This window comes from Chitinophaga filiformis (assembly GCF_021646545.1).
In the GTDB taxonomy this organism is placed as follows: domain Bacteria; phylum Bacteroidota; class Bacteroidia; order Chitinophagales; family Chitinophagaceae; genus Chitinophaga; species Chitinophaga filiformis_A.
The window spans coordinates 807399-865069 of sequence record NZ_JAKIRP010000002.1 but is presented as its reverse complement, the minus strand read 5'-3'; the positions used below and the strand labels follow the sequence as shown (position 1 = coordinate 865069).

At 42.3% G+C, this 57671-nt stretch carries 43 protein-coding genes (2 of these 43 cut by a window edge); 15 read left to right on the top strand and 28 right to left on the bottom strand.

Going from position 1 to position 57671, the window contains the following annotated elements; all coding sequences use genetic code 11:
* On the bottom strand, window positions 1–118 hold the 5' end (the start) of the coding sequence (locus L3C95_RS09710; RefSeq protein WP_236387180.1) for a GH92 family glycosyl hydrolase. It extends 2150 nt beyond the left edge of the window; only the first 118 of its 2268 coding nucleotides appear in the window; the start codon lies at window positions 116–118; its stop codon lies beyond the left edge, outside the window.
* A 121-nt stretch (window positions 119–239) separates the two neighbouring features.
* Window positions 240–1907: an RICIN domain-containing protein gene (locus tag L3C95_RS09705; protein ID WP_236387178.1), complete on the bottom strand. Its 1668-nt coding sequence runs from the start codon at window positions 1905–1907 to the stop codon at window positions 240–242.
* 274 nt (window positions 1908–2181) lie between these two features.
* Here L3C95_RS09705 and L3C95_RS09700 point away from each other — a divergent pair, with 274 nt between their 5' ends.
* Entirely contained in the window at window positions 2182–2625 is a 444-nt protein-coding gene (locus L3C95_RS09700; RefSeq protein ID WP_410682954.1) for an SDR family oxidoreductase, read from the top strand.
* A 262-nt stretch (window positions 2626–2887) separates the two neighbouring features.
* On the top strand, window positions 2888–3388 hold the full coding sequence (locus L3C95_RS09695) for a hypothetical protein (RefSeq protein ID WP_236387174.1): 501 nt from the start codon (window positions 2888–2890) through the stop codon (window positions 3386–3388).
* Between the two features lie 58 nt (window positions 3389–3446).
* Here the strand turns inward: L3C95_RS09695 and L3C95_RS09690 are convergent, their stop codons facing one another.
* Together L3C95_RS09690 and L3C95_RS09685 are read right to left on the bottom strand one after the other, a co-directional pair.
* Window positions 3447–6176, bottom strand: a complete 2730-nt coding sequence (locus tag L3C95_RS09690) for a TrlF family AAA-like ATPase (RefSeq protein WP_236387172.1) — start codon at window positions 6174–6176, stop codon at window positions 3447–3449.
* A gap of 958 nt (window positions 6177–7134) precedes the next feature.
* Window positions 7135–8466 (bottom strand): hypothetical protein, encoded by a 1332-nt coding sequence (locus L3C95_RS09685; RefSeq protein ID WP_236387170.1) that lies wholly within the window; start codon window positions 8464–8466, stop codon window positions 7135–7137.
* 1351 nt (window positions 8467–9817) lie between these two features.
* On the opposite strand from L3C95_RS09685, the gene L3C95_RS09680 reads away from it, so the two are divergent.
* Together L3C95_RS09680 and L3C95_RS09675 are read left to right on the top strand one after the other, a co-directional pair.
* Entirely contained in the window at window positions 9818–11641 is a 1824-nt protein-coding gene (locus tag L3C95_RS09680) for a membrane dipeptidase (protein WP_236387169.1), read from the top strand.
* Between the two features lie 423 nt (window positions 11642–12064).
* Window positions 12065–12934, top strand: coding sequence for a hypothetical protein (locus tag L3C95_RS09675; protein WP_236387168.1), 870 nt, complete (start codon window positions 12065–12067; stop codon window positions 12932–12934).
* 203 nt (window positions 12935–13137) lie between these two features.
* Here L3C95_RS09675 and L3C95_RS09670 read toward each other — a convergent pair whose 3' ends face one another.
* Entirely contained in the window at window positions 13138–13572 is a 435-nt protein-coding gene (locus L3C95_RS09670) for a DUF6438 domain-containing protein (protein ID WP_236387167.1), read from the bottom strand.
* A gap of 333 nt (window positions 13573–13905) precedes the next feature.
* Here L3C95_RS09670 and L3C95_RS09665 point away from each other — a divergent pair, with 333 nt between their 5' ends.
* The 6 genes from L3C95_RS09665 to L3C95_RS09640 all read left to right on the top strand — a co-directional run bounded on the left by L3C95_RS09665 (window position 13906) and on the right by L3C95_RS09640 (window position 24095).
* Window positions 13906–16347: a hypothetical protein gene (locus tag L3C95_RS09665; RefSeq protein WP_236387166.1), complete on the top strand. Its 2442-nt coding sequence runs from the start codon at window positions 13906–13908 to the stop codon at window positions 16345–16347.
* Between the two features lie 388 nt (window positions 16348–16735).
* The gene (locus L3C95_RS09660; RefSeq protein WP_236387165.1) at window positions 16736–19993 is read left to right on the top strand and encodes a SusC/RagA family TonB-linked outer membrane protein; all 3258 of its coding nucleotides are present in this window, start codon (window positions 16736–16738) and stop codon (window positions 19991–19993) included.
* Window positions 19994–20011: 18 nt separating this feature from the next.
* Window positions 20012–21484 carry a RagB/SusD family nutrient uptake outer membrane protein gene (locus L3C95_RS09655; RefSeq protein ID WP_236387164.1) on the top strand — a complete coding sequence of 491 codons (1473 nt, stop codon included), beginning with the start codon at window positions 20012–20014 and terminating at the stop codon, window positions 21482–21484.
* 18 nt (window positions 21485–21502) lie between these two features.
* A complete protein-coding gene (locus L3C95_RS09650) occupies window positions 21503–22192 on the top strand; it encodes a hypothetical protein (protein WP_236387163.1) in 690 nt (229 codons plus the stop codon).
* Between the two features lie 22 nt (window positions 22193–22214).
* Entirely contained in the window at window positions 22215–23183 is a 969-nt protein-coding gene (locus L3C95_RS09645; RefSeq protein ID WP_236387162.1) for a DUF5007 domain-containing protein, read from the top strand.
* Between the two features lie 300 nt (window positions 23184–23483).
* A complete protein-coding gene (locus tag L3C95_RS09640) occupies window positions 23484–24095 on the top strand; it encodes a hypothetical protein (protein ID WP_236387161.1) in 612 nt (203 codons plus the stop codon).
* Window positions 24096–24196: 101 nt separating this feature from the next.
* Here L3C95_RS09640 and L3C95_RS09635 read toward each other — a convergent pair whose 3' ends face one another.
* The 18 genes from L3C95_RS09635 to L3C95_RS09550 all read right to left on the bottom strand — a co-directional run bounded on the left by L3C95_RS09635 (window position 24197) and on the right by L3C95_RS09550 (window position 48945).
* Window positions 24197–25108: a DUF6268 family outer membrane beta-barrel protein gene (locus L3C95_RS09635; RefSeq protein WP_236387160.1), complete on the bottom strand. Its 912-nt coding sequence runs from the start codon at window positions 25106–25108 to the stop codon at window positions 24197–24199.
* A 28-nt stretch (window positions 25109–25136) separates the two neighbouring features.
* A complete protein-coding gene (locus L3C95_RS09630) occupies window positions 25137–28154 on the bottom strand; it encodes an efflux RND transporter permease subunit (RefSeq protein ID WP_236387158.1) in 3018 nt (1005 codons plus the stop codon).
* 2 nt (window positions 28155–28156) lie between these two features.
* Window positions 28157–29206: an efflux RND transporter periplasmic adaptor subunit gene (locus L3C95_RS09625; protein ID WP_236387157.1), complete on the bottom strand. Its 1050-nt coding sequence runs from the start codon at window positions 29204–29206 to the stop codon at window positions 28157–28159.
* A gap of 2 nt (window positions 29207–29208) precedes the next feature.
* Entirely contained in the window at window positions 29209–30570 is a 1362-nt protein-coding gene (locus tag L3C95_RS09620; RefSeq protein ID WP_236387154.1) for a TolC family protein, read from the bottom strand.
* A gap of 106 nt (window positions 30571–30676) precedes the next feature.
* Entirely contained in the window at window positions 30677–31462 is a 786-nt protein-coding gene (locus tag L3C95_RS09615) for a LytR/AlgR family response regulator transcription factor (RefSeq protein WP_236387152.1), read from the bottom strand.
* Window positions 31459–32505, bottom strand: a complete 1047-nt coding sequence (locus tag L3C95_RS09610; protein ID WP_236387151.1) for a sensor histidine kinase — start codon at window positions 32503–32505, stop codon at window positions 31459–31461. Before L3C95_RS09610 ends, L3C95_RS09615 begins: the two co-directional genes overlap by 4 nt.
* Window positions 32506–32919: 414 nt before the next feature.
* Complete coding sequence (locus tag L3C95_RS09605; protein ID WP_236387148.1) at window positions 32920–34086, bottom strand: transglycosylase domain-containing protein; 1167 nt, start codon at window positions 34084–34086, stop codon at window positions 32920–32922.
* A gap of 34 nt (window positions 34087–34120) precedes the next feature.
* On the bottom strand, window positions 34121–34423 hold the full coding sequence (locus L3C95_RS09600; RefSeq protein WP_236387147.1) for a hypothetical protein: 303 nt from the start codon (window positions 34421–34423) through the stop codon (window positions 34121–34123).
* A gap of 114 nt (window positions 34424–34537) precedes the next feature.
* Entirely contained in the window at window positions 34538–34858 is a 321-nt protein-coding gene (locus L3C95_RS09595; RefSeq protein WP_236387145.1) for a hypothetical protein, read from the bottom strand.
* A 206-nt stretch (window positions 34859–35064) separates the two neighbouring features.
* A complete protein-coding gene (locus L3C95_RS09590; RefSeq protein WP_236387144.1) occupies window positions 35065–35658 on the bottom strand; it encodes a hypothetical protein in 594 nt (197 codons plus the stop codon).
* Window positions 35659–35669: 11 nt separating this feature from the next.
* Window positions 35670–40028, bottom strand: a complete 4359-nt coding sequence (locus L3C95_RS09585) for a DUF6443 domain-containing protein (protein ID WP_236387142.1) — start codon at window positions 40026–40028, stop codon at window positions 35670–35672.
* 10 nt (window positions 40029–40038) lie between these two features.
* Window positions 40039–43353 carry an RHS repeat domain-containing protein gene (locus L3C95_RS09580; RefSeq protein ID WP_236387139.1) on the bottom strand — a complete coding sequence of 1105 codons (3315 nt, stop codon included), beginning with the start codon at window positions 43351–43353 and terminating at the stop codon, window positions 40039–40041.
* A gap of 545 nt (window positions 43354–43898) precedes the next feature.
* Complete coding sequence (locus L3C95_RS09575) at window positions 43899–44273, bottom strand: hypothetical protein (protein WP_236387138.1); 375 nt, start codon at window positions 44271–44273, stop codon at window positions 43899–43901.
* 68 nt (window positions 44274–44341) lie between these two features.
* Window positions 44342–44911, bottom strand: coding sequence for a hypothetical protein (locus L3C95_RS09570; protein WP_236387135.1), 570 nt, complete (start codon window positions 44909–44911; stop codon window positions 44342–44344).
* Between the two features lie 224 nt (window positions 44912–45135).
* On the bottom strand, window positions 45136–45456 hold the full coding sequence (locus L3C95_RS09565; protein ID WP_236387133.1) for a LytR/AlgR family response regulator transcription factor: 321 nt from the start codon (window positions 45454–45456) through the stop codon (window positions 45136–45138).
* Window positions 45457–46208: 752 nt separating this feature from the next.
* Window positions 46209–46502, bottom strand: coding sequence for a hypothetical protein (locus tag L3C95_RS09560; protein WP_236387131.1), 294 nt, complete (start codon window positions 46500–46502; stop codon window positions 46209–46211).
* A 121-nt stretch (window positions 46503–46623) separates the two neighbouring features.
* Window positions 46624–47298 (bottom strand): hypothetical protein, encoded by a 675-nt coding sequence (locus L3C95_RS09555; protein ID WP_236387129.1) that lies wholly within the window; start codon window positions 47296–47298, stop codon window positions 46624–46626.
* 726 nt (window positions 47299–48024) lie between these two features.
* Complete coding sequence (locus tag L3C95_RS09550; RefSeq protein ID WP_236387128.1) at window positions 48025–48945, bottom strand: hypothetical protein; 921 nt, start codon at window positions 48943–48945, stop codon at window positions 48025–48027.
* A gap of 1157 nt (window positions 48946–50102) precedes the next feature.
* Here L3C95_RS09550 and L3C95_RS09545 point away from each other — a divergent pair.
* On the top strand, window positions 50103–51266 hold the full coding sequence (locus L3C95_RS09545; RefSeq protein WP_236387125.1) for a hypothetical protein: 1164 nt from the start codon (window positions 50103–50105) through the stop codon (window positions 51264–51266).
* A 71-nt stretch (window positions 51267–51337) separates the two neighbouring features.
* Here the strand turns inward: L3C95_RS09545 and L3C95_RS09540 are convergent, their stop codons facing one another.
* On the bottom strand, window positions 51338–51517 hold the full coding sequence (locus L3C95_RS09540; protein ID WP_236387123.1) for a hypothetical protein: 180 nt from the start codon (window positions 51515–51517) through the stop codon (window positions 51338–51340).
* Window positions 51518–51566: 49 nt separating this feature from the next.
* Window positions 51567–51776 carry a hypothetical protein gene (locus L3C95_RS09535; RefSeq protein WP_236387120.1) on the bottom strand — a complete coding sequence of 70 codons (210 nt, stop codon included), beginning with the start codon at window positions 51774–51776 and terminating at the stop codon, window positions 51567–51569.
* Window positions 51777–52175: 399 nt separating this feature from the next.
* Between L3C95_RS09535 and L3C95_RS09530 the strand changes: the two genes are divergently transcribed.
* Window positions 52176–52541 carry a hypothetical protein gene (locus L3C95_RS09530; RefSeq protein ID WP_236387118.1) on the top strand — a complete coding sequence of 122 codons (366 nt, stop codon included), beginning with the start codon at window positions 52176–52178 and terminating at the stop codon, window positions 52539–52541.
* A 131-nt stretch (window positions 52542–52672) separates the two neighbouring features.
* On the opposite strand, the gene L3C95_RS09525 is transcribed toward L3C95_RS09530, so the two are convergent.
* Both L3C95_RS09525 and L3C95_RS09520 read right to left on the bottom strand, forming a co-directional pair.
* On the bottom strand, window positions 52673–53242 hold the full coding sequence (locus L3C95_RS09525; protein WP_236387116.1) for a Crp/Fnr family transcriptional regulator: 570 nt from the start codon (window positions 53240–53242) through the stop codon (window positions 52673–52675).
* 7 nt (window positions 53243–53249) lie between these two features.
* Window positions 53250–54062: an oxidoreductase gene (locus tag L3C95_RS09520; protein WP_236387113.1), complete on the bottom strand. Its 813-nt coding sequence runs from the start codon at window positions 54060–54062 to the stop codon at window positions 53250–53252.
* A gap of 308 nt (window positions 54063–54370) precedes the next feature.
* Here L3C95_RS09520 and L3C95_RS09515 point away from each other — a divergent pair, with 308 nt between their 5' ends.
* Both L3C95_RS09515 and L3C95_RS09510 read left to right on the top strand, forming a co-directional pair.
* Complete coding sequence (locus L3C95_RS09515; RefSeq protein WP_236387111.1) at window positions 54371–55075, top strand: T9SS type A sorting domain-containing protein; 705 nt, start codon at window positions 54371–54373, stop codon at window positions 55073–55075.
* A gap of 26 nt (window positions 55076–55101) precedes the next feature.
* Window positions 55102–56916 carry a right-handed parallel beta-helix repeat-containing protein gene (locus L3C95_RS09510; protein WP_236387109.1) on the top strand — a complete coding sequence of 605 codons (1815 nt, stop codon included), beginning with the start codon at window positions 55102–55104 and terminating at the stop codon, window positions 56914–56916.
* Here L3C95_RS09510 and L3C95_RS09505 read toward each other — a convergent pair.
* Window positions 56913–57266, bottom strand: a complete 354-nt coding sequence (locus L3C95_RS09505) for an SDR family NAD(P)-dependent oxidoreductase (RefSeq protein WP_236387107.1) — start codon at window positions 57264–57266, stop codon at window positions 56913–56915. The genes L3C95_RS09510 and L3C95_RS09505 overlap by 4 nt on opposite strands.
* Before the next feature lie 233 nt (window positions 57267–57499).
* On the opposite strand from L3C95_RS09505, the gene L3C95_RS09500 reads away from it, so the two are divergent.
* A protein-coding gene (locus tag L3C95_RS09500) for a hypothetical protein (RefSeq protein WP_236387105.1) crosses the window boundary here: on the top strand, window positions 57500–57671 show its beginning. Its footprint extends 650 nt past the window's final position; only the first 172 of its 822 coding nucleotides appear in the window; it begins with the start codon at window positions 57500–57502; the stop codon falls past the right edge of the window.

The window sequence follows — 57671 nt, the reverse complement described above, 5'->3', positions numbered from 1 at the left end:
GGGCATATTCAGAATTTGTCCCCTGTAAAGTATTCGCATAAGCCACCAGATCCTTTTGTTGTGCAGACGCCATTATCCCGGCTCCGCATAACAAAGTTGTGATAATTTCCCTAAGCATAGAATGTAATAATGTTTTATCGTCTTTGAGACACCTGTCTATAATAGACACCTGAAATGACGGTTACCGCCAGTGGAATTTAAGAGAGCGCCTTAGCTACCTGTCAGCCACTATCATCAGTTTACAAACCAATTTTTGAATAAGGCACCCTGATGCCTTTCAATCTGTAATAATACGGATCCAGCCATGCGCCTTCGCAACCATCCAGTCCGCAGGCAGAGAAGTTGACACTATACGTCAGCAACAGCTCATTTCTGCCGTTGCTAAACTCCGGATGGATGACAGGCGTATAGTAACGGGTGTATTGTTCCTTAAAATACTCCAGTATGGTATATACCTTAATCTGTGCGGTAAATGGTCCTGTAGGAGAAGTAGACGTAGCAATATACACGCTTCTGTCAGGATCGCAATTGAATCCCTGATCCATTGTCATGAGGATATACTTACCATTCAGATAGGCCACACTGTTACTACCTCTGGCGTCGGCAATCTTGGAAGCGGCGCCTGCTGCGGGACTGGAAGTCCATGCTGATCCACTCCAATATTGCCATTGCAGCGGATTACTTTCAGGGAACCTGGCGACATGTATATAACTGGCATAACCGAAACTCGTTGCCTCGCTACCGAAAGCATATACATAGCCATCCCCTGGTTTTACCAGGCCGGTAGAATAATTGATAGCGGTATAATTGCTAAATCCATTCGGCATCAGACGTTCGGCAGTCCACTGCGTAGTAGCACTCTGCGTCAGGCGGTACAGGGATTGATTGGTCGCATTCAGACCATTCCCTTCACCGCATTGCATATAGACTTTGTCACCAATCTCTACACCCGGACCAGGCCAGCTCCAGTTAGTACCCGGCTGTATATTACAGATCTGTTTGGGTTTACCGGAAGTGCTGTTGGGAATAGTCATATTAGGTGCGTTGTTCGGGTTCCAGTCTGTTTTCGACGGCTGTATAAATATGGAGTTATTATAACTGAAGAAATTACCACAGTTGAACATACCATTTGACTGTACCTGCGATCCATCCCAGGCATCCTGTGTTACCCAGAGCACTTTTCCGTTGTTAGCACCCCATGTCAGCGGAATCGTATTGCCCTGATCAAAGGCTGCGGATCCCAGACTGGCGCTGTTACGGTTAAAGAAGCGCACCACCTGGTCGTCGCGATAGGTATCTGGCGCAATCTCCGTAATTGTCCAGTACTGTCTGTTATCACTCGCAGTAGTCTCCTGTATGACCTGTGCACCATTACTGGTAGACCCACCAGCTACAGACAATGACAAGCCATTACCTTTATTGACAATGCGGTATTGTCCGCTGCCAACATCTGTAAGGTTCCATAATTGCTGATCAGCCGCCAGGGGAAATGCAGCATATTGCTGCAAGACCGTACCAGACGTGCCGGTACCAGCAGGAACATCCACCAGTTTACCACTGTGTAGGTTACGGATGTGATAATATCTCGTACCATTAACTGTTGTCTGATAAATCAGGTGCCATTTCTGCCACCTGTTTGTCTCTGTACCAGAAAGGGAAGTCTCCCATTGCTGCAGCAATGCGTTGTCTTTGAATTTCGCGTTTTGCACAGGATTTCCTGCTACTTCAAGGAATTTGCTGCTCTTGACATTTTTGATGCTGACAGTGATGTAATCAGCCGTAATAGCCTGACTTAGACCTACTGTATTATCAGCGTTCTTTGGTTTTTCGGCAGGCGTCAGCAAACTTTGTTTGCAGGCCATGAATGTCAGCAGACTCATTACCAGCAATGCTGGACTCTTTTTCATAAAGTGGATTTTAAAGGTTAAGTATGAGGTTGATAACAAGTGTATAGGCGCTCTCCACTTTATTAGACACCTGTGGCGATGACATCCGCCATTGTTTGTTTCCCTTTTTCAAAAAATAGTTTGTGTGGCCAGATGACAACATAATAAACCTAAGACGTGATGTATTTCAGGCGATGGCAGCCCCAACAGACCGGCTATCCTGTTATTAGTGGCTTCGCAGTCCCTGACAGCAGGCGCAATAGTGGCTAACTTCTAATGTTAGACGCTGTGACATCTGATTCTGGCGCCAGATATACTACCCAATATGCTGGAGCAAAAAAGTGGTGTGATCATTCATATATCCACTACCAGTAGCCAATTCCCCATCTGGGAGTCCACCATGGCTTATAGTACTGCAAAATCAGCATTGAACACCTACAGTAAGGCATTGGCTACAGAGGTAGCCAGTAAAGGCATAAGAGTAGTAACCGTATCTCCCGGTTTAACTAAAACGGAGGCTATGGTTGCCTTTTTGGGGGGTTATGCAAAACAGGCAAACATCACCGTAGAGGAAATGACTCAAAAGCTTTTCGAAAGAGTTGGCAGTGTACCGCTGGGAAGAATGGCCAATCCGGAAGAAACGGCTGAACTGGTTTACTTCCTTGTTTCACCTGCCGCCTCCTATATCACCGGCGCAAATCTTGTTATCGATGGAGGAAATTTCCCGGTAGTTAACTAAATACCTAAACGGTTCCTGTTCGGGAATCTATCACTACAGGCACAAAAAATGTGAAGGCCGGCCGGAGATATTACATATTATCTCCGGCCCCACAACATCCGACCCTGTAGCAAGTCCAAAAATTAAGACTGTTTGAAGGACGACAAAATTGTTACCTTTAATTTGCCCAAGGCAGCTTTCAGAAGCTGCTAATAACGAAAAAATGCCAACCTACGGGACATTAAAAGAGGCTAAAACAATTTAATTTTATAGAGTCGAAGCTATGACAGAATTATATCGGGCACTAAAAGGGATGAATGCTGAAAGTCTTACTGACGAGGATAAAGAAGAATTACTAAGGTTCTTTATGGTTACGAAAAACCATGTAATCAGAAATCAAATACCCCTCATTTTCTCCGACATTAAATATAATAAGGCAATCCCCTTTATAATTAAAAAAATCAATGACCAAAATTTGTCCCATGACAACGGGTCTTTGGTATACGCTTTGGAGAACCTGGAGGTAAAGAACTATTTCATTGAATTTGTAAAGATGGTTTGCGAAATGGAGTATGAGCCAAGATATCAGGCATACGAAATACTCCGGAAACTTGCACCTGCAATTTCATCGGAAATTAGAGAAAACGCTTTGGCGTTATTGGAAGAGCGTCGGATACTTTTGGAAATAACGGCCACAGACAAAGGGCCAGACAGTTCTTTAGACTTTGTTGAGCATTCTATTGAATTGATAAAAGGAGAAAAGAACTACACGGAAGAGTTATAGTTGGGATTTTATTGGTCATTTGATTCTCAATCCCAACGTTCACATATTTCTCGCTTTATCATTTCAACGCTTTAGAAATTCTGTAATATCGCCTATATAACGCGTCTTTTCCTCCCTCCATCACATTGCATACAGCCAGTCTTATATCTCTATTCTGTAAAGCATCATTTCCGTCAACGACTATTTGGCCGGAGTTGAAATTCATATGAAGAATGCTATCTGAGTTTGCATTTACCGCAATATTCGGATTGTGCGTTACAAGCAATAGTTGCCTCTTTTGTTTCAATGCTTTGAATCCTGGCACAACAAAAGAAGAAATAAGTCGTGTATCTAAATCATCCTCCGGTTGATCAATAATTAGAGGAATATTGTTGAGCGCTAAAAGTAATCCCAACATTCCGGCAGTTCTCTCTCCCGCTGATCCTGTTTGAATATCCTCCTCTCGTCCCTGCTTCTTAAATTTCAACACAAGTTTATCTTCAGGAACCCATACTAGTAGACGATCAATGTCCTCGGGAGTATTTTGATTAAGCCATGAAATGTGCCTCGCCAATCTTACGTCAAGCCCTTTAGCATCGCTTTCGTTAGCTGATACAAAATTCTCAATTACTTCAACCCTTTTATCCCAACGCGTATCCTCTGCTTCATTAAGTATTGTTCCAATTAATCCAGATGCAGCACCCGTCTCTTCATTGTATGAGTAAATGTATGTAGCAAACTCAGAGCCCTCCTTCCTCAGTAATTTACGGAATGTGATATTCGCGTTCCCCCCGTCACACATCGGCTTCAATTCAATTATAAGAAAAGGATTTTCTGCGTTGTCATATTCCTTCCATCTATCAATTATTGCTTTCCGGTTTAGTCTCAATTCCCTTTCCTTATCAATTATTGAGATATAAAGACTCCGCACTTCAGATTTCAATGTCTCAAGCTGCTGCTTCTGTGTGTCCAACATGGCAAGTTTGTTTATCAAAGAATTTCTCCTCTGAATCAAGGCTTCATAAGATTCATTTCCAAGTTCCTGAATTTTATCCAAAATTGCCTCGTAGGCGCTTTTCGCTATTACAAACTCTTTAAACCATGGTAATGCACTAAACTGATTTTGTAAATCCGATTTATATGGTTCTAATAGCACTTTAGCTTCAGAAATTTTTTGACTTGCTCCAGACAACGCAGATTGTAGATGCTGAATGATTTGAGTTGATTCAACCGCGAGTGTCTCCGACAAACTATCCGGCATCTGAATATTTGGCACCTTAGCACTTAAACTGTCCAATTCCAGAATAAATTGGCTAATATGTACAGCGGTTGTTTCGAAAAACCCGTTAGTCGCTAATAACTTATTAAAAGTACCTAAAGTCTCCTTATATTCAGAACTTTCATAGATATTTATTTTATTATTGGTCAATTCAAGCTGCGTTTCTAAATTTTGTTTATCCGAAATAGCGATCCGCAACTGCCTCTCTTGTGCTCTTCCTGCAAGCCATTTGCCGTTTAAACGCTCTCTCTCCTCGAGCCATTTCTGTTTATCGAATTGGGAATCGATAAGCTCTATCAGTTTAGAGGGATCTCCAGTTAGTGCATACAGCTCCTTTTGGCTAAATATCTGAATTGGGAATAATTCATTAATATTAGAAATAAGAGTTGCACTACTCCAATTTTTGGAATCTTCATTCCATGTTTGTAGCGAATGACCTTTTTGATTCCATGTAATCAAATGTAACTTACCGTCCTTAAATATCTCAACTTTAATAACTGTCGCATCTCTCAACATCCCCGTTAAATCCTTCTTGCCAATCTGATTAAACTTATCAAACTCAGATTGTATATCCTTAGGCATGTCAACAATTCTGTTGAGTGCAATTCGGAGGTAATTCAATATAGTTGATTTTCCGGATCCCCGACCACCGATAATAGAAGAAAGCCAGGGGCTTAACTTTGCATCTAAGGGTCTACCATTCCCAGCTTTAAAGCCATTTGAAACTGAAATCGACTTTATAAAGTATCTATTATTGATAAGGTTCGGGTCAGAAATACAGTCATCCTTGCGAACTATTGCATCTTCGCAGTCATGCAAAGCTAATCTTAGGGCATCTAAAGACGGCTGTCCCATTTTCACCCATGTAAAATTACTCCCAACCTGCGCTGCAATATGGCTATCCGAGCCAAGTACCTCCGCCAATGATAACTTCGATTGTTTATACAGTTCAGGTTTCTCTACTGCACTATTGACAACCTCGATGGCAAGTAGTTCTTCGGCTTTCAGGGCTTGTAACAATGTATGGCCCGTAAGTCCGAAAAGTCCGCAGGCCTTATCCACATGCGCAGGAATCGCGATTCCGCCCTTTTTATGAATTTCATCAATTACTTCTTCCACACTCTTTGAGCTTGTCGCTTCCGAAGTACCAAATTTCTGGCTCGGGAAATTGATTGCTCCTAATAAAGCATGGATCTCCTTCGTTTCAGCCGATAGATCAAACAAAGCAAGAACATGTATGTTATTAGATGCCGTTATTTCAACACCTGGAAACAAGAATATCTTTCGGTAACCGGCAGGCTTCGCTTGATCTAGTACCTGAAGCGCCACCTTCAATTTGTCAATCCACTCACCCGAATTGTGATCAGTAATAGCAATACAGTCAATGCCAGCTCGCATATACATCAACAACCAATTCTCGGGTGTAATCCCTTTATGTTGTTCATCTCCTTTACCAAAATCATCTGAAGCAGGTGTGTGATTATGAAAATCAAATTTCCACCAGCGAGCGCCATGAATATTATTTATCATCGTTATTTTATTTACTTTAACAAAACATAATCATATGGAATCAGACACATTGAGAGCGCGGTTAGGGTGTAAAATTGAAATGTAGCGTAATTGACTACTCCTAAGCATCAACAGCCTAGGAATTTATTTATTATCCAAATCATCAACCTCAGCTATCACATTTACTCGGATTCATATCTTTAAACTACGTTCAAAAATATCACCTTGAGTCGAAAGCCATTGACTAATCAATCAGTTCCTGCGATTCATCATTCGCCGTTCAACAAGACGCATCTGAAATATAAGCAGTAATAAATCAATTTATTCGATTAATGGAGCGACCAATAGGTGATAGACATAAGCTATTTTGTATCAAAACTGTCCGATGCGAATTGCTTAATCATTTCAGCTTATGTATCCAGCCGGAGATGCTGTACACTTAATCATATTGAGGCAAATCAGCAAAAGCTAATCTTCTTATCATTCACATACACATTATTCTAAATTATTTCTTCTTTCCCTTGAACGGATCAATACTAAAAATCAAATAAAACATACCTAATATGAACTATCACATAACATTGTATCTAAATGATCATTTAATCGACAATCAACTAATGGTCATTTACAAAAAATTGCAGCAAATCGAAACGTCACATTCAGCAACTGAAAGTTAAACATAATTCTTCTTTACCTATTTAATGAGAGTTTACCAGTTATTTCTATCGCCTCTTAAACTGGTATAAAATTTTGACCAGTTATCACATGATCGCAAATATCCACTGAAAGCCAGAACTGTGAAAAACATTATCGAACTTCTATACTAAGGTTATCAACATCAAAATCCCCAATAAGCGCCAACTCAATTTTGAAGTCACAGCATTGTTGTCAAAATCCAATATCACAAACAAGAGCTTACTGTAGGAAAAATAGATACACTTGCTTTCTCCAAAACATAACAGGAGACCATCGAACGACGCTATTTAACTAACTTTTTTAGCCCATCCAGACCAATGTTTATCCCAAGATAAGGTGCATAATTAGCCACCACATCGGTTCTAAATCGCTGCACGTTTAATCCTAAAACTGCATCGAGGTTACCAACCAATTCCTGCTGAAGATAGATCCTTGTTAAGTAAAACAGATCAAGTTTATCAGCATTTCGGAAAAAAGAACCTGGAAGTATTTTGCCCGATTGAACCTTCTTTTCATGAAGAGAAATACCGCCCACAAACTGCACAAAAATCTTTGAACCACTCCATGGTTTAACAAGAAATATAGAACCAACTCCAAAATTATGGCTCACCCAACTATAGTTGCTCCTAAATTTCACAGATGTAGCGCTACCGAAATCATTGATAACTGAATAAGCTTGGTTTACATCTTCAGCACTCATTGCCATTGTATCGGTCTGTATGTTTCTTCTTGTCACGTCAGTTGTCCACTTGTTCAATTGCAATTCATAATGAAGATGTGGTAGCATTTCCAATTTATCACTTAATTTAAATTTTAAAAATGGCTGAAAATAAAAACTCCACATAACATATTTAGTGACATAATCAGATTCATTAAACTGACGCAAATACTTTGTACCCTCAGCTATTGGATCAAGAGGCTTTATAAGAACATTAGACATTTGTCTACCAGTTGTTTGTATGGAATCATTAGAAAAATTTATCTTCATAATTCCAGCGTTTAAACCGAGCCTCCCGTAAAGATCTGGAACAAATGCACTAATATGCCCCAAATAACTTATGCTATTAGACGCATCAAAATCAAAGTTTGCCGCATTCAGGAACATATATTCCTTTTTCATACTAGTATCCTTGCCCTGGCTACTTGTAATCGGTAAGTTCGCCTGCATTAAAACAATATGTGACGGGTCTCCTGCTGAGCTGCCATTCAACTGTATACTGAAGTATTCTATATTATTAACAATAGTAGTACTCTGCATCCGTATAGGCACTCGAATTTCCATTGTATCGTGCTTATCCCTAAAGTTAAAACCAGGAATATTTAATCCTGCCACCATTGAAATAGTCGGACTAATAGCGCCTGCACCTGGACTTAGATTTACAATCTGAAAAGCGATATTTACGGGACCACCAGCAGCGGGGGATGAAAGCCAATACTCTACCTTTACCACTATACACTGGATGGTATCAGTAGGCCCTCCAGCTCTGGATACAGGAAATTTGGTCGTACTAATACCAGGTACAAGAGCTATATTCTGAGCGCTGCCGAGCCTTGGAATGCATGTCAAAAAAGAAACGAAGAGGAAAAAGCAAAGCTTGGTGTGATGTAGTTTCATAGCGGTGGTTTATGGGGTATTTTAGTTTGTATTATACAGGCAAGTATTAGATAAAACAATTTCATTTTTCACTTGGCGAGATTACAGGAAAGCACAGACAAAATCCTGGTCTCTTGCGTGTCCTGTTCGTAAACTCTATCGATTCGTTAAGCCCACATTATTATATTATATTATATTATATTGAACAATTGGTGTAAACAAATCCAGTGTTCTTATAGAGTATTCTAGTTTACATAAAAAGGTACTATCTATCTATAACAGCCGATTAAAAGAAACAAATGCCTAACTCTCATATTAGTATATGCGGTAGCACTACTTGTTCTTGGTAAGCCTATAAGATAACGTTGGAACGCAAGGACAAGTGCCAATTAGTTTTATTTATTATAAAGTTGACAAAAATCTAATTCACAAGAAATACCAACTAGTTTGTATTTTTTATCGGTACATGTGCGAATAGATTTATCGATGTAAAGTAAATCTTTCAGAATGCAGACGTTATAGATTGAACTTAACGGAAGTAGACTTTTGGCAATCTATAGTGATTAATACTAAGGCCTTCCTCACGAGCTATTATCGTTCAGTAGACATGACGACGGTGGAGGAGTCGTCGAATATCTACCGGAATGAAAAACCAGCCCGGACGTACTAAAATTGGTGGCTTGCGATCACCCCACAAATAAGAACGCTAGAATGCCATCACAGCTATTATCTGCAAGCTTTTTTTGGAACCTCTTGCCCCGAAGCTTCAAAGGAGTGTATACAGTATAACATATTAATTAAATTGTTTCCAACACGCCTCAATTGGCACTCAACTCAAAAATACATAGCCGACACAAGGGAAAAGGTGTTTAAATAGTTTATAAATCACTGCTCGGCGGCATCGATTTCCTTCGCACTAATGGGAATCAAGACATTTCTTTACTATTTGTTCACTCAAATACAAACTAGTTGGTATTTTTTAATAATAATAATTTAAGCACCTTCGTTTAAAGGCAATTGACAATCCTGAAAGTATAATGTAGAACTGTTGTCATATCAGCCTGCCGTTATAGACTGACAATTAAAGCAACCGCTATGTACAATATTCTTACTGTCATGCTACTAGCATGCCGTCCCCTGGCGCTAGGAGATCATCAGGCTGTATCAACAAATAGTAATAACAACTTTCTATTTCAGATCTCTACAAAGGCTATTGTTGAAAAAGAACGAAAAGAACCACATTTCAGGCTTGTACTTAGCTCAAGAGTGGGTCATTGGGGAATAAAGTTTATTCTACTATGAATATAGAATGGCAACTTTATCATGGTGGGAATTAGACAGGTCCCAATTTCTCCTTAAAATTTCCCAACTGATGAAACATCCAGTAGCATTCTGCATTGCATTCTTATTGATTCAGACCAACTGCGTTGCACAAAGTGCATTAGACTCCCTCCGGTATGTAGATTTTCACATCCACACTACCATGAAGAATTATTACCGGAAAATTAAAAAAGCGTCGCTTATGGACGATACCGCTTTCATACGACAGACGGGTGTTGATATGTTAAACTGGAACGGCGATCACCGATCGGGAGCGTATAAGAATACGACATCATTTAGCGGATTTTATGGAAGAAAAAGCTATCCTCAGGCGAGTTACGATTATTTACAGGGCTCGAAGGCGAGTATACTATGTACCTCTATCACTCCGCTGGAGAAGCTAACGGTCTCACCTAAAGAAAAAATTAAATTTCTCGGCATTTTTCGTATTAGCATGCGTAAGATAAATAGGATGCTGGTGACCAGGCTCAATAAACGTCGACAACATGAAATTTATACAACCTCCGGCTTCCAAGAATATATGGGTGAGTATAATTTCCTACGTCTTCAGAAAGAGAAAACGACCATTAATGATCAATCTGTTATCCTGGTGCGGAACAGAGATGAGCTACTGGCAGCCAGGAAGGCAGACAAAATCGCGCTAGTATTGACCTTGGAAGGTGGACATATTTTGTTCGGACCTAAAAACTCAAAGTATTACTTAGGCCCAGACTGCCAATGCGAAAATGAAGCATGTTACAACGAACTACTAGCGAATATCAACACCATCAAATCACAGGAGCATCGTCCATTTTTTATTACACTCAGCCATCTCGCATGGAACCGTATTTCTGGGCAGGCGAAAGGACTTGACAATTCGAAATTTCGTGGACTACTCGCAATCTTCGCTAACAAAGAAAAATTTAGGGAAGTGGTATTCAACAAACATGGTAGTGGTCTAATCGACAAAACATACATATATCATCGTGACACTTCTAGCTGCGGCTGTAAAGCCACTCCTAATCTGGGGAACATTCAACTAGGGTACAAAATAGTGAACGCGCTTCTAGACACTAGCAACAATCAAAAACCACTGCTCGTGGACATGCGGCATATGGATACGCAGGCGCGTTTAGAATATATATCCATTGTCAATGACCTCAAAAAGCAAGGGAGAAACATCCCGTTAATTATTAGCCATGCAGCCGCGAGCGGCAAAAACATGCACCAATCGCTGGTATTGAGCTCATGCCCTATTGCAGACCACTACCGGGAAATGACAAAGCCTGATAAATATTACGCAACATACAGGGAATGTCTAGGGGGTGATATTCCGTGCTCAGATAAAACTCGTTGGTTCTTTCCATGGGGCATCAACCTTTATGACGAAGAAATACAAGCCGTATATGAGTCCGACGGTATCATTGGCATCACCTTGGAAGAAAGGGTACTAGGCGCCAAAGCATTAAACTATTCGCCAAAGCATTACACACAGCTTCATGACTCATTAAAAAAAATGGGGTTTGATAGGTCTGATTTTAAAATAATTGACAAACTGGAACCGCTCATGAGAAACATTCTATATATCGTGGAACACTCCGGAAAACGCTTCCAGGGCACTACGAAAAGCTGGGACCATATTGCTCTGGGCTCAGACTTTGACGGAATTGTAGACCCAATTGATGTTTGCACTACTGCCAAAGATATTCCTCACTTATACAGTCATCTCTGTAGATATTTGCCGGCATATGCAAAATGCATTAATAAAAATCATCTACTACTTGAATACGAAGATAAACCAGAAATATTAATGAATAAACTGTTTTACCAAAATGGAGAGAGGTTTATACTAAAGTATTATGACCAGAGAATTTAACTCATTCAGAGGATACCCTACAAATACTACCTAACGCAAATCTTGTTATTTTTCTGTTTATTAAAATCAAAAAAAATGATTAAACTAATTCAATTTTTTATTGGATTTCTATGGGCATACTGCCAATAGACAGCAACGGCCTAACCATAGCGGTACCTCACGCCATTCCCTCTCATTAACTCCCTATTAACTCTTTTCCCGAAATTATATCATACTTTTAACCGCAATCACGTTTCCCCTCACTAAACACCACCATCCATGACGCTCCAATTCCTGTATCTGGGCTCGATGCCCCCCTTGCTATATACTTACCATGATCTGATTCTCTCCAATAGGCTCCTATGGACCTCTACCACCGCCATCGGCATACTAGGTATCGTACTCAGCATACTTACATACAAGAGCAGGTCATATAGCCTTATATTGATCACCGCAATTGTAACAATAGGTGTTCAGATTTTTCTCGGATATGCAAGTTTCAAGAAGGCAGAAGAGGACCAGGCAAAATCAAAGAAGAAAACGGCGGAGATAGATAGTCTAAATAGGGTCATGGTAAATATTCTTAAATTAGCAAGTATTGAGCAACATTTGACAAGAACTTCGTTGCTGGAGAGCAATGAGAATTCAGAGATTTTAAATGAAATTGATGCATTTGAGTTACAGGAAGTCTCATACCTCTTATCATCAGATGAGGAAAACGACCCGGATGATATAAAGCAAAATATTTTCTATCCTCTATATTCAAGAGGCAAAAACTGGAAAATAATAGTATATATTAACACATTGGAAGGCCCAATTGAACTGGCATATGACAAAAGTAAGTCTCCAGATTCCTGCCTATATGTAAAAAGATTTAACTACCTTAACAATCCATTTTCGTCAACGCCTGCGGTCGGTGTGAATTTCACCTGTAGCCCGGATTATAAAAAGAATGCCGCCCTAAACCTCAGTTATACCATTTTTAATACTATAGATAGTTCAAAGTTACATTTGGCTGCGAAGCATGCGTATAAGCGATTTCTTAAATTACCATACCAAGCTTGTATTATAATTACAAGCAAGAATTTTAGTGAAGATAATGTAGATAAAATTGGAAAAGAATTTGAATCATTGTTAAAGTTAACTCCGCTGTTCTATTTGAATAAAGAGAAAAACCAGTTCATTTACTTTGCTACTAAAGTATCGAGCGAATATGTCGATGATGAACTTCGGATTTATTTTGAGTTGGACGGAAAACCTCAAACGAACTTTAACGGAGAATTCTATAAAGATTCGCTTGGTGTTGGTGAATGATCAGTAAGTAAGGCGCCTGCAAATACCGCAGTATGAGATCACAGCTAGATATAGGGATTATGGCTCAAGGACATATTATTCCGCATACCTTCGCATCCTAAAAAGACCTTCCCCAATTACTGCCTCATAACTGTATATTGCTGCAAATTATATTCCACTGACTGTCAACAACATGCACCTGCCTGGTGGGATACTATGGAGGATCATTTCCAGTTCTGCGTTTTTCTCAATGAGAAGATTAAGTGATATATTTCTATAAGTTTGTCCGGTCCACCAGGCCCATAATCTCTAATTTCTTTCTGCAGGCCATTGTTATATTGCACTCTTAGCGTGTAGGTCGGATGATCTGTAACAGGTATTGAGTAATTGTCTCTTAGTGCTGGAATATTGCCCAGCTCAATGAGTTGTTTCAAGCTGTCCAACTGGGCCTTTTCTAATATTGTTTTAAACTTTCCCTCTTGATCATTGTACATTTGCGCATCATAATAAGCCGTTCCATCTTCTAAAATCGACATAGTAAAAACCGGACAAGTTCCAAAACAGCCATCAGCCTCAAAGTCTATTCTTGAGATAACTGTTTTTTTTTCCGCACAATTTGTCAATAGTAAAATCAATGCCAGGAAGTAAGCAGTCTTCATAGTTTTTTATAAAAGACGCAAATTGTATAAAATTCCATAAATACGTGATGAAGGCACTGTCTCAATGCCAAGCGGGCTGCTGCCATAATCTGGGAAGGAGCATGATCGGACCATTCTCCCAATGCTGGTGTTCAAATGCCGTTGCCGTACTCCTGACCAACAACAGCGGGCCATGATAAGAATATCCACAGAAAAAATATATGACTGTCATTAAATACTTGTGTGGATTTATGCCACGTATTATCCCAGTATTTACGCCATTTTTATATCAGTCAGTCATTATATAATTTAATTAGCAACCAATAATAGTTAAGACCCCAAAAGATAGAATACATGAACATTGCCATGAAAATAATTTGCCTTATCCTTTACACACTTTTACTCTGTCCATTACTTTCTCCAGCGCAACAAAAAAATGACGATTCATCAATCGCTATCGATGAAAACGATTTCCGAAATCTACGAGGGCACATGAATATGAGCTATAATGGAGAACGTCTGAGCATGCAAATTGTCACTTACTTTCCGGACACAAGCACGGTAGTAAAAAAGTTGATCCAATTAAAAGAACATTGCCTATGGTTTCAAAACATGGTTGGAAAGGTGAAGGTCGGTGAGGATGAAATTACGCTTAGCCTGGGTTCAACGGATATCTTGTATGAGATACATAATCATCAGGTAAAAGTCCAAATTGCTTTAGAAGATGTCTATTGCGTTATCAATGAAACGCAACACATCAATATCCTAATCATCAATTTTTCCCCCGATTCCGCAACATTCACCTGTACGGGCAGCGAGTCGATTACAGAAGTTTGCCCATCACCTGTATCGTTCACACGCCAGATGGCTAACTGGACGGCGACTGATACCAACTTTCTTGCGCGGCATTCGGAATATCAGGTAGTTTTAGAAAGTAGTGCCAAAGGAGCTTTCGGCTTTTCCCGGCTTTTACTGATCCGAGAGAATCAGAAATTGACGTTTTTCTGGGAAAAGACACTCCGTTATATTCTCATTACCGTTCCTTTTTGGTTCTTATGGTATATATTCTTTAGAAATAAAGTTTATTTCAGCAAAGAAGATCAGAAAATGATCGGTAACGTTATCAAATGGCTTCCATGGCTGGTCGGCATTTATCTTGTAATCATTTTAGACGAAACAGCTTTAATATGGGTGTTGCGAAGGTCCATTGCTATAGATAACATGAAAGACCTGCAAGACATGCCGGACGCGACCACCTTATGGCGGGTTATTCTTATATTAATTGCCATATTGCTCCTTATATTCCAGCGTTTATTGAAAAGGGACTCTCCCACTGCCGGTATACAACTTCTCAAGACTGTCTGCAAAACACTGGCTACGAGCACGCTTGCATTCGTAGTATTGGGAGTAGTGAATCAATTTGCAAACTGGTTAGGAGGCAAAACAAGCTTAATTAGTAATTCCCTAGGCTATCACATATTAGAAGTGCACGCCCATTACGCGGTCTGGACTGTTTGCATGGTTTATCTTTTTATAATATTTGTCTTCTTCAGGCTATTTGCATTTAATCGCAAGCTCCAGGTGCTGGTTATTTCTCTCATAATATTATTTGCTCCATTTGAGCATTATTATATTCATGGAGAAGGGGAAAGACAAGATAACAAATCGGGAATTACTTTTACTTTCACCACCAAAGATATAGGTGAGGCAAACAATGGAGCACTGCATCTAACTACGTGCTTTGAGCCCCTGGCAGACCAATTTGCTTGCATACCGTTCCTCTTCGCAGCATACCTCATTGTAATAAGCAGTTACAGTGCTGATGAGTATAAGAGGACAGTTGCAATTACATCACTTTCAACCCTTTTTTATTGTGGCTACATGGTGGGCCTAACAGACACATATTTTCTTTTACCGGTAACATTATTATTCTCTCTCTGGCTAAGCCGATGGATATTTGTTTTTGACAAACGGGATAAACTCGCATTAGTTCAAACCGCTAAAAATCTCTATTCACTGGAAGCGACCAGCAAACTTTCCTTCAAGCGTATTCCTGAGCTGAGGCAATTAGCAACGTTAAAGAATAAATATCGGAATAAATTACTAAGCGGCGAGCTATTGCCGGCAGATTATAAGCATGCTATTGCGGATCTCGACGAAATGGCAGGCAGCCGCCATGGCGAAACCATTCAAAGGCGAATGGAATTCGGTCCCTTTCAACAATCCTTACTCAATGGCTGGCACGGCATGAAATATGGTGCGATAGTAACCGCACTGGCTTACTTTGTTTACTTCAAATTGTACCTTTTTGAAGACTATCATGAAATACAGATCTTACCGAATTTGCTGAAAAGTGAGATTACCTCACTGATGCTATACCATCTATCCCCAGTGATGAAAAACAGCATCGCTGGCTTCATTCTTGGATACTTCTTCCCTTTCATAAAAGGATGTACTGGGTGGGAAAAAGGGGCCCGGCTGGGAGCTGCTATAGGCTCGGCATTTCTGCCATATATTTATTTCTCAAATGAGTCTCCCGGATGGACGCCGTTAACAAGCATTTTCTTTAAACATATTATACTTCTTCTCTTAACCGGTTTTCTGGCCTTTGACGTAACGACAATTCGTAAAATCTATGGGAGGACCAATATCTGGAAACAGGTGGTGGAAGTAATGGGATGGAAAAGCACTTTCGCCCTGGGTAGTTTTCTCTTTGCCGCAATAACTACAGGATTAGCAGCATGGATCTCCGGTAACGTTCACGAGATGCTTAAAGCAGTTTTAGGTGGCAAATGAATGCCCTGGTAATAATAACAACCATTTAATTTCCATTTAAAATTGTTTACAATCCATTTAATATTTACTAGCTACTTGTTATCTCATTACGCATTATCTTGTTATCAATTTAATAGTATAATCAGCCAAAAGGAAATCTGCTAAAAACAGATCGTCACGTAAACAGGAAAATGAAAAATCAATTTTAAACTGAAGAGCACATCTTACAGTTATGTATCTCTATGTACATCTTTGAACAATCGTTAATGCCAATTATTATTAAAATCAATTAAAAATTTGTAACAACACAATACAGGGAAAAGTATGAATCAAGCCCCGTATTAAACCAATGCCAGCAGGGCAAACCCAACCAACTTCGTAATAATCCATAAGCACTAAAATTTACTTCATGACTGTTAATTTTACAAAATACAGCTATGGCTGTAGTGTCGTGTCATTAACGCTCGTCTTTATCCTTATGTCCATATTTGCCAGCGCGCAAAGCACGACAGATGCGCGTGTCACTGTTTCCGGGGCAATTAAGGATGGAGGAGACGGCACATTCATTCCCGGCGTATCCATCAGTATCTCAACATCCAAAGCGGGTACGGTTTCAAATGTAGATGGAGGTTTTACCATCAAAGCCGACGTAGGTAGTACGTTGACCTTTTCAATTGTAGGGTATCTGCCTTTTACTTATAAAGTGAAAGGCCCGGAGACCAATGTGGCTATAGTGTTGCGGCGTGATAAAACAGACCTTAAAGATGTAGTGGTCATTGGTTACCAGGAAGCGTCCCGTAAAAGTGTAACAGCTTCTGTTACTTCCGTCAATCCAAAAAATTTATTGGATGTCCCCACACCCTCACTGGGCGCACTTTTACAAGGTCGCGCTCCGGGCCTCGATGTGCAGAATTTTTCTGGTGAACCCGGCGTGAGAAGTAACATAGTGATGCGTGGTAATACAGCTGTGAGCAGAAATATCAACAGCGACTTCACCACCGCCCAGGGTAAAGCAAGCCTCGCCCGTGCACTGAGTGGTCCCTTGTATGTAATTGATGGTGTACCGCAGAGCACTGAAGATATCGCTGCTATCAATTATGGTAGTGGTACAAATACAGACGCATTGGCGGGTATTGCGGTAAATGATATCCAGAGTATTGATATCCTGAAAGATGCTTCTGCTGCTGCTATCTATGGATCAAGAGGTGCCGGCGGTGTGATCATCATCACTACCAAGCGTGGTATCACCGGTAAACCCAGAATTGATTTCTCTACCTATCATGGTATCACCGATATGCCTACCCTCGACAAAGTAGTGATCGGTGCCGAAGAGCGCAGAGGCAAGATGTCCCTGATCCAGCATTACGGACAATACTTAAACCTGCAGAACATTCCACAGATCCTCACCGATAGCCTGAACCCTGCGTTTAACAACGCAAATGATTATCAGGGTCAGCTCTATCAAACAGGACAGATCGGTAACTATGATCTTTCTGTAAGCGGGGGAACTAACCTGATCAACTACAGGTATTCCCTTAACTACTATGATGAAGAAGGTATCATTAAAAAATCCGGTTTCAAGAGATATAGCTTCAGCAGCACTACAGGCTTGAATTTATCTCCTAAACTGAATATCAGCACCATTATCCGTTACTCCAGATCAGACAGACCAAGATCAATTAATGACCTGTCAGGCGGTTATGGTCCTTTCAATGGCGGTTATTATGCGTCCAGTCCATTACCATCATCAACGTTATACTTATCACCGGCAAATGCGGCTTTCATTTTCGGTAATACCACCAATCAGACAGACCGCAACTCAGATGATAATCTATCGATCAGCCCTGTCATTGACTGGAAGATCTCTAAAAAATTCAGCTTTAACACGGTAATATCTTACTCCGCACATTCGGCACGTTCTGATTCGTACACCCCGGGTGCAGTGAGAAGAGATGGAACAGGAGCCGCATCCAGCTTCGCGGAAAACAGGAACAACTATCTGATGAGTAATGCCCTGCAATACACGACCGGATTCGGTAAGGACCATACCCTGAATCTGTTGCTGGGTCAGAACACTGAATACATGGAATACCGGGCTACGATATCAAAGGCGGTGGGTATTCCCAATGACCAGATCCGGACGGTTACGGTACTGGACAAGAATCTGGCTGAAACCAGCACTGACCTGCTGCAGAGTGGTATTCAGACCGGCTTCGTGCGTGTGAACTACGGCTTTAAAGGACGTTATTTATTGTCTGCCGTAATGAACGCGGATGCCTCTTCCCGTTTTGGTAGAAACAATCGCTGGGGCTATTTCCCATCGGTGTCTGCAGGTTGGGTAGTCAGTGATGAGCCATGGCTGAAAAGCGAAAGCAGCTGGCTTACATTATTGAAGCTGCGCGCAAGTTATGGTGAAACGGGCCGTCAGCCGGATGGTGGCGACAACTACCTGTCATATAACACCTACAACATTGGTGCGGGTGCTTTCCCTGGTAGTACCAACCCTTCTACAGGAAGCAACCAATCACTCACTTATAACGGAGTTCCTGCCATCTCTCTTAACTTTGATAAAGGTCTTTCCAATCCAAACCTCAGCTGGGAAAAAACAAGCCAGTCCAACCTGGGTCTGGATATCACTTTATTGAACGGACGTTTTAGCGTGGTAGCAGATGCATATGTGAAATCCACACATGGAGGCATCTTTACACTGGCGGTTCCTATTACCACCGGTTATTCCACGAACACGGCCAATGCTATAGGTGTCAGGAATACAGGGGTGGAAATGCAGTTCATTGCCAACATCTTCAAACCGAGCAAACCATTCCAATGGCAGTTCCTGTTAAACATTGCGCATAACGACAACATCATTACATCATTACCAAATGGTGGTCGTGACATCTATCTTGATAAATACTTATTGAGACAAGGGCAGCCTATTAACACGTACAATACCTTCAAAGCAACCGGCATCTATAAAACCGATGCGGATGTACCTGTCAATCGTGTAACAGGATCCGTACTTAACTTCTATGGTTATCCTTTCAGAGGTGGTGACCCGATCTGGCAGGATTCGAACGGCGATGGTGTACTGGATGCGACCGACTATGTTCCTACCGGCAATCCGAATCCTAAACTAACAGGCGGTTTCAGTAACACATTCAATTATAAAAGATTTACGCTGGACATCTTCTGTACATTCACTGCCGGCCGTCAGATCTACAATGACTACCTGGCGGGCAGATTGTCTCAGCTGGTGCCTACAGATGATGGTGATCCGAATCCCCTGCACTCTATCAGCACACACTCTCTACCTGATCTGAGTGGTATCAATTACTGGTATAATCCGGGTGATAACGCACAGTACCCGTCTTTGAGCTCCGTAACGGGCACCCGTTATAAATATGCACTGGTGAGTTCTCAGTGGGTAGAAAGTGGCGCTTACCTGCGTATTAAGAAAATATCGCTGGGTTATAGTTTAAATCCTGCATTACTGGAAAGAATTCATCTGAAGCGTGTGCGCATCTATGGTCTCGTAGATAACCTGAAGATCTTCCAGAAATCGAAGAACGTGCCTGATGCAGAAGAAGTGGATGCTTTTGGTGTATACAGTGGCAGTGGTTATCCGCTTCCTAAGAAATTCACGTTTGGATTGGATGTCAGCCTATAATCTTTTAAACACAGGATCATGAACAAACGACTCTTATATAAAACTTATACTGTCTTATTACTGGCTTCCATCATGATAGTATCATCATGCAGTAAAATACTGGACCTGGAGCCTCATAATTCTACTTTCACCGAAGCATACTTCACGAATGAATCGGATGCGAATACTGCCATCGCCGGAGCTTACGCATTGTTGAGGAATATTCTTATCGCAGATAATACATGGCATGTGTATGGCGACGTTCCTGCCAGCGAATTTCTGATCAATGGCAACTACGACTCCGGCAACAGCAACGTTGCATTAGGTCTCTTTACGGGTTTGAACGTTAATGGTGGCAGCTACTGGAACTGGCAGAAGTATTACAGACTGCTTCAGCAGGTAAACCTGATCATTGCCAAAGTGCCGGGTATCGACTCAACAAAATTTGTTGATCCTGCCACTAAGTCCCACATCATCGGCGAAGCTTACTTCCTGCGTGCCTTTACCTATTTCTTCATGAGCAGAGTATGGGGTAGCGTGCCTTTGAAACTTACACCCGACTATGATGCCAATGCCGCTTTAAATATTCCAAGAAGCAGTGCTGATTCCGTACTGGCACAATGCCTGGCCGATGTAGGTGTTGCAGAAAAAAACATGGACTTTGGCTATACTGATGAAGGCCAACGCGCAGTAAGAGCCAATAAGGGAAGTGCCTATGCGCTGGAAGCACATATCAGGGCATGGAAAGGCGATTATGCAGGCTGTGAAGCAGCTGCGAATACAGTGATCGCCCAGGGTGGCTACCAGCTGGTAGACTCTGCAAACTATGAATCCGTATTCATCGGTAAATCAGCGGAAGGCATCTTCGAGATCAATATCAACGGCGGACAGAACGAAGGCATCGCTATCAATGGCGGCGGTGATGGGTCTGCTTTTACACTGATGCAGCCTTTCATTTATGGCAAATCAAAGCTGGAGTGGCCGGTAAGCACCATCTATGTCAACAATCTTTACAAAACAGATAGTGCTGCAGATATCCGCTACAGAAAATTTTTCTTCCAGCCGCAGTCGTCAAACGGACAGGTCATTAAATATGCCAATATCAGCTATGCAGATGGCTCTACAAAAGCAGATCCAAGATTAAATAATAACCTGAATATCTTCCGACTCGCCGATATCATACTGCTAAGAGCAGAAGCACTGAATAAGTTAGGCCGTGACCCGGAAGCAGTCATCTTATTAAATCAGGTAAGGAACAGAGCCGGCGTTCCGGATTTCAATGGCACTGGTGAAGCCCTGGCTACCGAAATACTGGAAGAACGCCTGAGGGAGCTATTCTTTGAAGGACATTCTTATTTTGACCTCGTGAGAAATAATAAAGTGACGCTTTATAATGAGTCATTCAGCCAGGACCAGTACAACAAAGGCGGATGGTTATGGCCAATCGACCCGGCGATGTTCAAAGACGACTACACACTTATTCAGACGCCTTACTGGCAGGGTAAACTCTAATCAATTTAAACCAGCTGTATGAAAAAGATATTTTCCGGAACGCTCATATTAATGACGATAGTTTTCTTCTCCTGTAAGAAAGACTACACGATCGGTGGGAGTATTACAGATCCGCATGTGAATATGACGACCTACGATTATTTAAAAACAAATCCCTTATTTGATACACTATTACTGTTAATTGACAGAACGGGGCTGAAAGAGGAGGTAAATACATCAGGAACATTTTTTGCTATCACTGATTATTCCATTAATAATTATGTAACAAAAAAACAGGAAGACCTGAGGGTAAAACTGAACGATGAAAACCTCAAGTACACCTTCGATTCTATTGACTATGCGGTAATGAAAGATTCCCTGAGAGCATATCTTTTTAAAGACCGGATCACAAGAGATAATACCACAGAAATCGGCCGCTTCTTCAAAGCAAATGACGGGGAGCTACGTCTGGTGCAACTGATCCCTACCACTGATTATACAGATGGCACGGTCTTCACCACCAAGCCGAAATATATTTACCTGACCAAACTGATCGCCACTGAAAATGGTTATCCTGTACCGACCGACTCTACGGGCCTGCCAGGCCTGAAGGACGGACAGGAATTACAAACACTTTGTCAGACGACAGGCATTCTTACCACAACGGGCGTATTGCATGTGTTGAATAACAATCACACATTCACCTACTTCGCCGATTTAAACAATTAACTATTACTTCATTTCTATTATCATGACTTATATATTCAAAGCTACCGCCTATACATTGCTTGCAGCCATTGCGCTTTCGCCTGCCTGTAAAAAGGTAGAAAATGGTTACCTGAGTAACCAGATACGGTATGTCGATAATCCGATGGAGATAAAGCGCGGACAGATTGAGCAAACCGTTGCAGTGAGCAATGATGGTTCGAGTGCGCCGGTTGTCTACAAATTGCTCGATATCAGGGACAGTACCGGACATCATGCGGATTCATTCTATGCCTCTTATAGCCGCTATGAATGGATCGGTGAGTTTAATCCGGACACCGACACCACAGTAGAACTGCTGAATAAGAAAAGACAGTTAGTGAATAAACCTCCTTTCGATTTCAATGTCCATACAGGTGCGTTTACTTTCTATAATACTACTACCAAAGTACCTTTGGGTAAGTATGATTTTGATATTCAGGCCAGCAACGAAAATGGCACCAAGATTTTCAAAAACATCGCCTCTTTTACATTGGTAGATGATGCTCCTTATGTAATCGGCGCCGGTGGAGGTGCCCTGTTCCTGGATGGTACTACTACCAGTTATGACATCGGAGCACCGGATGTAACAATCGTAAAGACTTCCGATGAAGGAACTAATATTGTCCTGAAGATTACAGACCAATATGGCAATGCATTTAATCCTGCAGCAGGAGAGATCATCAGAAGAGGCGACCGCAGTGATTTCGGAACCTATGCACAGTTCCATCCACTCGTGTACACAGACTCTACGATGACCTGTAATTTCGAAACAACTCCGTTTCCTTTGAAGCAAAGCACCTACGGTTACCTGATCTACTACCGTATTCCAAGTCAGTATGTGATAGCCGATCCTGGTTATGCACCGGACAACAAGCAGGTGTATAGTGCGAACCCAAGGTTCCAGTTTAATATTTACCAGGAAGGTACTTATGAGGTGACTGTGAAAGTGAAGCACGTGACCAGAGATCATTAACAATCATATCAGGTCAGAAGGGCTGTATCGTTAGTTGGGATACAGCCCTTTTTATTACCTGATGGATCAGCAGCCTACTCTTCTGCCGGCAGATCTGTCTCAAACAATCCGACGAAAACTAGCTTCAAACTACTATTTCTATAACACGGAACTGTCTACGCATCGCCATTCTTCTAACCAATTTTATCGCTTTAAGGAAAAGCAATTTTGCTTCGACATTTTCTTCTACAAAATAGAACCTCTCCCCTCTCCTACACACTATTATTTGGCGGAAAACAACTTTCATTCTACTTTAGCGCCATGAGTTATTACATACGCGTCCTCGGGACAGAAAATCCGGATATTCACTTAGATGAAATTTTAGAATCACTGAACGATGAAGGCCTCAGTGCCAGGTTGGGCGCGCTCAAAAATGAGACACCCGAAAAATGGACGCGTATTGAATTAAAGAATGACCATAACAAACTATTAGCTGTCATCGAGAGAGATGCGGTTATAAACGGAGGAATGGGCAAGGAAGAGCTGGATGAATTCAGGGCAAGCATCCTTGATTTTCAACCGACCGCTGCAGCCAAATGGTTGAATGACTTTTTTGACCGTGTACAGGTTATTTATGCCTTCAGACTGTTGCCTATCGGACTGGAAGAGGATAATTACTCCATTATCACCACCACACAATCCTTCATATGGGAAAAGGTGAAGGGCATTTTACAAGCTGATGAAGAAGGGTTTTCCAATGAAGAGGGTTACCATATTTTGTGGCAGTTCCCCGATGACGCAGATGGTGACTGGAACTGCGCGGTGTTAAACGCTGATGGGAAATGGGAGAACTTTAGTATGGACTTGGGTAATACAGAGCAGCAGAAAGCTTTTAAAAATGGTGTGATACCGCCGGGGGCAAAAAGACTTTAATAAAAGGAAGTTGAGATCTCAGGTATACTATGAGCAAGATATCAGCAAGGCCATCAGCAACCGCCGATGGCCTTGACATTACTTATCAAATACGCAAGCTATTACAATGTGTAAGATAAACTTAACTGATACACCATCCCTGCCTTACTCACCTCCTGATTAGGATCCGGCCTTTTCTTCCCGACGGGGAAAGTGATGATCGTCCATGAATTCAGCATAGAACCTGGAATGTAATCAAACTGCCTGAACTTGTTAATGATTGCGTAACCCGCACTCCCCGTCAGTGTCAGATGCTTGCCAAAGGTATGTTCATAATAAAGTTTCGCACTCCACTGTGTTGTCTGTATAAACCCGCTATTCTCATAATGACTGGAACTCTGTCTATTTGAAAGACGATAACTACGTGTAAAACCCCTTATCCCCAATGCCACATTATCCCGCTCAGTGATCAGATAAGCAGCACGGACATTAGTGGGAAACTGCCCATAGATATCCCAACGCGCGTTCGGACGATAATCAAAAGTAACATAAGGCGAGATCTGATGCCCAAAGAACTGATTGGAATAAGCCAGCCCCAAACCATATTTCAGTCTGGGTGAGCGGGCATATTTATATTGGAAACCAATAGTTCCACGGATGTCTTCTCCCGTGATATCCTCCCAATCTGAGAAAATCCCGATCTGTCCCAGGAGTGTGAATGTTTTCGTTGTATCACTGAATTTTCGGCTGTAGGCTCCCTGTAAAGCGACACTGTAAAGCGTTTCCTCCACTACGTCCCGGAAATTATGGAAAGTCATCTTTCCAAACTCCATCTTCAACATAAGCGATTCTTTAGGCTTCCTAAAAACAGGCATGGTAAGTTCAATGTCCAGCACTTTGGCGCTGGCAGAAGTATCACCTAACTTGACAGGTATGTAGATGTAGCCGATCTGGGCTAGTTCTTTGCGTTGCTGTGCGATACCAATTACCGGCGACAAACAGATTATTGCAATGATTAGCTGACGATTTAACATTTCGTGATGTGTTTAAATTGAGGATTATTTATTTCATGATCATCTTATAAAGCACTGGTGCAACGAACCTGGTTAATAACAGGGAGCTGAGCAGCCCTCCGATAAGCACCAGTGCCAGGGGCGAGAAGAAATCGGACCTTTCGATCACCAGCGGAATGAGCGCAAAAACTGCCGTGAGTGTAGTTAAGAAGATAGGCGTAAACCGCTCTTCTGTCGCCAGCTGTATGGCCTCATCCTTTGAGTGTCCGGCCACACGCATCTGCTCCGTGAAGTCCACAATGATAATCGTATTCTTCACCTCAAGCCCGATCAGCGTAATGATACCGACAAACGCCGTGAAGGAAAAGGTGTAGCCTCCTGCATACAAGGCCACTACAGCGCCAAGTATTCCCAGGGGAATGGCGGAGGCTACGATCACTGTTCCTCTTAATCCACGGAAAGCCAGAATAAGCACTGCAAGAATGCCAAATACGGATACTGCCAAAGCAGTTGACAGTCCGCCGAAAGACTCTTTACGTTTCTCAGCCTCTCCTCCCGCTTCGTAGAAATAGTTTTCGGGAAACCTGATCTTGTTGATCTTACTCAATACCTCATTCGTCACTTTGCCGGTGAGGTAACCAGTCTTGACATAGGCAGTCACCGTAATGCTTCTTCTTTTATTAAAGTGCTGCAATATAGAAGGAGCACTTTGCAGTTTGATTTCCGCCACCTGCGACAATGGCACTAACTTACCCGTTGCCGCACTGACATAGATCTGCTTGAATACATCAAAACTTCCCTTCGCATACTGATCCAGGGTCAGGTTTACATCAAGGTTATTACCGGCATCATCCGTAATTTCCGTTGCGGATACCCCTGCGAAAGTCGTACGAACTGATTTCGAAATTTCTGCAATGGACACACCGAGAGACAATGCCTTCTCATGATTGATCAGGATCTTTACCTCTACCTTCTGTTGTCTCAGCGGGTTGTCAATATCCCTGGCACCGGGTGTGCTCTTCAACGCCCCTTCCACCTGTCCTGCCAGCGTGTATAAGGTCTGAAGATTGTCTCCGAAGATGCGGATCTCTATCGGCGTACCCACCGGGGGGCCTTGCATGAACTCACGCACCTGTATAATAGCCCCGGGATACTTTGCAAACTCATTCCGCAGACTGTCCAGAAAGCCAGGGAAATGATCTTTATCATAGTGTTCAGTAAAACACAACAGCTGCGCTGTATTGGCCTTTTGTCCCGATTGACCGACATTATAATATACCTGCGGATTACCCTTGCCGATATTAGCGGCATATGCCCGGATATAAGGCTTTTCATGTAAACGCTGCTCTACCCAATGAACAACCTTATCCACAGCTTCAATATTCGCAGCAGCAGGCAAGGTCACATCAACGAGGAACTGCGGTTTTTCAGAGCTTGGAAAGAAACTAAAGCCTATTGCCTTCATCAGCATGAAACCCGCCAATACCAGCCCTAATGCCACAGTAAGCGTCATCTTCGGCCATTTCATACAGAACGTCAACATCCGCATAAAAGGGCCTTCATTGAACTTCATAATAGCCCTGTAGAAAACGTTGTCGCCTATCTGGTCTTTCAGGAGGAACTTTGACAGCAATGGCGTCATTGTTACAGATACCAGCAGCGAACCCGCCATGGTATAGATCACCGCCAGTGGTAAACTGCGTATAAAGTCGCCGGTGGCCCCCTGCAGCGTTACCAGTGGCAGAAAAGACAGCAGGATACAAACCGTTACCGTAATGATTGCCCTGATCAGTTGATTGGTACCATTGATAGCAGCTTCCTCCCTGCCCTCTCCTTTACGCAGTTTTGCAACAATATTCTCTACGACGATAATGGAATCATCCACCAGCAAACCCAACGCGATTACCAGGCCCACAATGGAAAACTGATTCAGCGAATAACCGGAGAGGTCTAACAGACCAATGCCTATGAAGATCGATACCGGTATGCTGAACATGACAACATAAGACGCTCTTAAACCCAGCGGAAGCAAGGTAAAGAGAACCAGAACGATAGCGATACAGAAATCGCGGTAGAGATTATTCAGGCGGTGAGACACGCTAAGGCTTTGATCAAAGACCTTCTCCAGTTTAATACCATTTCCTGCATGATAGAAAGACTTCAGCTCCTGTTCTACCTGTGCCGTAATGTCAAAGATATTGGCATCTTCCTGCTGGGTAACTGATATAAATACAGCACGCTTGCCATTATACCTGGCAAAATAGTTATCAGGCTCATATCCTCTTGTCACACCTGCAACGTCTTTCAGGTAAACAATGTGATCGCCGGAAGTTTTAATGATGGTGTTCCTGACCTGATCTTCACTTCTGTAGTCCCCTCCTATCTTGATATTATACCTGTTCACTGAAACATCAAGGTACCCTGCAGGAAGATTGACAGCTTCGCTTTTAATAGCATTGTTGATATCTGTCAGCGTAATGCCGTTAGCCGCCATCCGTGGCAGATCCATCTCAACATTGATCTGCTGGGCGGGAATAGCATGTAACAGGACTTCCCCTATCCCCTTCACCTTCTGAATGGCACGTTGTGCATTTTCTGCCATCAGCTGTAATTCACTGTAAGGTTTATCCTCACTGACCAATGCATATTGCAGAATGCTTACATTACTGGTTGATGACTGTTTTACATCAATACTCTTCACACCTGCAGGCAGATCTGGTTTTACTTTATTGATCTCCCGCTGCACCTCATCAAATTTCTTCTCCTCATCCGCCTTCTGAAGAAATTTGATCTTGATACTTGCAGAACCGTCACTTATCTTCGTCTGCATATATTCTATCAGATCAAGTGTACCCAGCTGCAACTCCAATGGGTTCACCACCAGCTGCTCAAGATCTGTGGGAGTAGCACCCGGATAAACAATATTCACGGTATACTGGGGAAGCGGGAATAGCGGGTCTTCACTCTTGGGCATCTTGCGGAATGACTGATAACCCCAGTAGGCGATCATCAGGAAAACACAGATGGAAAACTGTTTATTGCGAATAAAAAATCGTGGTATATTCATTATTACCTGGCATTTTCAATTTGAACCTTCTGCCCGTCCTCCAACCCGTCATTACCTGCAATGATCACACGTTCCGCCGGACTGAGCACTGTATACAGCACTGCTTTATTCTGCTTTATGCTTAATAGTTTCACTTCGGACCGCCGGGCAAGTGACTGAGCCGATACCGTATAAATGATGCCTGTGCCCTCATTTACCTGTGTCACAGCCTCCAGTGGCAGTAATGTGTATGACTGTTCATTCATTGCCGGCAAGAGCAGTTTGCCGGTAAGTCCGTAGACGATCGGCACCTGTTTTGGCTCAAAACGGATATAGCACTCGTATGTAAGCGTTACTGCATCAGGAATGGTGGACATCCTGTACACCACACCTTCCAGGGGATGTTCAGGCAATGCATCCAGTGTGAGGATGGTGCGCTCATTCAACTTTAATCTTAACCTGTCCTTATCGCTTAAACTGACCTTAAACATCCAATGCCTGTTACCGTCATTGCCATTACTCCCCAGTGTAAAGGCCAGTGCTCCGGATGGCTTATATTCACCTTTATTGATCTGTTTTTTCAGGATGACGCCATCCGCAGGCGCATAAATAGAAGTCTGGTCAAGATTGTATGCCAATGCGTCCTTTTGCGCTCTGCTGGCAGCCAATGCGGTTTCCGTATTCTGCAACTGCTCCATCGTGGCAATGGTGTCTTTCACCAGCACCTGCAGGCGTTTAATATCACGCATATACTGGCTGATCTTATAATCCAGCTGGTCAATCTGCGATTTATACTCAGCAGTGTTCAGACGTGCCAGCAGCTGACCTTTTCTGACAAAATCGCCTTCTTTTATGTACACTTGCTCAACAGTGCCCCCGGTTTTAAAGGAAAGATCTGACTGATCAATAGTAGTAATAAGGCCGGTGGCAATGATCGTATCTGCTAAAGGCGCGATCTCCGGATGCACAACTGTGACATGGGGGATGAGTGTCTCCACCCCCTGGCCGGGTTTCTGCCGGCATGCAAATAGCGCCAATGCTATAAGCATGCCGGTCATGTGATGTTTCTGCATAATTATTCCAGCTTGAGTTTTTTGCCTGTGGTTTTCTGGTAACCCACCAGTTTGAATTGAAGATTGTAATACCATTTTATCAGGTTGGCATCGGCCTGCCGAAGCTGTTCTTCAGCATCCAGCAGTTCCAGGATAGTTGCCATCTGCAGATCGAACTTTGACCTGACGGCACTGAAATAGACGTCTGCATTCTGATACGCTGCCAGCGATGACTGATAATTGGCGAGGTGAGTAACAATATCACTATATGCTGAGCGTTCATTCAACGCAATCTGCATGAGGCTATTATTATATTGCGCCTCCAAACTTTGCCGTTGGAAATAAGCCTGCCTTGCCCTGCTTCTATTTACACCATTGTTGAAGAGGTTCCACTTCAGGGAGAGCTCAAAATTGCTGTATGGTAGCCTTTTATTATTAAAGTTGATATTGGACCCGCTGATGCCGCCGGTCGCGTTCAGCTGTACAAGAGGGATTGTTGTCTGGGAGCGGATAGCTCTTTCCTGTAAACGGGCAGCGTCTGCATTGTGTTTAAGATAACTGGCATGATATCCTGTAGGTGATGTATCACGTGCACTGCTAATAAGATAGGTATGTTGCGATTGAAACAGGTAAGCAGAATCAATAAGAATACGCTCATCAAAAGAGCGGTTCAGTATAAAATTGAAATTAAACTGCGCCTTCATACAGGCATTCTCCCAATCCCTGTATTGCGCTTCCTTGTTACTCAGATCAGCTTTCGCCCTGTATAGGATGTCCTTCGTCTGTTTCTGTTGCCCGATCTGCACCTGAATACCCTCCACATTATCCTGCGCAATCTTCACGCTTCTGGCCATAGCCTGTTTCAGCTCGTTGGCCTGCAGGTATTGAAAGTAAGCATCCCTTATCTGTGCATCCAGTTCTGTTTTAAAGTCATCCAGCTGACTGGCAACAGCCTTACTATTTTCTTCTTTAACCTGCCTGTTGTACTGATTTTGCCTGTTATAAATGTTCTGTGTCAGCTGGATGGCTGATGAATATTGATTCTGATTCGGGAAATAAAACTTACCGTTCTTAATACTGCTCGTCTGCAGTTGAGAGAGAAATTCTGCGATCTCGCCGGTATGGCCTCCGGCCAGGTCGATAGGCTCCCTGATATTCTTCGTATAACCTGCGGAAAAATCTACCGTAGGTCCGGCTGTCCGCTTACTTTCTGTGAAAGCCCATAAAGCGTTTTGGTAGTCGTTGTTTAACCGGTGTATCGTAAGATTATTCCGTAGCCCCGTTTCACAGTAGCTATCAAGAACACCCTGTGCCCCCGCCGGGGCGGTAGCGATAGTGATGATAAGAAAGAAGACAATTCCGGCTGAATGCGCCCTGTTCATCATAGGTTGTTGTGTTTCGTAAAACAAACATACCCTATGAATGACCGTGGGAAAAGCAGAACCTGACCGATGTGGGCGAATTGGCGCCTTAGCGGGTCAAAATATTACCTCAGCGATTTTCCATCCATGAGAGAAAATCCGAACTTCTGGGTTTACTGACAATGATCTTTTCTTCTACCTTAACGTCGATATGTATCAATACACGTCTGCCCAGATACTGCTCTATTTCTTTTATAGCCCTAAACGCAACCAGGTACTGCCTGTTGGCACGGTAAAAATCAGCGGGATCAAGACATTGTTCAAGATCTTCCAATGTTTGTGGTACGACATAGCTCTTTCCTTCGGATGTATACACAAACGTCACTCCGTGTTTGATAATGAAGCACGATACATCAGAGACAGGCAAGGGAAAGATCTTAGTCTTGTGAGAGATCAGCAGACTTGTACGATAGGGTTTATAACTGGTCTGAATAGACTTGAGTAATCCGTCAAGATTCAGCGCAGCACCAGACGATGTTGTCTTCGTTCTCGCCAGGTTGGTCCGGAAGGTTTCTATCTTCTGTAAACTCATGACAAGCTTTTTCTCATCTGTAGGCTTTAGCAAATATGCAATGCCATTCAGTTCAAAAGCCTGAATCGCATACCCGTCATATGCCGTCGTAAAAATAATTGGGCATGTAATAGGATGTCGCTGAAAAACTTCAAAGCTTAATCCGTCGGCCAGCTGAATGTCACTAAAGATCAGATCAGGCTCATCATGCTGTTCCAGCCACTCCAGACTACTGTCTATACTATCTTTAACGGCAACGATCTGAAACGCAGGATCCTGTTTCATAATCATATTCTGCAGGTCCACAGCTGCGTTCACTTCGTCTTCTATAATCAGAATTCTCATACTTCATAAATTAAGGGGAGCAAAACACTGAACTTCTTTTCCTTCGTTTCAATTCTGACGCCCTTCTCAGACAGCAAACGGTACCTGTGATCCAGTGTCGCCAATCCTATCTTCTCAGACTTTTCAATAGAATAACGTGGTTGCAGATCGTTCTCGACATGTATAAAATCATCCTGGATACTGATCCTGACGCTGAGCGGTTTTGCTGCTGAAACCACGTTATGCTTGACTGCATTTTCAATAAGGATTTGTAAACTTACCGGCGGTATGATAGAGCTGAGATACCGCTCAGGCAGATCTATCTCTATTGACAAATTTGTTTCATATCGCCGCTCCAAAAGAAAAATATAGGATTGCAGAAATTCCAGTTCTTCGCTCAACGTAACAGTACCATTAACACCATGCTTTAACAAATACCTGTATACATCAGAAAGCCGGATCACAAAATCAACAGACCTTTCCGGATGCACCATGATAAGTGATTTCAATGAATTCAGTGAATTAAACAGGAAATGCGGATTCACCTGCTGTTTCAGGGCCTCATATTTAGCTACAATATTTTCTTTCTGTAACATCTCATTCCTCAGCAATGCCTCTCTCTTCGCAATGTTATTGTCCGTAGAAAACTTGATAATAAGAATGAAGAAATTAATTAAAAGACACCTGTAATATCCCCACTGACAAAGCACGCTCCACTCTTCAAATTTGCTCTTATATTCCACCATTACCGGCCTGTAATAGTTTAAGATCAGGATATAGATGAAAGCCGTCACAATCGTGATCAACAGGAAACGTAAGGCCGCCTGTATAATGCGCCAGCGTTTATAAGATGTTCTGAAATCAAAGGAAGTGAAAATGATGATCCAACTGGTTAGTGAGATCACAAAACCGGCCAGGAAGAGTGCCGCAATTTCAGAGGTGGTTAGCAAATTATCACGTTCGCCATAATCACCATAATGTCTGGCGCCACTTGTAATTAACGCAATGAAGATCGCATTAAGTATCGCGATCCGCGGACGGATCTTGCTCATCTTTCGAAACATGCCCTAAAGTTGCAAAAAATAGGGATGTTATTTTATAAAAATAAGTTAAAGTGTCCCGATTCCCGCCTGACATTGACATTTTCGGACCTGATCAACGCGTCCGTCGTTGCAGGCACTATCCCTCCAATTGAAAGTTCTCTAAAGGTACAGTCGCCCTACTCGCTTTCATAGCAAAAAAACAAAGCCCGGTAATACTACCAGGCCGATACTTAAACCTACAACTTGCCGCATACTGTTCGCGACTTGTTTTTTTCTGTTAATAATAGAAAACAATTACGTTTTCATTTACAATACAAATCTTAAACATTCGGGTTGTTGTGTCAAATAAAAAGTATCGAAGTGGGCAAAAAGGCAACTGAAAGGGACAGAAGCGTAGGTATCCGTCCGACCAACTGCATCTTACCGGTGGTAGAATTACCTAACTTTGTTACCGTACCTGTCTTCTATACGGATAATATAAAAAGGTTTTGGCATGAAGTCAATCGGTACGATGATTGTATCATCTATGTCACCCAACTGCGGCCATTTGTACCATAGACTATTCGTTTTGATACTGGACTGCTGATTAGGTCTTTTCTGTACCCCTTGCAGGAGAGGGGTTACCGTTTCATTCGCGTACATCTGCATTCGTGGATTGATACTGGTATAAATTTTCAGGCCATCTTCGTAAAGATTGTATGCCGAGCCGTCTACTTTTTTATGTTCTTTACACCAGTCTGTTAGTTCTTCCTGTAACACGTCACTGAAATAAGAAGCAGGACCCTGATTACAGTCGATTTTATTATACCGGAGAGTGATCGGTTGGCTTCTAGCATCCTCAGCTTCTTTCTCAGTTATAAATTCTCTTCTCTCCATCTGGTCAATCACAACATTCCGGCGCATGAGAGAAATATTCGGGTTCCGGAGAGGATTGTACAGTTTCCCTCCCTTTAGCATTCCAACAAGGGTGGCTGCTTCTGCCAAGGACAGGTGACCTGCATCTCTACTAAAGAAGGTGTGGGCAGCATTTTCAATGCCATATATGGTATCACCGAAAAGCGCTGTATTGAGATGAAGCGCGATAATTTCCTGTTTGGTAAAATGACGTTCCAGTTTTACTGTGAGTAACCATTCCTGCATTTTCTGGAAGCTGAGTTGTATGGCATTTGTTGCAATATCTGCTCCACCGTTGTTTACCAGTAACCTCCTGGCTAGTTGCAGGGTGATCGAGCCGGAACCATGTTTTGTTTTACCTATTAACAGGTACAAAGGGAAGTCCATAATGTGTCCGCGTTCAATGCCCGTGTGATTATAAAAACGCACGTCGTCCATTGCGATAAGTCCATTGACCAGATTTTTCGAAATTGAATCGTAGCTAGAGTAAGAACGGTTTGACTTATAATACTTGCCTACCACAGTATCATCTTCTGCAATTATCTCGGATGCTTTCACTGATCCTGGGTTCTCCAAATCTTCCAGTGACATTATGTTGCCTATTATCCCGAAATTTATGAGCAGTAGCATTAAAATGAAAAAGACCATTCCCCCCAAGGCTGTGAACCATAATATTTTAACAGAGTTTCTCATTTTTGTTGATTTCATTGGTATAGGTTTACCGAAGATACAATTAGAAATCTTAATGCCTGTGTGTGGACATACTATTCTTGTGTTCCCTTAACACACTATCAATATAGTTTTGGTTAAACTCGCATTTATTCTTCTTATACCAATCCTGCCATGCTTTCATATCCTTCTTGAAATCACTACGCGTTTCATACCCTATTGTACTGCTATAATCAGCTTTGGTAAATAGGCCAGTGGTAAAGCTTAAGTAAAAGAGCGCATAACGATAATCTTCTACATATGTTGCTTTCCCCTTTTGAAAACTGCGTACAATATTAAGCTGGTGCTCGAAATCGCTCTTGGCAGTTAAATCCACCGAGCATTGTTTACGATTGCAACATGTCATCGTCAATACAATAAATACTAATATTAGCTGTCGCATATTACCAGCCGGGTTTATTTTGGGTGGAATCAATTCGCTTTCTGTGTATCACCTATACCTATTCAACAACTCATACACATCGTCAAAGCGCTCAGCTAATGCACGATATTCTTCAGTCCATCCATTTGACATTGCTTGTTCCTGAAAGACGCTTGTTGGGGCAAAATGGATTTTTATCTCGTCAAGGATTCTTTCATGGTTCTGTTGTAACTGGTATATACATCTGTCTATCTCTTCCCGCAGTTCTATATGCGTTTCATAAGATGTCCAGATTAAATCTGAATCATCAGTAATTTTCTCCTTAACGATGGTAAGAATTGAAATAAGCTCAGTAATTAGCCCGCTTAAAGAATCCCGGTTTCCGTTCATATCGACTAGAGATTTCGTCTGTTACCACAGCCGGCGCAAAAACTCGCCTTATCTGTCCTGTTATATCTGAACAAACTGTTGAGTCCCCACCTTACGGAATTTGCACAGCGCAATCGAAAACGCTCCTTTCCTGGGCACATAAAATGCAAAACCCGCCTCATCAGCTGTTCGGTATATAGTTAATGATCAGCTATCACGGATTGAGCCTAATATTTCTTAATTACATTTTTCCATCCTCGCTGTTCGAGTTCTCTTAATATTAGATATTTCTCTCCTGAAAATCCGTCCTCAATACCTCGTAATCTAATGCCATTTTGGTCAATAATGGTGATAATTAGATATCTAGAGTTTCTTATTTTATATTTCTCTGAAGTCGCTGCTTCATCAACCAAACGAAGACATTTATCTGTTAAGTCATTTTCCACTCTAAACCGATTACCCAGTTCCCATATCCCACGTCGCGCCCCGAAAGCAAGACAACTATCAGACCCATTGTTCCATAAAACAAATGACTGATGAGTCGAGATCTCGCCCTCAAAATATGCTTCGATGATAATGATGGGGTGACGAGGATCAAAACAGATATCTTTTAAATAAGGTGCTATAAAATCTACAAAGGATGTTCTATCAAGGGAGTCAAGTCCATACCTACTAAAATCCAGTGAACTTTTAGTAACAGAACTCCAATTTATTAATTGTTTATTCAAATTGCATACTGGCGGCTGATTATCAGTACAGGATACAATAAATGCAGCAAATAAAAAGCATGTTATAAAATAAATCCGATTAAGTTTATTCACAATAAAACGTTTTATAAAATTCTCGCTGGTACTTTATTTTCCTCGCGAAGCTTGTTTTCGAATATTCGTACATTAACTTCTTCAACGGAAAGTATTTCGACCTTATTTGTGATTTCTTTGTCTTTTTTTCCAGACGACTTATCATCTGCTATTCCCCTTGCCATATTCAATGCATGTTTCAGCTCATGGCCTAAGCCGATGGATGGCGGTCTCACTGTACCACCGTTTACATCAACTCCACCCTCTTTCTCCCATGGACTAAAGTATATCGTTGTGTTACTGCCATCACTTTTTTTACCATCTGATTTGAGATAGGCATCATCTTCATTCTCTGGAGTCGTTTTGTTTCCATACATAGCTTCGGTAATAGACACTACTTTTTCAGAGTTAATTACTTCTTTCAACAGATTTGTTCCTTCGGTCTTAATTCCACCGGCAACGACTAAATTGCCTCTTTCAGGTGTGCCAGCCGCTACTGCGGTCAAGGAATTCGACATATTATAGATTTCTACCTTCCCTGAAGGCAGCAATATCAATTTATCACTCGTCAATCGCTGCAAATCGCGAAATGTCAAATCTATAAACTTAGCATCCCCCTTTAGAATTATATCAGTCGGAGCCATCCCATCAGAATCAGTAAATCTTATCGGATTATCAAACGCATAATCATAGGGCGAATGCCTCCTCATTTGCTCCGCAAGAGGGTCTATCACATGCCATCTTCCTAGCTGTTGATCATATATTCTCGCGCCATAATCATACCATTCCAATCCCCCTTCATCTCCAAACTCCCCGCTTTGCAATTCTTTTCCGTTATATTTTAGTCGATTCTCTGCATAATTCATGCCCTTCAACGCACTCGTAGAAATCCCCGCCATCGTCAATCCATACGGATAATAATGCGTCTCCTCCAACAACGGCCCACTATTCACGCCCAAAACGACATTATCAAAGAACACATCCTGTTGACTCTCATTGCTCGTATAAACATACAAAAATCCACTCTCTTCAATAGCCATTTTCTCGACTCCCAATTCCTGTAGCTCATCCGGGCTCTCTTTCACCTGCCTTACTCCACTATTATCCTCCACTAATTTAAAATCATCGTTGAATAACACAAAGTTTAAATATGCCTTCGGACGGCTTGAGTGTCCGTCATTATTCTTCTCCTTTAAACGCTGATAACTATTGTTATAGAAGTCCGCATTAAAAGGAGTATTGTTAGATATTGCCTCGGATGCGTGTGATCCATCTCCCCCTGTAGAGCCTCCAAACGCCTGTACCAGACCCGCTATCATATCTTCTACAGGAGCCTTCCCATTATTATCCGTTGGTCCTTGTGACTTATAAAATGCTTTTGCGTTGATTTGAACCGTATCACCAGCCATTACACGTAACACCAGCGACGGTCCGATCTTCTTCCCTCCTGCCTTCGCATTCAACTTTGCTACAAACTTGTTCTCTTCTGTAGTTTGATCGTCAGGATAACCGGATGTTTTTTCCGCACGGGTCTCCTCTACGTTACTGAACAATGCCACTTCCTGAGCTGCTACTTCTGTTTCCATTGTAGCAGCATACATCGTAAAATCAGTCTGATCAGTTAAAACCGTTCTTACGTTCCCCAAATGGTCCTTTTCAAAGTAATCGTAGGCATAGGTAACAGTAGTCCCTGTTTTATAAACCGGACGAATACGGCCCTCTTCATGACTTATCAATTCAAGACTGTCCTGTTTATACACAAAATTGCCCGCATAATCAGTTACAGTTGTTTTGGAAGGATTACCGGTATTATCGAGTACCGTCTTACTCAGCTTATTACCAGTTGCATCATACTGATAGGTAATGGTCCCTTTACCTGCGATTGTAATCACCGAAGGAAGATTCAAATGATTGTACACAATTGAGCTTATGTGTTTATTGGAATCAGCTACCATATTACCATTTCCATCATAGAAATAATCATTACCAGTATTTGTACCATCCACAAAGTCACCTAATTTGGCGGATGCCGTCTTTGCTGGATTCGGATCAGCCACTGCCGCAAGCTTATTGCTATTAGCTAAATAAGTGTAACTCAGACGATCTATGGTGTCAATCTTTGTCCCCACCATTCCTTTCTGCCACATGGATTTGATATTACCGTTGACATCATAAGTCAGATTGCTAACTGTAAAGTCCTTTTTATCCTGCGCCCAGCTTCCACCATTTTTTTGACTAAAATATGCCCCCGTCAGACGGTTAGCCTTATCATAGTTATAACCATAAGCCCAGGCACTATCCGCACGTGTCTTCCACTTAACACCAGATATATTACCATTATACTGACTGGAATCAAATCCATAGTCGTAGCTCAGCTCCTGTCCAAACCAGTTCGATGTGCTGGTTCCACTGTTTACAAAGTTCATGTTGATACCCTGCAACCAACCACGGATATTATAAGTATAGTTTAAACTGTCAATCACACTTCCGGTAGTCCCCATTCCCAGACGCTTCAGCTTCAATTGACCCAGTTCATCGTAGTTGTTTGCAGAAATCAGCCTCTCCTGGCTCACATCATCGTTTAACCGTTTCCTCACAGTAAGCAGTCTACCTGCATGATCATAGGTCATACTTGTCAACAGTGTACTTTGCGGCGTAATGCTTTTAGGATTCTGGTGACGAAGGTATGTCGCCAATACTGCTCCTTTGAAACTATACAGGGTTGTCAGCACATCCTTTCCTCCCAGATTATTTTCACTAATCACCTGAATAGCACGGCCCTTGTCGTTGTAATAAGTAGTTGTAGTCAGCCACTTGTTAGTCCCCAGTACCCTTACTTTACCGCCGGTTACCAAGCCTGTGGTCAGACTACCTACCGGCAGCTTCTCAGGATATAACGTATCAGCAGCTAACAACTTTCCAGTGTCTGTGCCCATAAAAGCCAACTTGTCTGAATAGTTATAGTTGTCGTAAAACGTATATGTCAGAGGCGTTAAGGCCGATGCAGATATATTGGGTAATGGATTTGAAGCAGTAATCACTGTGGTATCACCAGCTGTCGCAGGGTCAATCCTGACTTCTGTATCTCCTCCAACGTTAGAGTCAAATCCGTCCAACATACTAATGCTGTTAGTAGCGGTATATAATGGACTTCCGTCATGACTATACAATGCCACGTCTGCTTGTGCCGGTGCTACATAAGAAATAGCCTGTGAAGATACCGCTCTGTTCATCCTTGCCTGTAAAGTATCTCTTGTGGCAGTTCCCTGATAAATGGCGGTCATAGTAGGACGGTTCAACTCATCATAAAAAGTTACCATCCACTCCATAGAGGGTTTTGTCCGTTGCAAAGAATCCTGCGTAAATACAAGCCTGTCCCGCACATCATACACCATAAATATCCTGCCGGCACCTGGCACCTTTTTAACTACCATACGTTGCCTAGCATCGTATTGGTATTGGAAGCACAACTCATCAGCTATAGCTGTACTTATCACCCATGTCCCTTTTATAGCCTCCACAGCCAAAGGTGGTATGACAAAACGGAGATTCCCCAGATCGTCGTAGACGTAGTAGGTACACAACCAGCCTATATGTCCGGTACCCGGAGTACTTGCTATCTGCACCTTCTTTAATAGTACCTGACCTTGCTTATCCTTATACTCCACCACCTGACTGCCTTGCTCGTCTACGGTCACATTTTTTTGTAACTGCCCCGTGGCGAAATTACCTGTACTGGTCGGAATTACGCTTCCAATGTTCCATAATCTCACCGAATCAGCAACGGAATTAACCTGGTATCGCATCTGTACAGGATGAGTGGCCCAGCTATTACCAGCCGAATAAGCCTTAAGTGGCCTGTTAAGCGGAGATTGCTCAAATTCCTGCTGAGCATAGTAAATATTTTCGCCTGCAACTCCAGGATTAAGCAGCCCATTCTGATAAAATGTCTTCTGTGCACTGAATGGATCAGTCTTAAACTTGCCGTCATTGAAATTCCCAGATTGCTGTACATAGGGAAGGTACTTGTACTGTTCTCTGCCAAATGCATCATATATTACCGGCGCCACCAGGTCTTTTCCTCCACTGCTGACTCCCTTGGAAACCGTTTGTATAGGACGACCAAGACCGTCCACATATTGAGTGGTCTGTTTCACCTCCCTTACCTTCCTTGCTGTAGATATAACAGCAGCTGTATCTGTTAATGGCATATCAGGCTCCCAGGTGCGAACATAGTTAACAGACGTATTAGTATATGCTGAAGGAACCGTTACTGCTGTTGCCGTACTACGTGTTCCACCTGGCTTGTTAGTTTGGGCGAAGGCACCATCAGAAATAGCTGATATTGCCGACAATGCTCCTGTATATATTACGTATTTAATAAAATTCATAGGTACTCGCTTATTTAGTGAGAGGTGCCTGGTACTGGTAACCGATTTGTTTTAAGATATTGCCGTTTTGATCCCGGATCACCTTCAGCCTGCCAAATCCGTCATACTCATAAGTATTTGTCTTGCCACTCGGATCTGTGATGGTACTTATTCCATACAACGGGGAGTAAGAATAAGTAGTGATAAGCGCCTTGTTAAGCCTTGCATCCGAACGAAGTGGAGCCAAAAAAGTTTTTATGGCCACATCCGTCGGACTTACCTGATTGCCAAAGCTTGACACAGCAGCTGCTCCTCCAAGAACACTTTCTACAATAGTATAATCAGCATTTTTAATCTCCGCTATCGGAAACTGCCTATTATAGCCCCATATATAACATGTAAGCATTCCATTCTCCTGACCTGCCGATTTTGGATTCCCCTTACTGTCATACGCATCGTATCTTAACCGTATTTCAGCAGGAGTATTCTGGAATTGTGTCTGAACCGTTTGCGGTAAAATAGCAAGTGCATTGTCAGGCCAGTTCTTTTTATAATTCGTAGATAGCTTTCTCTGCTTCACCTGGCTCACTTGTAGTTCTGTTTCAATCACCGGATTGATCATATTGCGGGTAACCATATCCTGATAGGGATCTGTTTGTCCGGCAACCACTTTATCTGCAGGATAGGTATACACCTCCATCACTTCCTGTTCTTTACTGTTGGTAAACCTGTGTTTCTTCAAATAATAGAAATCCGGGTCATATTCATACGTGTTGACAGTAGTCATGGTTTGACCTGATACGGGATCCCGTTCGGTAACACTGGTGCTTGCAAGATCCCTTCTTCCTGCGATAGGCAGATAATAGTTATATAAAAAGCCAATAGCGGGATAGCCTGACACCTTAACAGAAGTATAAGTATCATTATAGTCGTCCGGCACATTATATAGCACAGGTGCAATCGTATAGGACGTGAAATTATTCAACGTTGCCTGGTTGGAGTAATCCAGCATTAGTTTATCCGTATATGCATTGACCGTCGTTTTAACAATATTATCACTTCCATCATATACTACCTCTTTCTGTACAGAGCCGTAAAGCCAGGTAGCATTGCTGGCGGGTACAAATGGGAAACTGCCATTCGAACCGCGGCTCGGAAATGTAAAAAAGCGTTCAATTTTCCCATTGCTTTTATTACCATTTCTAAAATATTCAACCGTACGCTTGTAGGCGACAGGGCTTCCAGCTGTGTATATTATATCATACGCAGAACTACTTTGACGAAGGCGTATTAATGGTGGCCCTCCTACATAGGTTGCACCATTCGATATGGACACATTGAGCAAACCCTCATATCGGGTTGTATATGTATATGTGGGATACGTTGCCAGAACTCCAGATGAGAGGCTGTCGTCTCCCTTATATTCATACTCTCGCACCATAGCGGGACTGGTAGAAATGCCATCATAATCAAGGATTCTCTTTGCCCGCAGTCCACCGACAAATGGCTGTTTATGGCTGTAAGTTACCGTATGGGATGTTTGTGACTGTTTTTCCCGCCATTTCAACTGCGCCACCGCACTATAATTGCTAACCTGGAGCATATTATAATAAAAGCGTATCCGGTACTGTGTTCCTTTCACGAGATTCGGAACGGAGAAGGTTATAGAAGACTGAGTCAGCGGCGAGGTAAAGTCCCGCGATGCCAGTAAACTTCCAGCAGGTGAAAACATCTCAATCCTCAGTGCGCAGCTGCCGTTGCAAATTTGACCAATACCCGATGGCTGCAGGGATAAGGTAAATTCAGTACTCTCGGGCTCTCCGTTAAAGGTAAAATACGTATCCTGGAAAGAAGGCGTTCCATTGTTCATACTTAGACTAAACGATTGCATCTTGTCAAGGTATGGCGGATCATTGACCACAACGGAAAAACTCTTATCCAGCCATCCATCATAAGCCTGGTTAGGCTCTAATTGAAATTCCGTCCAACCGCCCGTGGGATAAATAATTTTGTATAGCGAACCCGCCTGGCATCCCGAAGAATCGGTATCACGGTTAACGCCCGGCAATTCAAATTCTCCGCCAACATTCTGTGCGAAAATTTCATGTGGAATTCTCCGTTCATTCTCTGACAACACCCAAAAAGTTGGATAGCCCCAGTGGTCCTGATGATTATCCAGCCTTGGCGGCAAGCCTCCTTTATAGAAAAATTGATATGGAGCATCCTGCACTTCCGCATTCAAGCCCGCAAACGGTATGACCTTTAAAAGGGTGGCTCTGTTACCAAGCGAGTAATCCTGCTGAAGATTATAGCCTCTCCCGAGCTGTTTATTTGGGTCCTGTATCAAGATCCTGGAAAGCAGATAATCATTCAGTAAGTCGGTTCTTGGAGTGGCGCTATAAATGAACTGAATATTAAGTCCCTGTGGCAGAGATATCTTTCTTAGTTTCTTGCCAAAAACCGCCTGGTCATGCCCGGAATAGGTGTCCATGACCGTATTAGAGGTGGATGGATAAAGATCGGCTACTTCCGTCTCTGTTACAGAGGTAGTATATGCATTGATTTGAACATCATCATACTCCAGCGTAATACTATCCTGTCCTGACGGAGCATATATTGCCGTCAGGAACCACGATGAATTAAACTGAGAATGAAACGAAACACCGGGAAGCCAGGTTCTCTCATAAGCGCTGAAAATGTATTTAATACCATTTTCATCCGTTATCGTAAACTTTGTTATTCTTGATTCACCATTTGATAAAGTGGTCACTTCCTTTTCTATCTTCGCCTTCAGCGCATCGAGCATTAAGATATCACCATTCCTTCCATACACAAATCTTCCAGACCGGCCGTTGAAATTGAAAGTAAAAAGGTCCTGTTCAATGTCTAATTGCCTGTTATACGCTTTCACAAAGGGCTTGTAAGAAGGCGCATTGGCAGGATTATTACCCGTGGCTCCATCAAAATAAGGCGTATTTAAAAAACCGTCATAGTCTTCGTCGGGCGTGCCCTTCACTACCCTGGATACGACACCACCGGCATTCAGCGCCCAGCCAAGCCCCACATTGGACGCGACTTCGTCCACCCTTACCCCACCTGCATGATAATCCAGTGATACCGCAAGGGACAGCCCGGTATTCTTATTTGAATACTCATATACAGGTACTGATACCTGCGGAATTCCAGTTGCGGGTCCTACCGGTATATTACCAAATTTAGTAAAGGCCGCGGCATTAGGAGATGGCGGCACAGGATTGTCTAGTTGCGGGTTAAGATTGTTGGTCACCTGACTAAAAGCATGCGTACCAATGGCCAGCAATAAGCATGATATAAAGAGTTTTCTCATCCGATTCTTTTATAGCTAATTCATTTCTTCTTACAGAGGCCTTCCGGCATAGCAAGATTTGTGTCCCATTTATTCATTTATGTATCATGTTCGCCAGATCAGGATTTGCCTTATAACAATCCTGATAGCTATTACAGACTAAGATCTAAATTGAGAATTATGAATATGCTCGAACAAAGTATAGGAACCTACGAACGGGTTACTGGGCAACATCTAATTTCAACTAGTCACAAAGGTGGTCAAACCATGCGATAAAATACATAACATCTTAGTTGTATGTATGTTACACCACAACAATATCACCCCTCTCACAAAGAAAGACATATGCTACGCATCGTATTTGCGTGTAGTCAACACCTGTTTATTTCTTTCGCAGCTCCAGCTTCCTGGCTATAAAGACCGGGCAATCATGTCCAATCTGCCAGTCTTTCCACAATCTGCATACCCAGATAAGTTTTTAATTCTTCTAATTGATTCTGCCGAACATAGTCCGAGGGATTTAATATACTGAAACGTCCGGTGCCAGCCCAGACGTTCCTCCCTCATCAAAACACCGCAACACCCATCTCCGTCTCCTCTCCCCACACATTCCCTGCCTTCACAACTACCCTTCCTCCTGGAAAAGCCGGATTCGCAACCGCAGTCCGGTAGCTCCAAACGCCGTTGCTATTCATCGCAGCCCCTCCTTCAACCTCCTTTCCTTCGGCTGATAAGATACTTACCATAACATGGTCAACATTTCTTACAATCATATAAATAACATCGTTGATAGCCCCTCTATAACAGTCAGTGATAACGAGCCTGATATCCGGAGGTTTGTTTGCAGATCTTTCATCCTCATATGGCGGCCGTTTTATATGTCGTCTTCTGACGTTTGAACCTACTGCTGGTAATATAGATAACCACTTAAAATTTATCATACCATATAACTTTTAATTGTGAAAAAAAAGCGCCCCGGTAGTGAACCGGGGCGCTGGTTTATGCTTCTCTAGGAAATCGCGGACTCTTTCCTGGTTGTATTACCGGGCATATCCGTTGCAGTAACGGCTATGCGAGTACCGGTGAGCGCCGCGTTGGCGGCAGTTACCGTATACACCCAGAAACGTCTGTCTTTGGTATTGATGACGGCATCTCCCTGTTCCAACACAGTGCCAGCTTGCGACAAGATGACAACTGTTACGGATTTCGGTGTGATGACATCCCTTGCTTTGACTGTGATCAGATCACCGACGGTTCCTTTATAGCCACTGACGTTTATTTCATCAATAACCGGTGGATTCATTGCATCCCTGAGGGCTACATTATATGCGGTCTGACCACCTTTCGCAGCTTTCTGATACAGCGCCTTGATGGCAGGATCTTTTACCGCATCCTGCGCAAACAGCGACGCTATTATAAATCGCTCGTTTGTCTCCTGCTGTTCTTCAGTCGGCGGTTTGGTGCTGGGACCGCGTTTAACGGCGACTACCGTTTTTCCCTTTCTGACGCGAAAGTTCATCATATCTCCGACTGTGCCGGATGTCCCTTTCGTGAAAATATTCGCTTTTACGTATGCCATAGTGATAAGTTTTAGTGATTAAAAAATGTTGTTTAACCACAATCATGATCACCAGGTCAAACAGGAGGCGCCCCTCTCCTGCTTTAGGCGCAGCCCCGTTGATCGCGATTGCTGACACAATATTAGCACGATTATCTACGTGGTTTTCGACGATGTCCATAGGACGCCAAAACGTGTCCACAGGACGCCAAAACGTGGGTTCGGAAAGATGATGAAACTACATGTTAAAAGATGCAGAAGTGGCTTAAAAAGGCATCCTTAAACTCTCTGCTGATGGGCAGTTGATCTCCGTTCTTCATAGTAACATCCATATCAACAAACCTGATATGACGAATGCACACGATATATCTTTTATGTATACGGAGAAAAATGTCGGGAGAAAGATGCTTCTCGAATTGCCGGAGGCTGGTTCTTACCCTACGGGTACGGCTGTCGGTAAGCTTAAGCTGAATATACTTGTCTAAAACGGTCACGTAAACGATCGATTCTTTTTCGATCATCTCACGCGTCGTATCTTGTGCAAGTATGAGAAATGGTTGTTCCATATAGTATTTAAGTTAATTGATGTCAAATAAGTACTGTAAAAGATCGATAAACGTAGTCCTCGTAGGACTTCTGAGCCCTGCGATAGGGATACATGAGATAGTCGACATTCAGCTGTTAATGCACTAACAACGGTTTTTGCCTGTGATGCGATAATTCTTAAGTAATTCATGATGTATAAAGTTGTTTTAAGTTTTTAAAATGTGTTACGAGTTGTAGTATATGCGCATATTCCGGTTACAAATTTCTGGAAAACAACAACTTACCGATCATTTTTAATGCAAGCTTTTTCCCCAAATTGTACACAAAAAATCGAAGTCAGGGTCTACCCATTTCTATCGTTTCCTTCTCTGTTTTGATACCGCTTTTATACCGCTAATCCTACGTTAATCCTACGTTCATGAACGTAGGATTAACGTAGGATTAGCGGTATAAAAGCGGTATCAAGAGGGTATTTGCACGGAAAAAAAATTTACAGTTTCATTGCGGAGATTCAGGATTAACTTTACAGATCAATTACAAATTCACTATGCGCTTTACAGATGCGCAAATTAAGCTGTACACAAGCGAAAACAGGAACCGGAACGAAAGCTAAATTCACCTAAAACAAGATCTCATTAAAACGCAGGCATCATTGAAGAGGATGAAATATCGAACACTGACAGGGGATAGCTGTTCAGAAGCAGGAAATATGAGGGATGATACAAATGCAAAAGTAAAAAAGATCGTAAGCAGCGGGGCGCTTTGTGCTGCATTACGATCTTTTTCTCATAAAGTCCTTTATAGCGCTGTGATACACCGTACTGCCCGGACGCACTTTATAGGTGGCCTTCCTTACCGGGTCATTAACAATTTCTCTGGCGTATGCCACCGCCGCAGCAAATCTGGATTTTTCATCCAGCTGCGATGCCGACCAGGCCACATTGCTCATATCAGGATACTTAGTAAAAAAGGTCTGTCCCTTTCTTGTTTTAACTACAAACTCCTTGTTTGATACAGCCTTACTAACCTTGATACCGGTTAACAAAGCGTTTTTTGTTTTTGCCATAAGTAAATTTTTTATTTAAAATTAGAGAAAACCGGATTGCGGGTTTTACGTAATTTTCACTTTACTAAAAATGGAGGCCGGGCAAGACTACCCAGCCGTTGTTTCTCTCTATTGTTAACTACTACTTTCTTTTATCGCGCGACTCCGGCTGAAAAGCAATCAGGTTGAACATCTCACGCATGCGGCTACGTAAGTGATCCCCATAAATTGTTCCCAGTTCGGCAGCGTTTAATCGCGTTATGGCATGTGTGATCATGCCATGGGAATGCATCAGATTGTACCTGGCGAAGAGTATCTGCCCCATGAGATTGATCTTATTCCCCCAATAGTTCACGATGGGTTCAAAGCCAAGATCATCAAAGCAATGGACATGTGGCATCCTTCTGTAAGGATTAAATGCCCTCTTGCTATATTTCAGGATCACGTCATTACCGAGATCTGTAAATTCGAGACTGATCTCCTGAGAAGATCTGACGAACGGACGGTGATCGGGCAAACTGAAATTTGACAGGATACGCATGATGGACGTTTTCCCGCACCCTACAGGCCCTGTCAAGAGGAGACCTTTATGCAGGTCAATTTTCTCTTTTGCGGCCACTTCGCCATCACGAAGGAAATAGGCGATCAGCTTCATGATGACGGGCCGGTCGATGTCGTCAATAGTAAAATCGCACCGATACAGGTCTCTTCCCTTCTCTTCTACCTGTGTCAGCATGTAGTGATAATCAAAAGGGCTCATCGTAACGTTTGTCTTCTTCTGATCGGAGCCCTCCGGTTGTTGTTGTTGTATGTCCAATTGTGTTGTTTTTGAATGAAGGAATTCGGCTGATCCATTTTTCCGCGGCGGCCTTCCAATCGAGGATCGGCGTACCGCTCATAGTCCAGCCTATGGCTTTGTAATGAAAATAAAACAGCGCTGCTTCTTTTTCCGATTGGGCAGCGGCGCGGAAATAGACAGATATTTCTTCTAATTCCGGCGCTGGCGCCGCCTCAATTTTATCTATACTTTTTTTTGCGGGCGCGCTGTTTTACCCTCGTTTATAAAATTGTTTATTTGTTTATTATTAAAGTGTGTCAAAATTGACACCGTATGTGTGTCAAAATCGACACTCGTACCTGGGTCTTTATTGCCACACATATGCGTGTCATTTTTGGCATGCCTACGCGATTCGTTTTTCCCCAAAGGAACCATTTTTATCACGCAGGACGAAAAAGGTCCCTGAGGCGGCTCATATGTCAGATAACCAAAATTATGCAGCCGTTTCAGGCATTCCGTGTACGTGTGGAGCGAACCTATCTTGCAAAGTTTTAAGACTAAACTCCTGTTGACGATTAATGACACAGGAAAACGTTCCAGATTCCATAACTGAAACAGCGCCATATAGAGGCTAATATCGTTCGCACGTAGTCGCTCGTGCTCGTGAACAAGTGTGTAAAATGCGTTCAGGTGCCGGATGAAATTGATATTCAGATACTGGGTATTCATATGTTTTGGTTATTTGAGACGTTTAGTAAGCGGTGATTAACAATCCTGTTTGCTGGTCATTTCGAGATCTAACATTCTTTTTGTGTGGTAAATTTCCCATTTCAGCCATTCGTCCAATACTACTTTCAGCGACTTCTGACCGGTGTGAAAGGATGTCCCCTCCTCCACCAGCTGATGCGCAATTTTCTTTCGCCGTTCGATGAGCCATATATACTTCTCCTTGTTATTGGCGATGGTACTGCACTCTTCCCGGAACTCAGCGATCAAATACCGCACATACTCTACACTGTTGAAATCAATGTATTGCAGCCGGTTGTAAAGGCGCCAGACATTGTCATTGCCTTTCCTCACGAATGCAAGTAATTGTTTGGCCAACTTTTCAACATAGTCACGATTACAGTAAGTGAGATACTCTTCAGCTGATGTTGAAACTGACAGTTCCAGCGGAGCAGATACAATACGCTGCAGGCGGCCGTCGAGTGAGCGGAAACGCGGTGAGCTCTTTATTGTCACTACAGTTTCCATAATAAACCGGTGAAACAAATGCCTGCTGTAAGCCGGTATCTTGTAATCATCGTCCATATACCGGTAGAAATTTCTCTCCAGGTATAAGTGCAGATCATAGAGCAGCTTGTGAAGGAATTTGAATAATCTTTTCTGCTCATCAGGAGAATCATCGATGTCCATCCGGTCGGCTTCATACTCCGGCAGCCATTGCATTAATTTGTCCATCAATGGCACAATGCTGTACTGACACGACTTTACAGCAATACGGACGGTTTCTTCTTTTGTTGAACTTTTGAGTGATGATAAAAACTCCTTCTCCAGAGATTCAAGCTTAGGGAATCTTCCGAACATTACCTGGCTGATAAATCTCGGATGCAGAACGGGCGATTTTCTTAATTGTTTTGGAATTTCCTCGCTAATGAGGAATGCAAGATGATGTAACATTTGCATGCTATCAGATTTAATTGTGAAAAATAATTACAGCTTCAAAGCAGATAAGTACACGCAAAGGCATTTGCGCACATGCTTACATGCGTTGAATTATTTTATTAGTAAGAAGTCGTTAAAAAGCTATGAAAAAGGGGTAACTGAGTCCTGGGGAAATTATAGTAGGACTGGTAGAGATAGTAGGGATAGTCGTAGGGCTAGTAGAGGTAGTAGGGCTAGTAGGGAGAAGCTGGCGGAAGTAGAAATAGAAGAATTTGAATTTAAACCTGAGAGATCAGGTAAGTCGACCAGATCGGTCAATGGCCTCTTTAAAATGAGTCTTGTTTTCATTTTGTTTCAATTGGTGATTAACGTTATTAAAACTATAACAGAATGCAATTTAGTGAGTTTGTTATTATCACCGCTCAAATCATGAATATATTTTTGCGATAAATACAATTTATGTATAATATATTTAAAATCGGTTACCAGTAGCGTTATTATTAAAAACGAGGCCTGATTTTTCATCCGGCCTCGTAGTTTTATGGAAATGTAACTTCCTGCTGTTATGTCATTAAACGTTGTTGCCAGATTTGACGAACCATCCTGTAGGAAGGGATAATCGTATTAAGTTACCTTTGAATCACAAAATTTGCCATTTACTATATCTGAAAACACGCTACCATCTTAAGCGAAAACTTTCGGTACTAACGGAACAACATCTCAGCGGAAAACCGAAATACAATGGATTAATGAAAGGTTAATAAATCTTAGACCACAATTTCTGCCTCATTAACACAGAATTAACGACTGGCCGTTTCGAAATGTATAAATTGCGGCCGCTCTGTGCGTAATTCTCATACAGTTGATAACTTAAAATATTCTCCCCATCGGTAGTCTAATAGTCCAATAAGATTTATTTGCTTTGACTGTACCTATCCAGTTGTTGATCATCGATGAAGAATAACCGCAACAACGGCGTTAAAAACTAGTAAGCAGTGAATTTACTTAGGACGGATAATAATCCTGTTTCCTTTACAGTGCTACGTTCAAGCATTCAAAAGGACAAATCTATCTCTGACATTTTTGGGGACAGTTAAAAAACCACTGTTTATAGATTATTAAGCACCGGCACGTTCACTATTAAAGCACTTTAAATATTCTATTCCAAATAATTTCACATGAAAAATCTCCGTTGGCTATTTCTTTTAATTTTTACTTTCTCTGCTACTACTACATCCGGACAATACGCGGATGACAACGTTACTAATCGTAAAGCCAGGGATCCATTTAAAGCAAATAAAAAATCCGGGAAAACTGACAGTAGTAGCATCTCTAAAACTATTTCCCTATCAGATTCTGTTCCCGAAGAAAAAACCATCGCAGGTGTAAACATTTCGGGTATTCAAATAATCAATGCGGTAAGCGATTCTTCTCTGCTTGGATACGTACAGACAGGTATGTTCAACCAATGGACAGAAGCAATTCCGGACAAGCCTTACACTGAATATTTACAATCTTATGTAGATCGCCGGTATAACACGATGTATAAAGAAGGTGCTACAAAACTAGTTTGGATCATACAAGAACTACGTATCAGTGAACGAACATTTAATATGAGCGAGAAGGGCTTTTTACATCTCAAGGCAATTTCGTTCGCTGGTGACAATAATGATACATTCAGACTAATAACAGAATTGGATACGATACTCGAAAAGGGAGGTATGGACGTAAGCCGCAAACACAGAGAAAATATAATCCATGCCTTGCAGATTTTACTGGACCAATCGCTTACAAAAAATGTCTCAGTATACAAAGCGACCTATCCTGTTTACACAATGTCTGCCATCAGGGCAAAAGCACTACAGCGCTACAACGTGCCTGCTTTGCAAGAAAAGGATCATCCAGATGGCATCTACTTAACCTTTAAGGAATTTCTCAATGATAAGCCATCATTTTCAAATGTAACTTATAGCCTTGAACATGATTCCGTACGTTTCTATCATACAGACAATAATGGCAATAAAATTTTTATTGATAAATTCTGGGGTGTACGCAAAAATGGCATATTACTTAAACAATATTATGATCTGCTAATTCCCATTGAACAAAAGCAGAATGGTATCTCTCTGACAAATAATCTCTTACTGGCACGCCAGAGAAACAATGCGGTCATTCCTGCAATGGTGGGGGGAGGACTCTTAGGAGGTGCCATAGCAGGAGCTGCCATGGGAGGATCATCTATGGCCTATGTACTGCCCCTGGTAAAAAATATTCCATATATCCGCAAGAAAGTCCCTTGGGCTACCCGTGTTGATATTGAAACGGGAGAATTCGCGTTGTAAATCACCAAGTGCTATAACACTGTAATCGCATCCAATTTCGCTGTTGTTGGTCAGAAAATATCGAAAGATATTCACTGGCTCGCGTCAGTACTGAGGCGATGGCAGATAGGCTCTTCTTCGCTGTTAAAGTCTTCAGCTTTGCCATAACAGCCATTTTTGGAGTCAATGGCCGAGACATCTATCCAGGGAAAACCTTCAACATTACAAAACATCTGCTTTTTCTTCTTCAGTAATACACCTGTCTCTTCCAAAACCTTTAAAACGACATTGGTGGCAAGCTGGCGGCTAAAGTAATACCAACTATAAATTTTCCATTAACCAATCCTGATCTATCGAGTCGAGATCAACATCCGGATAACCCATTGGGTACACATCCAATTGTCTCATGTCAGGATCAAGGATCATCGCAAGCGTTTCATCGATCTCCGATATATTTTCTTCAATGATACAGTTTAATTTAAATTGAAGTGATCTTCCATAGTACAGTCCTGCAGAAAATCCTTCCAGCATACCACCGAAAGGATAAGTAGCATTATAAAGTTGCTGCTGTAGCGTGCCTAAACAAAGAAGTAGCACGTACGAATATGGGCCCCTCTGAACCGAACCCACACATTAAAAAATAGCTATAAGAAATGCCTGAAATACCCTAGCTTTGACCCAAGATTTGAAAATCTCCTCCCTATGAAAATAAAAGAGTTCGAAAACGGAAAGCTAATCACCCTCTCTACGGCATTTGACACAAGGTCCAAGCTGCTATATCTATTCTATTTTTTCGTTTTTTTTGTATCAGCGACAATGTTCCTCCGATTTATCCTATTAGCTTTCGACCAGTTACTGGCATGGGTTATATGCGGATTGTTCGGCGCCCTGTTGTACACCGCCGCTTATCGGTTTGCTAATAAGACTGTTATGAAGGAACAGCTCTTTATTAGCAAAGATTCCTTGCAGTTGATCAGAAAGGAGATCTTCAGATCAAGCAGACAGGCGTTCAATGTAGAGAAGATCTCACATTTCAGACATCTCGCAAAACCACCGTTAACAAAACATCCTTTAGCAGGGGAAGGATTTGATTATCTTGGATTTCAGACAGAAGAACAGGTGATCAACGACATGCATGGGGATAACCAGCTTGCTTTCGATTATGCGGGAAGGACGGTTAAATTCGGCAATGATATTCCTTCATGGGATTTTGAAGAACTGGAATCCATCTTTCTTGAAGTGACAGGAAAGGATCTTACAATCGCTGTTAAAGAGGATGACTTCTATATTCAGTAAAATGTTTCCGTCGGAAAAATCCTTGAGCAGGTTCCTGGTCCACAGTTCAAAGAATTTCTATTCCAGCCTTGACAGGGTTCTATAAGTTCAACTCATCCAGATTGCTGCAACACGCGCAAACTGCTATCCGGCTAACTAATAGTTCGTCTTATTCTGCTAAGTGACGATTGTGTGATGCCCAAATAAGAAGCTATATACGATAACGGTATTCTGTTTGCCAGTGTAGGAAAATTATTCAAAAACATCAGGTACCGTTCCTTTGCATCCTCTGTCATCATTGGGCTGATCCTGTTTATTTTTTCTGCCAGGGCTTTAGCTGTTATTTTTGAAATAATTGTGTCCCAACCGATAATCGTCATTGACAATTCCTCCATTGCAGTCCTTGTTAATACAAGATATTCGCAATCTACTATAGCTTGTATATATTCAGTAGAAGGGATGCGCTGGTTATAACTATTTATATCTGCTACAAAATTGTTTTGGTCAATGAAGTACTTTGTGATCTCATCGCCTTTGTTATTGTAGTAAACGACCCGCATGATTCCCTCTACTAAGAAAATGACTTCACCAGGTACTTTTCCTGCTTCATGATAATATTTATCCTTTTTAGTCGTCTTTATGATGACTTTACTCTTTATCAGCTCTATTTGCTGTTCATTTAAATGCCCAAAATGTAATAAGTAATTGATCAGTCTTTCCATAAACATGCTATTTCATTTGGCTCATCAGCATCTTGTCAAACAGTTTGTCCGATAACATCTTTCGAAGGAACAACATTGGCTTTGCCATAGCGCCCCCAATATACCTTGTTTTTGGATGTTCCGCTTCAACTCCCTTTTTAATAAGTTTGGCTATCACGATCGGTTCAACCGAGTTCTTCGCCATATCTGTGTACATCTTATGTATGCTGTTTGCCAACTCTTTGTAAACGGTAGCTCCCGAAACACGCATTAAGTCCCTGGCCCCAATTGCCGTCATTTCAGATTTTGTACCACCCGGTTCAACTACAATTACGTCAATTCCAAACTGTCTTACTTCGTTACGAAGCGAATCACTCAACCCTTCTATGGCAAACTTACTTGCATGGTACCAAACTCCCATTGGCAAACCAACTTTACCGCCGACAGATGAGATGTTGACAATCTTCCCGTACCTGTTTTTCCGCATTTCAGGCAATACCAATTGTATTAGTCGTGCTACACCAAACAAATTTATTTCCAACTGATTTCTGGCTTCTGCCATTGGCACATCTTCAAGCGCTCCATATGAACCCAATCCGGCGCAGTTAATTAAAACGTCTATACTTCCTGCTTCTTTGAAAACCTTCTCTACACAAGCAACAATGCTCTCCTCTTTAGAAACATCCAACGCAATAGGTTGGATACCATTTTCTTTTAGTGACTGCATCGTATCAATCCGGCGTGCAGCGCCATAAACATTGTAGCCATTTTGTGCCAGATATATTGCTGTCGCCTTACCGATACCTGCTGAAGCACCTGTAATCAGAACTGTCTTTGCCATTCCTTAATTTTATAATTTAACGAATGATGCGAAGATACTTTTGATAACACTTGAATTATTTGCCATTTGGCAAAAACTTGAATGGTGTAAAACTACCATGTACCTGTGGACATGACCAGGTGCGCCAAGCAGATAGTGGCAGATGGTTGCGCGACTCCGTTGTTGTAAGATCGTATATTTTTCATCGTTGCATGTGAAGTCCTATCGGACGAACAATCTTAGCATCATATCTGCCACTGCGATCACATTTATAATAACAACTACTAACTTAATGCCTATGCCCCTCTTAAATAACCAAATCTTGTGACATGACCATAAAGTATACAATTCTGTTAATTGCACTGCAATCGCTCGCCTTTGCAACTTACGCCCAGAATACGACCGTCAATAGCAGCCCCACACTCGACCCTGTGGAGGATTTAACCGTGAAGTCCAACGCAGACACACGTTACGTTACTTTAACCGGTATTACTCCCGGAGATGAGCCTGAGCAATTAACGCAAGTGTCGGTAAGCACCAACAATGGTGATATGATCGACTGGCTGGAAGTAGACCAAACATCCAATGGGCGGGCATATATCCGTTATCGCTTGAGGCCGGACGCGTCTGGCAGCGCTAATGTTCGGGTACTGGTCACAGATAACGGTAATCCCGCCAGAGAGATCAGCCGCACTTTTAGCATTACCGTAATGCCAGCAACTGTTTACTCTTCCCCCGAAAAGTCAGTTCCAGCTGACCTCGCGTTGAAAAAAATGACACTTAAGGCCTATCCAAACCCATTCGTTTCCAATGCCACCATAGTATTTTCAACGCCTTCCGACGAACGGCAGACAACGGTAGACGTATATAACATGTCGGGTGCAAAAGTCGGAACCTTATTTAATAACAGCACCATTGGCGGGAAATCATACTCCATTCATTTTGGAAACACTGGCTTACAGCCGGGTATTTACATCATCAGGCTAAACAGCCCACATCACAACGAGCAACTGAAGCTGGTTCTTGGGCAATAACTGTATCCTAATTTAAAAATAGCACTATGAAGCATACATCTAACAAGATGGTGGTAATGATCGCCATCTTACTTTATGCAAATATCACATCATCCCTTGCAGCAACTTACTACTTTTCCACCTCGGGTTCTGATTCCAACAGCGGATTAACAACAGCATTGCCTAAAAAGTCCATTGCAGCGGCTGCAGCCCTTATGACGGGAGGAAACATTATCCTCTTTAACAGGGGTGATATATGGTATATAGGAATGGACTCGCTTAATCTTACCGGGAAATCGAATTTCACCCTCGACGCTTATGGTACCGGTAATAAACCTATTATTGCCGGCATGGGGCTTCTCGATGGTACATGGACGTATACAGGAAGCAATAACATCTGGAAATCCGTTGATACACGGTTCAACTTCGCTCACCGTGTTTTCGTAAATGGCGTATCACGTATCAATCTTACCCGGAAATTTGGTAATACCAATACGCTTGCAGATCTGGATTCTTTGGACGAATACTATTACCAGGAAGGGGCCGCAAGCTCCCTGTATATCAAAACAACTTCCGCCACCGTAGCTCCTACAGGTGTAGAGATTATACCCGGCAGAGGTGGATATTACGGAGGCGTTGAAGTGGTTCAGATGAAGAACACTTCCAATGTTACTATCAGCAACATCGAATTCAGGGGAGGCAGCAGAAGTGCCGTCATTATCATCGAGGCTCCCAGCAGCAATATCACCATCAATAGCTGTATTATTGGGAGGGCTTATTCTAACGGTATCACCGTGGCTAATTATGCCAACAATGCTGATGTTGTGCAAAACATCAACATCACCAATTGTACTGTTGATAAAGGCTGGAATGTGGCCGAAAACAACGTCAAATCAAACATTGTACTGGAAGGCGATGGCATTGCTTTTCTGCATGGCGTCAATACTGGAACGATCAGTGGCAATACGATAACGAACTTCGGTCACGACGGTATATGCCTGTTCGGATATTTAAACCCTTTGAATTATGGGGTGAAGTATGTCAAAGTAGAAATGAATGATGTGTCGGCCGGTAACTCAGCATACATGCATGCCATTGATATTATTGGCAATGTGAATAAGGTGATGTATAATATTGTGAAGCGAAATTACTTCCATCATTTTACCACAGGATGTACAATCGGCGGGAATGTAAATTTTGTGTTCAGCAACATTTTCTCGAACGTACTTGTTTCGCCCAACGTACAGCAATCGCAGTCGCCATGGGCAATCAGCCTGGCCTCATGGACGCTGTCGTCAGCCAGCCTGGTTGCAAAGGATAACTGGGTATGCAATAATACCATCTACAATACCGATGCTTATTCGATCCTGCTGGACCGAGCAGATAGCGATAGTACATCTGTGTCGAACAATAAAATAATGAACAACATCTGCATGAACTTTGGCCGCGACACTTCATATCCTCTCGACCCCGAGCACTCGTTCCCACCGCCAAGGGTCGCCTTAAGGTTCGTGGTGTCCGTTCCAATGGCATCTACGCTTATCCGTAACAATAATTTCTGGGCAAACTACGATACAACAGCAACAAAGAAAGTAGCCCTTTACAGAAGCAGTTTTTATACTGCATCGACGCTTAACGGATGCGCCGAATGTGGCTTAGGTAACAGTACGGGCAATGTGCAGTTAAACCCCCGTTTTGATTCGTTCTTCGGACTGACCGCTGCTTCAAGCCCAACACTGCAATCCGGCGGATTTAACTACGCCACGAATATCATAGGATGGGGACTCCCTTCGGCAGAATTCGTGGACTACTATGGAACACCATGGCCCGCCAATCCAAGCATTGGGGCTATTCAATATTAGGAAGAGCATTCAGGCAGATACCGGCAGATGGCTACACCAAAATGCACAGGTGTAGCATTGCCGGTATCCACCATTTCTACAAATCCTGCGTTGGCAACAAGGATATCAATAGATCCTTTTTCTGACTTTACAATACTGTAAAGCCTGTCCAGGTCATCAAGGTTCGCGATGTCGCCCCGTACTGTTGTGACATTAGCCCCTAATGTTGCTTTTGCTTTATCCAGCACTGATTGTCTCCGGCCAGTGATAAACACATATGCTCCTTCTGCAACAAACCTTTTGGCTGTTGCCAAGCCTATTCCGGAATTACCACCTGTAATAACTGCTACTTTGTTTACCATCTTTTGCATTGTCTTATATTTTGTTCGGCTAAGTCATATTGACAACACAAAATTGTTACAAAGGGCAATCTTCAAAAAACAACCAGATTCATAAAAACAGTGAATGTAGATTAACTTTTTCTTAGATTGTAACATCCAAAAAGGTACTACGTTCTATCTTACAACAAAGTCTATTAACAACTGTGGTAAATAAACCGAAAGTAACACCCGTTTTTATTTAAATCAGCTAAATATTCAAACCTATGAGAAGACTGCTTTTCAGTTCACTGGCGCTTGGATTGTTGTTTACGGCATGCGAGCCAGGGCCGGTTCCCTTTGGTGACCCTGATAAACTATTAGCGACCGACGTTACAGATATTGATAGTACCATACTTAGTTATGACGCTGGCGGAAGACTAATACTTTTCGAACGGT

Excerpts from the sequence above, each read along its gene's own strand:
- L3C95_RS09690 (WP_236387172.1), bottom strand. The coding sequence starts at position 6,176 with ATGATAAATAATATTCATGGCGCTCGCTGGTGGAAATTTGATTTTCAT.
- L3C95_RS09670 (WP_236387167.1), bottom strand. The coding sequence starts at position 13,572 with ATGAAGACTGCTTACTTCCTGGCATTGATTTTACTATTGACAAATTGT.
- L3C95_RS09545 (WP_236387125.1), top strand. The coding sequence starts at position 50,103 with ATGAAAAATCTCCGTTGGCTATTTCTTTTAATTTTTACTTTCTCTGCT.
- L3C95_RS09525 (WP_236387116.1), bottom strand. The coding sequence starts at position 53,242 with ATGGAAAGACTGATCAATTACTTATTACATTTTGGGCATTTAAATGAA.
- L3C95_RS09560 (WP_236387131.1), bottom strand. The coding sequence starts at position 46,502 with ATGGCAAAAACAAAAAACGCTTTGTTAACCGGTATCAAGGTTAGTAAG.
- L3C95_RS09570 (WP_236387135.1), bottom strand. The coding sequence starts at position 44,911 with ATGGCATACGTAAAAGCGAATATTTTCACGAAAGGGACATCCGGCACA.
- L3C95_RS09665 (WP_236387166.1), top strand. The coding sequence starts at position 13,906 with ATGAACATTGCCATGAAAATAATTTGCCTTATCCTTTACACACTTTTA.
- L3C95_RS09625 (WP_236387157.1), bottom strand. The coding sequence starts at position 29,206 with ATGCAGAAACATCACATGACCGGCATGCTTATAGCATTGGCGCTATTT.
- L3C95_RS09650 (WP_236387163.1), top strand. The coding sequence starts at position 21,503 with ATGAAAAAGATATTTTCCGGAACGCTCATATTAATGACGATAGTTTTC.
- L3C95_RS09660 (WP_236387165.1), top strand. The coding sequence starts at position 16,736 with ATGACTGTTAATTTTACAAAATACAGCTATGGCTGTAGTGTCGTGTCA.
- L3C95_RS09685 (WP_236387170.1), bottom strand. The coding sequence starts at position 8,466 with ATGAAACTACATCACACCAAGCTTTGCTTTTTCCTCTTCGTTTCTTTT.
- L3C95_RS09705 (WP_236387178.1), bottom strand. The coding sequence starts at position 1,907 with ATGAAAAAGAGTCCAGCATTGCTGGTAATGAGTCTGCTGACATTCATG.
- L3C95_RS09610 (WP_236387151.1), bottom strand. The coding sequence starts at position 32,505 with ATGTTTCGAAAGATGAGCAAGATCCGTCCGCGGATCGCGATACTTAAT.
- L3C95_RS09585 (WP_236387142.1), bottom strand. The coding sequence starts at position 40,028 with ATGAATTTTATTAAATACGTAATATATACAGGAGCATTGTCGGCAATA.
- L3C95_RS09575 (WP_236387138.1), bottom strand. The coding sequence starts at position 44,273 with ATGATAAATTTTAAGTGGTTATCTATATTACCAGCAGTAGGTTCAAAC.
- L3C95_RS09580 (WP_236387139.1), bottom strand. The coding sequence starts at position 43,353 with ATGAGAAAACTCTTTATATCATGCTTATTGCTGGCCATTGGTACGCAT.
- L3C95_RS09565 (WP_236387133.1), bottom strand. The coding sequence starts at position 45,456 with ATGGAACAACCATTTCTCATACTTGCACAAGATACGACGCGTGAGATG.
- L3C95_RS09595 (WP_236387145.1), bottom strand. The coding sequence starts at position 34,858 with ATGAACGGAAACCGGGATTCTTTAAGCGGGCTAATTACTGAGCTTATT.
- L3C95_RS09615 (WP_236387152.1), bottom strand. The coding sequence starts at position 31,462 with ATGAGAATTCTGATTATAGAAGACGAAGTGAACGCAGCTGTGGACCTG.
- L3C95_RS09535 (WP_236387120.1), bottom strand. The coding sequence starts at position 51,776 with ATGCTGGAAGGATTTTCTGCAGGACTGTACTATGGAAGATCACTTCAA.
- L3C95_RS09520 (WP_236387113.1), bottom strand. The coding sequence starts at position 54,062 with ATGGCAAAGACAGTTCTGATTACAGGTGCTTCAGCAGGTATCGGTAAG.
- L3C95_RS09620 (WP_236387154.1), bottom strand. The coding sequence starts at position 30,570 with ATGATGAACAGGGCGCATTCAGCCGGAATTGTCTTCTTTCTTATCATC.
- L3C95_RS09635 (WP_236387160.1), bottom strand. The coding sequence starts at position 25,108 with ATGTTAAATCGTCAGCTAATCATTGCAATAATCTGTTTGTCGCCGGTA.
- L3C95_RS09680 (WP_236387169.1), top strand. The coding sequence starts at position 9,818 with ATGAAACATCCAGTAGCATTCTGCATTGCATTCTTATTGATTCAGACC.
- L3C95_RS09550 (WP_236387128.1), bottom strand. The coding sequence starts at position 48,945 with ATGCAAATGTTACATCATCTTGCATTCCTCATTAGCGAGGAAATTCCA.
- L3C95_RS09505 (WP_236387107.1), bottom strand. The coding sequence starts at position 57,266 with ATGCAAAAGATGGTAAACAAAGTAGCAGTTATTACAGGTGGTAATTCC.
- L3C95_RS09605 (WP_236387148.1), bottom strand. The coding sequence starts at position 34,086 with ATGAAATCAACAAAAATGAGAAACTCTGTTAAAATATTATGGTTCACA.
- L3C95_RS09640 (WP_236387161.1), top strand. The coding sequence starts at position 23,484 with ATGAGTTATTACATACGCGTCCTCGGGACAGAAAATCCGGATATTCAC.
- L3C95_RS09510 (WP_236387109.1), top strand. The coding sequence starts at position 55,102 with ATGAAGCATACATCTAACAAGATGGTGGTAATGATCGCCATCTTACTT.
- L3C95_RS09655 (WP_236387164.1), top strand. The coding sequence starts at position 20,012 with ATGAACAAACGACTCTTATATAAAACTTATACTGTCTTATTACTGGCT.
- L3C95_RS09695 (WP_236387174.1), top strand. The coding sequence starts at position 2,888 with ATGACAGAATTATATCGGGCACTAAAAGGGATGAATGCTGAAAGTCTT.
- L3C95_RS09645 (WP_236387162.1), top strand. The coding sequence starts at position 22,215 with ATGACTTATATATTCAAAGCTACCGCCTATACATTGCTTGCAGCCATT.
- L3C95_RS09515 (WP_236387111.1), top strand. The coding sequence starts at position 54,371 with ATGACCATAAAGTATACAATTCTGTTAATTGCACTGCAATCGCTCGCC.
- L3C95_RS09530 (WP_236387118.1), top strand. The coding sequence starts at position 52,176 with ATGAAGGAACAGCTCTTTATTAGCAAAGATTCCTTGCAGTTGATCAGA.
- L3C95_RS09630 (WP_236387158.1), bottom strand. The coding sequence starts at position 28,154 with ATGAATATACCACGATTTTTTATTCGCAATAAACAGTTTTCCATCTGT.